Source organism: Pseudomonas sp. B7 (genome assembly GCF_016735645.1).
Taxonomy (GTDB): Bacteria; Pseudomonadota; Gammaproteobacteria; order Pseudomonadales; family Pseudomonadaceae; genus Aquipseudomonas; species Aquipseudomonas glycinae.
Window position 1 is genome coordinate 740,674 of sequence record NZ_JAERRE010000002.1, and the last position, 57,671, is coordinate 798,344.

A 57,671-nucleotide genomic window follows, 5' to 3' on the forward strand; every position below is an offset into this window, starting at 1 on the left:
GTGGTGTTGCGCAGGGCTTTCCACGACAGCGTTGCATCGACCACGGTGTAGCTCGGCAGCTCGTTGCGGTTGGCCATGTCGGCGTAGCGCGCATCGACATAACGCACGCCGGCACCGGCTTTCAGGTCATCGGTCAGCGCCTTGCTCAGCCACAGATTGGCAGTGCGGCGTGGCACGTCCACCGGGCGATTGCCGTTGCGCGACACGGGCACGCCACCGACCACTTCTTCGAAATCGTCGTACTTGGCCTTCACGATTGCAGCGTTGGCTTGCAGTTGCCAGGCGTTCTGCAGTTGCAGGTCGAGGCTGGCCTCCACACCGTTCGACGATTGCTGGCCGACCTGCTGCTTGAGCGTCGGGTTGCCCGGGTCGTCAGTCAGCAGCTTCTTCTTCACGATGCGATACGCCGCCAGGGTGAACTCACCACGCTGATCCCAGAACAACTGCTTCAGGCCGATCTCGGTTTGCCGCGCGGTCGACAGGTCATATTGCTGCTGGCTCGGGCTCAGGGAAATCAAACCGCCGATGCCATCGGTGCTGGTGGCGACCTGGCCGTAGAACGAGGTGTCCTGGGTCAGCGCGAACACCAGACCGGCCTTCCAGTTGTTGCCGGTCAGGGGCTTGTCGCTCTGGCTGCCGTCGACCAGGTTGTTGCGATCCACGTGTACGTAGTCGCGGCGCACACCGGTCACCAGCGACCAGCGTTCGCTCAGTTGCGTGCGGTTTTCGGCGAACACCGACATCTGTTTGGTGGTGCTGTCGAACTGATCGCGATACGGATCGGCGCTCTCGAAATAGCCGGTCTGCGGGTGATAGCGATCCAGCGGCTGGCCGTTCGGCAATACGTCGTTGAACGGCGAGTTGCTGTCGAGCTGGAAGCGGATGCGGTTGTAATCAACGCCGGTCACGGTCTGGCTGTCGAGGCCGAACAGCGAGTGCTTGAAGGTGAAGGTCTGGCGGTCGCCGACCTGTTCCTGCTTATGGCCGATGCCAAAATAGCCGCTGCGGCTGAGCTGCTGACTGTCAACGTCGAAGTTGTAGTTCTCGGCGTTCTGCCAGCGGCGCTGGGCCTTGAGGTAGTACAGCTCGTTGTTGGCGCTGACTGCATCGTTGATCTGCCAGTCGCTGGTCAGGCGCGTCCATTGATCGTTGTAGTGCTGTTTGTCGTCGCGCACGTTGTAGTTCTTGTTGCGCAGGCTGTCCTTCAACTGGCCGTTGATCAGTGGCGTACCGAAGTAGTTCTGCGGGCGCTGATCGCCGTAATCGTGAGCGAGGGTGAAACTCAGATCGTCGGTGGCCTGCCAGCGCAGGGCGGCGCTGATGAAGTCGCTGGATGAATCACCGCGATCGACCCAGCCATTGCTGCGCAGGCGGTTGAGGTTGAGGCGATAGCTCAGGGTGTCGGTCAGCGAGCCGCCGCTGTCGAACGCCTGCTGCTGGCGGTCGAACGAGCCGTAACCGACGCGCACGTGGTTTTCGATTTCGCCTTCGAACGGCTTTTTCGGGATCGCGTTGACCACCGCACCGGTCGCGCCTTCGCCGTACAGCACCGAGGCCGGGCCGCGCAGGACATCGACGCGCTCCACCGACCAAGTGTCGACCGGGAACGTCACGGTGCCCATGCCGGTGTACAGGCGGTTACCGTCATACAACTGCATCACCGAACTCTGCCCAGTAAAACCCCGGGCTTGCAACGAAGTGCCGCCATCGCCCGGCGTGCCGGTGCGGCTGATGCCGGTGCTGCGCGACACCGCGTCCTGCACGCTGCGATCGCCACGGGCGCGGACTTGCTCGCCGCTGAGGCTTTCGACGCTGGCCGGGGTTTCCATCGCGCTGAGGTTCAGGCGCGAGCCGGCGCTGGTTGGCGTGCTCAGGCTGACGGTCTGGTCGTCATTGGCCAGGGCGGTGATGGTGCCGGTGGGCAGCGTCAGCGGGGCGTTGTCGGCGTGGGCGCTGTGGTTCAAGGCGAACAGACAGAGGCTGGACAAGAGGTACTTGTTCATCGGGACGGTGAATCACTTCTTCAAAAGAAAAGCCCGCAGCCTCATGACAGTGCATGGCTGCGGGCAGAGCAGCAAATTTGCGTTATACAGTAACACTAAAAATTGCCGGAGATTAAGCCTCGGCAGTTTAAAGATCTGTCTGGATCGCGCATCTCGCGAGATTCACGATGAAGTTGAAGCAGATTCAGTTTGCCGGGCCAGACGCGACAACAGCAGCCGATCCAGCAACCACACCACCACCAGCGAAGCCCCCACCAGCGGAAACACCACCGCCAGCACCAGCATGATCGCCACCCCGGTTTTCCACTTCGGCAGATCATGACGCAGCGGCGGCACGCCGAATTTTCCTTGCGGGCGGCGCTTCCACCAGATCACCACGCCGCTGACGGCGCTGAGCAGGATCATCAGGCAGATCAGCAGCACGATGATCTGGTTGAAGGTGCCGAACATCTTGCCTTCGTGGAGCATCACGCCGATCTCGGTGGCCCGGGCAACCGCGCCGTACTGCTCGAAGCGCACATCGGCGAGAACCTTGCCGGTGTACTGATCGATGTGCAGGGTCGCGTCGTTGCGTGGGTCGTCGGCGAACACGGCGATGGTGAACACGCCGGCGGCGGTGGTCGGCATTGTGATGCTGTAGCCCGGCTCGACCTTGCGCTCAACGGCGATGTTTTGCACGTCCTGCAGGCGGATGGTCGGTGCAGCGGGGCCGTGTTGCATACCGCCGTGGGCCATGTGTTCGGCGTGGTCGCCGGACATCGGCATCGGGGTGTTTTCCATCGCCCACGGCACGGTCTGGCGCGCGGCGTTATTGAGGCTGCCGGCCTCGACATCGGAAGTCGGCACGTTGTCCCACATCGCCGCCGGGAACACGTTCCACACCTGCGCGTACTGCTTGCCCCAGAAACCGGTCCAGGTCATGCCGCTGAGCAGCATCACCAGCAGCAACGCGGCGCCCCAGAATCCGGTAACGGCATGCAGGTCACGCCACAGCACGCGGCCGCGACTGCTCAGGCGTGGCCACAGAATCCCCGCTGCCTGACCTCGCGGCCACCACAGGAAAACCCCGGACACCACCAGCACCACGCCCCAGCCGGCGGCCATTTCGATCAGTCGGTCACCGACGGTGCCGATCATCAACTCGCCGTGAATCGCCCGGGCGATGGCTTGCAGGTTCTGCCTGGCATCCTGCTCGCCAAGGATGTCGCCGTGGTACGGATCGACGAACACGTTCAGCTCATGGCCGGCATTGGCCACGACAAACTGCGCGCTGCGCTCGGCATTCACCGGCGGCAGGTACTGGGTGACCTGGCCCTGTGGATAAGCGCTTTTGACCTTTTGCAGCAAGTCATCGGCCGGCACCGTGTGATGCCCGGCGGGGACGTTCAGCAGGCTGCTGTACATCAGCGAATCGAGCTGCGGCTTGAACAGGTAAATGATGCCGGTCAGGGCCAGCATCACCATGAATGGGGCGACGAACAATCCGGCATAAAAATGCCAACGCCAGGCCAGGTTGTAGAAATTCGGTTTGGGCTGTTTCATCACGTGTGCTCCGCTTGGCTTGGATCTTCTCGTTGTCTGTTGCCGCCCGCTCCCTGAAGGGAGCGAGCGCCCTTCAGGGTTAGAAACTCATGTCCACCTTGGTCCAGAGCGTGCGCCCCGGTTCATTGATCGCTTGCGGGTCGTTGGCCGGGTAGCCGAACCCGGCGTTGCCCGCCAGGTTCAGGTGTTCGGCGTAAGCCTTGCCGAACAGGTTGTCGACGCCGGTACTGACCTTCCAGTGTTTGTTGATCCGGTAGGCGCCGTTGAGCGAGAACACGCCGAAGCCCGAACTCTTGTCGTAATCCTTGCCGACCACGTTGCCCTTGTTCTGGTCGATACGGTTTTGCGCGGCAACCACCCTCCACAGTGCGCCGGCGCTCCAGTTGTCTTCGCTGTAGGTCAGGCCGAAGCGGGCATCCAGCGGCGGCATCTGCGGCAGTGCCTTTCCGTCGCTGCTGTTTTTGCCCCAGGCGTAGGCCAAGGTCGCATCGGCTTTCCAGTTGTCGGTGAGTTTGTAGGCGGCACCGAGTTCACCGCCCATGATCCGCGCGTCGATGTTCTCGGCGCGGGAAGTGCTCATGCCCATCATCGTCGGGGTGTAATCGAACAGGATGTAGTCGCGCACCACGCCGATGTAGCCCGAGGCCCAGGCTTCGAGATTGGCGTCCTTGTAGTTCACGCCGAAGTCCAGCTGAGTGGTCTTCTCCGGTTTGATCGAATCGAACGCATTGACCGAACCCGCCGGGCCGGACTTGGGCGAAAACAGCTCCCAGTAATCCGGAAACCGTTGGGCGTGACCGAGGCCGGCGTAGAGCGTGGTCGGGCTGTCGGCCAGGTCATGCTCGTAACGGACGAAGCCGCTCGGCAGGGTGTCGGCGCGGGTATCGCCGGCAGTCGGGTTCGGGCGCGACATCATTCCCGAACCGGTGGTCTGCCGGAAATCCCTGGCCGAGGCACGGTCGACCCGGGCGCCGGTGATCAGACGGTCGCGGTCGGCGGCGTACCAGGTCATTTCGCTGAACACCCCGTAGTTATGGAAGTCGGCGTCCTTGGTGTACGGCTGATCCTTGTAGGTATCGATGCCCATGCCGCTGCGCTGCCGGTGTTCGTTGGTCTGCGCGTCGAGGCCGGTGATCAGCTGGATATCGGCCCAGCGCCAGGTGGCCTTGATCCGCGCGCCGAGGGTGCGGCGGTCGACGTTGGATGCCATGGGACCGGCCATCATCCCGGTGCCGGACGGCGTGCGCAGGGTGTAGTTGTCCATCACGTGGTCGGCGTAGTTGTAGTAGACCTGGGCTTCGAGCTTCTCCAGCACATCGGTGATGTTGGATTTCTCGAAACGCAGACCGAGGCTTTCGCGCAGGAATTGCGAGCCGTCCATGCCGCGTCCGGCGTAGCGCGCTTCGCCGTCGCCCTTGCCGGCAGTGAGTTCGATCAGGGTGTCGGCATCCGGGGTCCAGCCCAGCGCCACGTCGCCGTTCCACTTGTCATAGCGCGAGGCAACGATGTCGTTGTTGCCGTCGCGGTAGTCGTCGGAATGCGCGGTGTTGCCGATCACCCGCACATAGCCCAGCGAGCCGCCGGCCGCCGCATCAACGACCTTGTCGAAGCGCCCGTGGGAGCCGGCCAGCACGCTGGCGTTCACCCGGGTGCCGAGTTCGCCGAAGCTTTCTGGCTCGCGGTCGAACAGGATCGTGCCGGCCGACGCGCCCGGTCCGTAGAGCACGGTTTGCGGGCCTTTGATCACGGTGAGTTTGTCGTAGGTTTCGGGCGAGATGTACGAGGTCGGCGCGTCCATCCGGCCGGGGCAGGCGCCGAGCATCATGCTGCCGTTGGTGAGGATGTTCAGGCGCGAACCGAACATCCCGCGCAGCACCGGATCACCGTTGGTGCCGCCGTTGCGCACCAGGGCGAAGCCTGGAATGGTCTTCAGGTAGTCGCCGCCGTCGCTGGCGGGCACCGGTTGGCGCGGGTCTTTCGGGTTGGTGACGATGGTCAGCGGCGAGCTCGGAGCGATGGCGGTAATCACCGTCGGGCTCAGTTCGTCAGCATGGCCGGCGTGTTCGTCGGCGTGGACCAGCGGGGACAGCAGGACGCCGCAAAGGACGGCGGTAGCGTGCCTGAAACGAACGCGGGATTCGTTCAGGGCAAAGGACGCCGGGGCAGAACCCGGGCGTGGGACAGCAGAAAACCTGGACATGACAATTTCCATCGAACAGTCGTAAACGACACGGCCGGCAGCCTGAGGCTGTCTTCTCAACCGTGTGCAATCAGAGGTGGGTGTTTACGCTGCGATGGGCGGGGCGCGGGTGCGGGCGCCGGGGAAGAAAGTCTGCCGGGCATGGCCCAGGCGCGGGGAGGGTGGGGTGAAGGTGTTGACCAGTGGAATGCTGAAAGTGGCGAAGCTGCCACCGCCGGTCAGCGCCGGGCAGTTGAACAGCAGGCTGCAATAGCCGCACTTTTCCCACAGCACGTGGTGTGCGGATTGCGGCGGACAGTGTTCCGCGGAGGGCTGTGCACCGTGCCCGGAATGATCCATGCCCGGCATGTCCATCGACATGTCCATGCTCATCGGCATGGAGGTCGAGGCGTGCTGATCCATCGGCATCGACTGGGAAATCAGCGGGCCGATGAAGATCATCAACATGGCGAACAGGGCGATCCAGCTGCCGCGGGTCAGGTGTTCAGTCTGACGGCGTTGCAGGGAGGGCCTGGCGCTCAGGGGGCGCATGGGCGGGGTCTGCCGGAACGGTTACTGGGCGTGCGCGTGGGCTTGCGTGGCTTCCGGCGGCTTCTTCTGCACGGCGACTTCGACGGTCACGTCACCGGCCTTTTCAAAGTGCATCGTCAGGGGAAAGCGCTTGCCGTCGGTCAGCAGACTGCGGTCGGTCGGATTCATCAGCATCACGTGATAGGCCATCGGCGCGAAGGTCACGTTTCCACCGGCCGGGATGGCCACGTTCGACACCTGTTGCATCTTCATCAGATCACCCTGCATCACGTGCTCGTGCAGTTCGGCCGTCGGGGCGATCGGCGAATCGACGCTGAGCAGGCGGTCAGCCGTCTTGCCGGCGTTGTGAATGATGAAATACGCGGCAACCGTCGGCGCATTCGGCGGCAGTTCCTGCGACCACGGGTGGGCGATTTCCAGCTCGCCGGCCTTGTATTCGTGGGCATGGGCGAAGCACGCAGGCAGCAACAGCGCAGCGATGACGATGAGTTTGTTCAACATGGCAGTTCTCCAGAACGATTTGAAACGCAGGTCAAATGCGGGAACAAATCAAACCAGAGGAGAGGCGCGGGGATTGAGGCTCGGCCATTGCTGGCGCGGTGTCGGGGTTTGCAGCAAGGCGGGCGCCACGCTGCGGTTGCTTTCGTATCGGGCGAAATACAGCTGCGGCGAATGCCCCGGCAACGCCACCACCGGCGCCGATCCGGAACAGCACCAGCAATGCTGCATGGTCGAATGATGGTCACCACTCTGCGGCGCTTTCTGATCGAGGCTGCCGATGTCGATCGCCACCATCTTCGTCCCGCTGCCGGTGCAGAAACTGCTCCACAGCAACTGCTCGGCCGGCGTCTGCGCCGCCTGCGCCATCGCTCCCGTCAACGGCATGGCGAGCATGTTGAACAGCACTGCGAAGCAGGCGATCCAGGCAAATGCGAGCCGGTGTCGGTTCATGGGACAGATCCGTAGGGTGGGCGATCAGGCGCGGCTATTTAGCCTGATCAGGGCCGATAAGTAAAAAAGCGTCGTGCGGTTTGGTGTCGCAGCGCTACATGCAATTGTGCGAGTAGCATGCTTGCCAGTTCCGTCTCGCCGTTATGAAAGAGTGTAGCGGCTTCGATTCGCAATGCCTGTGCGAAATCCGGATCAGATTGAATTCTCAATCGGATGGTCTGCTTATAGTCTCGGAGCGCCACGCGGTTGAATCGTCCATCGCCTGAGTCCAGTTCCGAACATGCCTTGACGTAGTGCACCAGTTCAGCAGGCGTGTGGAGAAAGTCCTTGATGTCGAAGCGGGTGAATTTTCCGGTCATTGGAACGTGCTCACAAATTCGATGAAACGCTAAACGTAAGCCTGGGCCGCTCGTGCAGATAGTCAGCGATTCTTTAAGTTCTTGTGGGCAGTGTCCTAGCACTCAGTAGGACTTGAGCTTTTTGTTTTTCACGGTCGGACTCCGGCCGCGAGGGCAGCGATGGCGTCAGCAACCGTCCAAAACTCCCGATCAACCCCCGCCAACACCGGCCGCTTCAACACCATCACCGGCACCCCAAGCGCCCGCGCCACGTCCAGCTTCGGCTCGGTTGCGGTGCTGCCGCTGTTCTTGCTGATCAGCACGTCGATCTGCCGGCTTTCGAACAGCGCCCGCTCATCTTCCAGTAGAAACGGCCCACGGGCGCCGATGACTTCGCAGCGTTCGTTGCCGGGGTAGACGTCGAGGGCGCGCAGGGTCCAGAACTGGTGCGCGGGGATTTCATCGAGGTGTTGCAGCGGTTCGCGGCCGAGGGTGAACAGGGGGCGGCGGAAGGGTTCGAGGGCGGTGATCAGTTCGGCCCAGTCGGCGACGTCGCGCCAGTCATCGCCCGGTTGCGGTTGCCAGGCCGGGCGGCGCAGGGCCCAGCAGGGGATGCCGGTGAGTTGCGCGGCGGTGGCGGCGTTCTGGCTGATCTGTGCGGCGTAGGGATGGGTCGCGTCGAGTAAAAGCGTGATGCCTTTAGCGCGAATGAACTGCGCCAGACCTTCGGCGCCACCGTAGCCGCCGACGCGCACCTGACAGGTCAGATCGGTCGGCACCCGGCCGACGCCGGCCAGGCTGTAAATGTGTTCCGGCCCCAACGTGCGCGCGATGGCCAGCGCTTCAGTCACACCGCCCAGCAACAAGATTCGCTTCATACAAAGGCTCCCGCATGGCCGACGATGCCGCCCTGACGATCTATCGCAAACACTTCGACCTGGACCTGCGCCGGTACCACGCTGCGTGCGAACTCCAGAGCATGGCGACAGACCTCATCACCGAGGGCAACGCCAGCCGCACTGGCGATCGCCAACGCCTGCTGACTGGTGTTCGCCCCACGAATGGCTTGTTGCAAGGTGTCGTCGGCGCCAATCGCCGCCGCCCATTCGGCCAGTTGCGGCAGGTCGATGCTCGAATGACGCGAATGCAGGTCCATGTGCCCGGCCGCCAGTTTGCTGATTTTGCCGAAGCCGCCGCACAGGCTGAGTTTATCCACAGGTACTTTGCGCAGGTGCTTGAGCACCGCGCCGACGAAGTCGCCCATTTCGATCAGGGCAATTTCCGGCAGGTTGTAGACCCGGCGCATGGTGTCTTCGCTGGCGTTGCCGGTGCAGGCGGCGATGTGCAGGAAGCCGTTGGTTTTCGCCACGTCGATGCCTTGGTGGATCGAAGCGATGTACGCCGCGCAGGAAAACGGCCGGACGATGCCGCTGGTACCGAGGATCGACAGCCCGCCGAGGATGCCCAGGCGTGGGTTCATGGTCTTCAGCGCCAGGGCTTCGCCGCCCTCGACGTTGACCGTCACCTCGAAGCCGCCGCGATAGCCGGTTTCTTCGGCGAGCAGCGTCAGGTGATCGCTGATCATCTTGCGCGGCACCGGGTTGATCGCCGGTTCGCCGACGGGCAGCACCAAACCCGGACGGGTCACGGTGCCGACGCCTTTGCCGGCGATGAAGCGAATTCCCGGCTCGGCCATCAGCTGCACGCGGGAATAGAGCAATGCGCCGTGAGTCACGTCCGGGTCGTCACCGGCATCCTTGATGGTTCCAGCCTCGGCGCCGTCCTTGGTCAGCCGACAGAACTCCAGGCGCATCTGCACCTGCTTGCCCTTGGGCAAGACGATCTGCACGGCGTCCGCCACCACTCCACCGAGCAACAGGCGCGCGGCGGCGAGGCTGGTGGCCGTGGCGCAGCTGCCGGTAGTCAGGCCGCTGCGCAGGGGCGCGGGTTGTTCGGCGGTTTCGTCACGCATCGAGGGGTTTGACCAGATCGAGCAGGGTGATCGGCAACGCCTGGCGCCAGGTGTCGAATTCGCCCAGCGGCTGTGCCTGGGCGATGTGGATGCGGGTCAGTTCGCCGCCGTGGCGTTCGCGCCAGCTCATCAAGGTCATTTCGCTTTGCAGGGTCACAGCGTTGGCGACCAGTCGGCCACCGGGTTTGAGTTGTGCCCAGCAGGTTTCCAGCACGCCTTCGCGGGTCACGCCGCCGCCGATGAAAATCGCGTCCGGTCGCTCCAGCCCGGCGAGAGCTTGCGGGGCGCTGCCACGAATCAGTTGCAGGCCGGGCACACCCAGCGCATCGCGGTTGTGTTCGATCAGCTGCTGGCGACCATCGTCAGCCTCGATGGCCAGTGCGCGACAGCTCGGGTGCGCGCGCATCCACTCGATGCCGATCGAGCCGCTGCCCGCGCCGACGTCCCAGAGCAATTCGCCCGGTGTCGGGGCGAGGCGGGCGAGGGTGATCGCGCGCACGTCGCGCTTGGTCAGTTGGCCGTCGTGCCGGAAGGCCGAGTCCGGCAGGCCGGCGAGGCGCGACAGGCGCGGTGTCTGCGGATCGGCGAGGCACTCGAGGGCGATCACGTTGAGGTCGGCAATGAGCGGATCGTTCCAGTCGTTGGCGCTGCCGTCGATCCGGCGTTCGGCGCTGCCGCCCAGATGTTCCAGCACGCTCAGGCGACTGGCGCCGAATCCGCGTTCACGCAGCAACGTGGCAACCGCCGCCGGGCTCTGGCCGTCATTGCTCAGCAGCAACAGGCGCACGCCGCCAAACAGTTGTGCATTGAGAGCCGCCAGCGGGCGAGCCACCAGCGACAGCACGCTGACGTCCTGCAACGGCCAGCCCAGTCGGGCCGCCGCCAGCGAGCAGGACGACGGGGCCGGCAGGACCAGCATCTCGGCTTCCGGAACCTGACGCGCCAGACTCGCGCCAACGCCGTAGAACATCGGATCACCACTGGCCAGCACACACACGGCTTCACCGCGACGCTCGAGCACCGGGGCCAGGGAAAACGGGCTCGGCCACAACTGGCGCTCGCCACGGATGCACACCGGCAACAGATCCAGCTGACGCTGACCGCCGATGATCCGCGAAGCGTCCATCAAGGCGCGCCGGGCATTCTTGCCCAGGCCTTTGAAGCCGTCTTCACCGATTCCTACTACTGTCAGCCAGGGTGACATCTGTAGCCCCTCAAAAAAGTGTCCGCAAACGCGCCGTTCCGACGGGCAGACTTTTCATGCCGTCGGACAAAGCAGGCATAATACCGCGCCTTCGCCCGCGAAGCGCCTTTCCCACAGAGCTGTCAGCCCTTGAACGAACGTCCGATGTCCAACGCCATACGCCCCTCGGCCTGTCCGGGGTTGCTGCGTATCGTCCAGGCGCTGGATGGTGGCATCTGCCGGATCAAGCTCGATGGAGGTTCGATCACGGCCGATCAGGCCGATGCGGTGGCCAATGCCGCCGAGCGGTTTGCCGGCGGGGCGATCGAGGCGACCAACCGGGGCAATCTGCAGATTCGCGGGATCGGCGACCAGTCCGCCGCGCTGATCGACAGCCTGCTGGCCGCCGGTCTCGGGCCGCGAACCGCCGCCGGCGACGACGTGCGCAACCTGATGCTCAGCCCCGCCGCCGGCATTGACCGACAGATGCGCTTCGATACCCGTCCATTGGCCGGGCAGATCCTCGAGACCCTGCAAAGCCATCCGCGCTTCCACGAGCTGAGCGCCAAGTTCGCCGTGCAACTGGATGGCGGTGAAGCGCTGGCGATGCTCAAACATCCCCATGATCTGTGGTTGTCGGCATTCGAAAGCGGTGAAAACACGCTGTTGGCGTTTGGCCTGGCGGGTTGCCCGACGGAGCGACCGTTGGCCGCCGTGGCGCTTGTGGACGGACATGCGCTGGTGGTCGCGGTGCTGGAGTTGTTCCTTGATCTCGCCCGACCGGAGCAGACGCGGATGCGCCATCTGCTGGATGAATGCCCGGCGCCGCTGTTCCTGGAAAAACTCGGTCAGCGGATCAGCCTGAAAGCCGCTGGTGATTGGCAGCGGGCAGCCGGACCGGAAGGGTTGCACCTCGGCATTCACCCTCAGCCATCGGCCGGTCAGGTCTATGTCGGTGCCGCACCGCCGCTCGGCCGCCTCGGTCCGGACATGCTGCGTGGCGCTGCGCAACTGGCCATAACCTTCGGCGACGGCAGCCTGCGCTTCACCCCTTGGCAGAGTCTGTTGCTGCCCAATGTGCGGGAAACCGATGCGGTTCAAGTGCTCGACGAATTGGGCAAGCTGAACCTGCTGACCCATGTCGAAGAGCCTTTAACGCACCTGATCGCCTGCACCGGCGCCAACGGCTGCGGCAAAGGCCTGGCCGACACCAAACACGATGCCCGCCTGCTGGCTACGCTGTTGCCACATGCCGTGGATGTGCACCTGTCCGGCTGCCCGCGTTCCTGCGCCGCCGCACATCGGGCTGCGGTGACTCTGCTGGCGGTCGGCCCCGGTCACTACGATCTCTATTTTCGCGATGCAGCGCTGCCGGGTTTCGGCGCGCTGCACGCTCACAACCTTACTATCGAAGCGGCCGCGACCTTGCTCGCCGCCCGCTCACGGAGCCCCCTTGATGCTTGATTACATCCGCGACGGTCAGGAGATCTATCGCAACTCCTTCGCGATCATTCGCAGCGAGGCCAACCTGGCTCGTATCCCGGCCGACCTGGAAAAACTCGCGGTGCGGGTGATTCACGCCTGCGGCATGGTCGAGGCCATCGACGGGCTGCAGTTCTCCGAAGGCGCCGGCAAGGCCGGGCGCGATGCGCTGGCCGCTGGCGCGCCGATCCTCTGTGATGCGCGGATGGTTTCCGAAGGTGTGACCCGCGCGCGCCTGCCGGCCAACAACCAAGTGATCTGCACCTTGCGCGACGACAGTGTGCCGGAACTGGCGCGCGAGCTGGGCAACACTCGCTCGGCAGCTGCGCTGGAACTGTGGCGTCCGCATCTGGAAGGCAGCGTGGTGGTGATCGGCAACGCGCCGACGGCGCTGTTCTATCTGCTGGAAATGCTCGACGCCGGCGCCCCGAAACCGGCGCTGATCCTCGGCTTCCCGGTGGGCTTTGTCGGCGCTGCCGAATCCAAGGCCGAGCTGGCCGCCAACAGCCGTGGCGTGCCGTTCGTGATCATGCAGGGCCGCCTCGGCGGCAGCGCCATGGCCGCCGCTGCGGTCAATGCCCTCGCCACGGAGATCGAATGATGCAGGCTCAAGGACGTTTGATTGGCCTGGGCGTCGGCCCCGGTGATCCGGAACTGATTACCGTCAAGGCCCTGCGCCTGCTGCGCGAATCGCCGGTGGTGGCGTACTTTGTGGCCAAGGGCAAGAAGGGTAACGCGTTCGGCATCATCGAAGCGCACCTGCAGGACGCGCAGAATCTGCTGCCGCTGGTGTACCCGGTGACCACCGAAGTACTGCCGGCACCGCTGTCCTACGAACAGGTGATCAGCGACTTCTACGATGACGCCGCCGAGGAAGTGGCCGCGCATCTGGATGCCGGTCGCGATGTGGCCGTGATCTGCGAAGGTGATCCGTTCTTCTACGGCTCCTACATGTACCTGCATGACCGCCTCGCCGGCCGCTATGAAGCCGAAGTGGTGCCGGGCGTCTGCTCGATGCTCGGCGGCGCGTCGGTGCTCGGCGCGCCGCTGGTGTATCGCAATCAGAGCCTGTCGGTGCTGTCCGGCGTGCTGCCTCACGAAGAACTCAAGCGCCGTCTGGCCGATGCCGATGCGGCGGTGATCATGAAACTGGGGCGCAATTTCCCGAAAGTGCGCGACGTGTTGGCAGAGCTGGGTCTGGCCGAACGTGCGCTGTACGTCGAGCGCGCGACCATGGCCAACCAGAAGATCGTGTCGCTGGATGAGGTCGAGCCGATGTCATCGCCGTACTTCTCGCTGATCATTGTTCCCGGCGAACGGTGGCAAGGCTGATGACCCATTCCACACCGGCCATCGTCATTCTCGGCCAGGGCGCGCTGGCCACGGCCCGTCGCCTTCAGCAGGTCTATCCGGCTGCAAAGATTCACGGCCTCAATGGACGCGTCGAAGGCGCCGACCTGACTTACAGCGACTTCGGCGCGACCCTGCGCGAGTTGTATCAACAGGACACGCCGATCATTGCCCTGTGCGCGGCCGGCATTGTCATTCGCACCCTGGCGCCGCTGTTGCTGGAGAAAGGTGTCGAGCCACCGGTGCTCGCCGTGGCTGAAGACGGCAGCGCCGTGGTGCCGCTGCTCGGCGGCTTGGGCGGGGTGAATGTCATGGCCCGCGAGATCGCAGCTGCGCTTGAAGTGGCAGCGGCGATCACCACCAGCGGTGAGTTGCGTTTCGGCACCTGCCTGCTCAACCCGCCCGGCGGTTATGCCCTTGGCGATCTGGAGCAGGGCAAGCGTTTTGTCTCCGATCTGCTCGCCGGCCACAGCGTGCGCATCGACGGCGCTGCGCCGTGGCTTGAGCAGGCGCAACTGCCGGAAGATCCACAGGCACAGCGCTCGATTCATGTGGGTAGCGCCGCTCGCGCGGCGAATACCAGTGAGTTACTGATTTATCCGCGCAGCGTGGCGGTGGCGGTGGGTTCGTCAGTGACTGACGTGCCGGGCACCCTTCGCGATGCATTGCAGCAGGCCGGTGTGGCGATTCAATCGCTGGCCTGTCTGGTGGCGGCCGATGCTCAGATGGCCAGTCCGGCATTGCGTGAAGCAGCGCTTGAACTGGCAGTGCCGCTGCGCTTTGTCGTGCCGGCGAATGACATCGGTGAGTTGGTTCGCGATGCAGTCCCCGGCGCTCGAATCATCACAACATCCCGAGACATTGCCATCGCCGTGGCCGAACAGCCGCTGGATGTTTCGCAGATCGGTCGTCCGCGCGGCCGTCTGGCCGTCATCGGCCTCGGCCCGGGCGCGGCAGAGCTGATGGTGCCTGCGGTGAAAGCCGAACTGGCCCGCGCCACCGACGTTCTCGGTTACGAAACCTACGTGCGCATGGCCGGCCCCTTCCGCGACGATCAGGTGCAGCATTGCACCGACAACCGCGAAGAAATGCAGCGTGCCCGTCACGCCTTCAGACTGGCCGCTCAGGGACGTTCGGTGATTGTGGTTTCGTCGGGCGATCCGGGCGTGTTCGCCATGGCGGCAGCGGTGCTCGAAGCGTTGCACGAGTCGACGGACCCGGCGTGGCACAGCGTCGATCTGGAAATCCTGCCGGGTGTTTCGGCGTCGCTCGCCACCGCCGCTCAGGCCGGTGCACCGCTGGGCCATGACTTCTGCGTGATGTCGCTGTCGGACAACCTCAAGCCGTGGTCGATCATCGAAAAGCGTCTGGATCTGGCCGCCGAGGCGGATCTGGCGCTGGCCTTCTACAACCCGATCTCTCGTTCGCGACCGTGGCAGTTGGGCCGAGCCCTGGAAATCGTTGCGCAACACCGTACATCGCAGACACCGGTGGTGCTCGGGCGTGACATCGGCCGGCCGGGGCAGACGTTGCGGGTGACGACGCTCGGCGCGTTGACCCCGGATCAAGTGGACATGCGCACTATGGTGTTGATCGGTTCGTCCACCACCTGCACGTTCCCCCGCGCCGAAGGCGGGAAGTGGGTCTACACGCCACGTTGGTACGGTAGCAAGCCAGCGGGCTGAGCCTCTCGCTCCGACGTATCAGGAAGCTGGAGCAGTACTAAATAAAACAGGGCGCGAACAGGAGTTCGCGACCCTGTTTTTTTGGGGACAAGGAAAGTTTCTATTTCGACCGTGTTCAATTTTTAAATTGAATGTCTTTGGATGTTTCCATTGACATTGTTTGAATGGTTTCGTGTTTGTCTGGGTTGGTTGTTTTTTTCTATATTGGTTTCGCGCTTTTGGTTGGCGTGTATTTGGGTTTTTAACATGCGTTTTATATCGCTCTGGAGACTTTCTCCTGGCGAGGCATTCATGTGTGCGTTTGTTTTTTTTGAACGAGTTGTTACTTAAAGAGTATTTAAAAATGCAAGGTGCTGAAAATTCAAAAGTTGAGAAAGGCTTTGTAAAGTTCGTCGACTTGTTCAAGCTGGCCGACCTGGAGCGGGCATTATTGCCGCATAAAGGAACTGAGCAGTACGACGCAGTGATTCGTTATTACTTCGCCTGCATCGGTCTGCTCGATTCGCCACGCCTGCTGCAGCCGCTGACATTGTTCAAGCAGGCTCTGGGAGAGCTGGGAAACCATCGAGTGCGCCGTGAAGCGGAAAATGCACCGGCCCCGAGCCCGGACAGCGAGGCGGCCCTCAGCCTTGCGCAAGTAAGCGACCGGGTCGAGGGTTTTGAGGCGCGTCTGCGCTACGGCGTTGAACTGATGAAGGCTCCTGCCACCCAAGTGCCGAAAATCCTGCACTTTGTATGGCTCGGTGGCGGGCTGGGTGATATTCAGCGTGATTACATCAATGTCTGGAAAAAGGTACTTGCCGGGCAGGGTTATAAAATCAATGTCTGGTATGACAATGATGCTTTGCTCGCATATCGAACCAACCAGCTTGTTGTAGAAGCTGCCAAAGCCGATGCCATGCAGCACGGTGGTGTCGACAGTGCGACCGAGCGGGAATTGGGGGAGCTCTATGTCGCGCGTGTCATTGCGCTAAAACAGCAGATGTACCAATACATTAATGATGCGGTCGCCAAGGGCGAGTCGGCCGATGCAGCGCGAATGCAGTTACTGGTTCGAGGATACGGGCAGGACGCACAGGAACTACGGCGTCTGAAAACAACTAACCGTGACAGTATCCAGGCGCTTGTCGACGGTGATGTGCAGGTGCGCGATCTGGCTGGCGCCGAGAAGCCTTTGCAGCTGCAGGCCCTTTACCAGCGTGAAATGCGTTTGCGCGGCAATTTCGCCGCAGCGTCGGATGTTGTAAGAGCCGAGGTGTTGCACCTGGAGGGTGGCAGTTACACCGATGTGGATAATTTGCCGCCACTGTTGAAGTCGGTTGGGGGGGTCGATATCAGTGGCTTCAGTGACGATGCCCGATTGGGTCTGTTGCAATTGTTGCTCAACGAAAACCCGGAATGGATGCCGGGGCGGCAAGCGCTGAAAAGCCGCTATGTGGACAGAACCGACCAGATTCCCGAAGCGCATCGGCAGGCACTGCAAGCGTTTGCCAAAGGCAAACCGCTGCTAGCCCAGGTTTTTCAACCACCTCAGGATTTGCTTGTCCGCCCCTACGCTTTGCGAGCGGTGGCGGTGAGATCGACGATCAGTAACGGGTACATGATGGCGCACCCGGGCTCGGCGGTGCTGGAGTCTGTACTCAAGCGTCTTGAGTTCAACCTCGGACTGGTGGATGCCACCGCTCGACTGGCTGTGCAGAGGGGGGTCAAACCCGAGGATTCCGAGGCAATGCAATCACTGGCGCTCGAAGAGCTCGAGCGCACCTACGGGTCTATCAATGACCTGCCGGACATGGAGTCGGTCTTTGCGACCTACCTGGCCGATGCGGCCGCCAGTTACTACAACGATGGCATTCGCCCGCAGAGTGAAGGGACGATTTATCTGACCGGTCCAGTGGGGATAAAGGATGGCACGAGTGATTTCGAGAAGGCCCGTTTAACGCCTCGGGGGGCGCAGGTGTCACGCGAGGAAATGGCGATCGAACCCTTGCTCGTCGTCAATCGAGCCACCGAGGAAGAGTTGGATCACTCGTGGAAAGATAACGAAACCGACTTCGACAAGTGGGTGGAATCCGAAAAGCAGCGCTGGCGCGACGGTCAATTCAAGACCCGCTACGCCGGCAATATTGACGAACTGCTCAAGCACTCCACCGTTGAATTCGAACTTGGCTGGCCCTTGATCGAGGGGCGCCATGTGATCAATACCGAACTGTTGCAACGCATGGCTGACCATCTTGGCGAGCCCTTCACCCGAGCAATGATGAGCGGCCATGATGGCCCGGTCACGTTTGCCGATAGGATACCGCTTGATTTCAATGATCGTCAGTTGATCCGCAATCAGGACACCAGGCGGCGCCCGCCCGCGTCACGGAGTCATGAGGTGACACGAAGTCTTGCGCTGGATGAAATTCTCACAGGTCTGGGTACAGGCGCATGGCAACTGGCGCACCTCAGCCCGCTGCAGCGTCTGACGCTCGGGGCATTGCTCGGTGCAGAGTCACTGGATGAGCAGAGTTTTGCCGCACTGGGCGGCGCGCTGGACAACCTGATCAACAGCCTCAGCGAACGCGGGACTTCCGGGCGTTACGCTGCGATCGAGCAGCATCTCTACCAGCGGCGCCCAGCCGAGTTCGTTGCCGGGCTGAAAAGTGTCGCCGACGTGTTGCCGACGAGTTCGAGCAATGCGCTGAGCCTGAAGAAAACAGCATTGTCCACCGCGGTGACCCTGCATGACTGGGGACGTCAGGTCGCGCTGATTCAGTATGTCGCCACCCAGGAACACCGTCAGCAAGTTCAGGAACGGGTGGAGCAGGTGCTCAACCAATTCGAGGCCGGTACCGTCAAGATGGTACCGCAGGATCTGTTGCTGCACGGGGCGGGTGACACGGTCGCCGGTCGCTGCTTCCCTCTCGTGCTGGCGATGAGTGCGGCCCTGACGCAAGGTGAAGCGGCCAGCCGACGCTTGCGCGAAAGGTTCTTCCTCGCGGTACTTGAGCCGGATCAGGCTGACTCCCAGGCGTTTTTGCAGGCTGTGGAGGAAATGCACGGGGTCAAGGCCGGCGACGTGGGTACCGTTCTGGGGCGGCTGGATCTGGAGACAGTCGCCGCAACGCTGGAGGCATCAGTCGGTACCCGAACCCTGATGCTCAACTCCGACAATCACTCGATGCTGGTAGCCAGAACCGAGAGCGGCACCAACGTTACGTATCACTTTTACGATCCAAACTTTGGTGTGTTCGAATTCGACAGTTCCGTCTCGTTTAAAGTGGCGCTGGGAAAATTCTTCCGGTTGGGGATGGCCAGACATTACGCTGCCTACGGTGAGGCCGACCATCCGCGGTTCGATTTGATCGACATAAAGGGCCAGCAGGTCTCGGAGCAGATGCTGTCGACAGGCGTCAAAGTGGCACACTTGTTCACGGAGGACACCTTGCCGAACGTACCGTTGCGCAAGGTTCGCCAGCGGCTGAACAGTGCGCACGGTCGAGCCTTGATGGAAAATCCGCGCCTGGGCCGCGCGTTGTTTGATGCCGACCATCACTGGTGGGCCGAGCAGATTGCCAGCGCGACGTCGCGCTTGCAGGAAGGGCATGACTCGGTGTCGCCGCTGGTGCCATTGTTCAGCTCGCTGGAGTTCACACACGAGGGCCCGTACCGGCTTGGCATGCTGGACCCGAATACGGGTGAGCTCGTGGCGACGGTGACCAGCATCGACGGGCGCCTGTTGCGTATCAGGAACTATCTGTCCGAGCTGTTCTCGACCCTCGGACGCAAGCCGGTCAAGGCGGGTGCAACGCAGCAAGCCACAGAAGCGGCGGCTGTTCACACCCTCAATGCCGGATTCGCAGTTCAGGCATTGATGAATGCCCTGCGTGGACGCGAAGGCGACGACCGGACCATGACCACTGCCGTGCGCTGGCATGCGTATGTCAACTATGCACAACTGGCACATGGCACTCTGTTCGACGCGGCGGGACTGATCGCGCTGGTAAAGGAGGCACTGCGCGATGAAAAAATCATTGCCCGGACCAGTGCGCGGGTCGTCGGCGAAGCGCTGGCGCCATTGACAGGTAAAACCATCGGGGCGGTGGCTGGACATGTGGCCAATGAGGGCGTGGGGGCTGTGCTGGGGCTGGCCAACGTCGGGTTCGATATTTATCAGTTGGCGACGGCGCAGAACGATCTCGAAACCGTGACCTACGCCACCCAGCTGACATTCGATGCCACCAGCCTCGCCCTGACCGGTGCCGGAATGGGCGCGGGGCTTGCCGGGGCCGGAACGGCGGCAGCAGTGCTGGGTGGCGCGGGCGTGATTATCGGCGGGCTGGCGGTGGGCGTGACTGCATTGGCACAGGCGTACGCGATCATTGCGGAGGAGGCGAAAGCGGTCGGTCTGTTTTTCAACGAGCTCGAACAGGCTCACCGCGGCCAGGCCTACCACTACAAACCCACGCAGGATGTCTGGCTGCCGCGCGCGTCTCTGATAGTCACTGACATTGACATGGACACTGGAGAGGTGTCGCTGGAGAGCACCAAACTCTACCCGCTGCGCGATCATTTCGGTGTGCCGGAATTCGAGGCGGACTACGCGCGTGCAATCAACCTCAGCAAGGAACTGGGTTATCCCGACCGCATGCGTTTCGTTCCCCCGGCCGACCAGGCGATCGTTTTGCCGTGTACGCCCCAGGCCTGCTATCGCTACGAATACCAGACATTGCCTTTCTCCTCGCAACGCCATGACACGGGCTTCGATATCGCCCGGCGTCTGGAGAAGAGGAAGCCGGATGGCAAATGGCTGTTCCTGCATTCGTTCTACTCGTTCCCCAGCCACTACATCGTCAATCGGCTGTGGCCGGATTACCGTGCGACCCAAATCAGCGTCAAGCTCGATGCGCGGGAGCGCAAACTGGTGGTGCCGAATATCCCGCCGGCGTGGCAGGACAAACTTTCCTATCGACTGCAAGGTGGCGCAAGCCTCTGCACCTTGGTGCTCAGTCCCGGTGCCAATGTCGAACTGGTGTCAGCGGGCACACAGAACAATCGCTGGATTCTGGTAGCACCCTGGGCGAGTGAAAGCGACATTCAATTCGGCAAGACCGGCGCGTTCAGTGTGAAGGACTGTCAGTTCAAAATGTCGGGAACCGGACCGTCCGAGGTGTTTCTGGTCATCGACGGTGGCCGCCTGCTGAAGGTCGAGGGCAGTCAGCAACGCCGGTTGGTGGTGGTACAGGAACAGGCGCCGAAGGGCATCGACGGTCAGGTGTTGCAGGATCATCTGCTGGCGTTGGCCAGGGACCATCGATTGGCGCTGCCCTATACGCGGATCAACAACTATCCGATCCCCTTTGAAAAAGCCGAAGCGCCGCGTTACACCACCGGTTGGTATGACGCCGCAGAGGATCGTGTTCTGCACATCCGTAACGACTACGATCTCTCGGAAGAGGATCTGATGTTGTCCGCCGTAGCCGGCGAGTTTGCGTATTTCCATGAAAAAGACGGTTTCGACATCTTGCAGGTCGATGCGAGCACCGGACTGCTCAGCCATCGCTATCGCCTGCTGGTCAGGAAGCAGGGGACCGGTACGATTCGCAGTGTGGAAGCCGACGGCCATGGGGTTCTCCACGTCGTGCAGGAATATGTCCAGCCGGACGCAACGGTTGAGCGCTTCAATTACCTGATTCACGACGGACAGATGTGGCTGAGTTCGGTGAACCGCGGTCTTGAATTGCAATTCGAGGCGTTGCTCGATGACCGTCATGCCCTGACTGACTGGGTGCCTGTGCTGGGGGACAGGTTTTTGTTCCCGCCGGTTCTCGGCGAGCGGGAATACACGACGGTCGACTGGCAGTTCGCGCCTTACGTTTCCATCTGCTGGAAAATGGATGAGACACTGCGCGACATGGCGTGGATTCGTTCCCGGGACAACCTGATCATCCGTCCGGTGCCACGTCGTCATCATCTGCGCGGCTGGCGTGACTCTGTGCAGAATCTGAATGATCTGATGTTGCTCACCGTTGCTGGTGACAACGATGTATTCGTCATCTACGACCGACTCTTCCAGAAGTTGTGCCGGGTGGAGCGCACCGTGGTGCAGGGCGAGAATCGCTGGTCGCATCGTTGGGTCCAGCCTGATCGGCTCAAGGAGGTAATCGCCGAGCAGAACAGTTATCTGGCGAAGACCGAAGACGGGCTGGTCTTCGAGATGGGGGCCGATGGCAACGCGCAGTTTGCCGGAGTCGGCGAGCGCTGGCTCAAGGGCCGTGCACAATGGTGGCTGGCGCTGGAATCTCTGGCCCTTCAGCACGAGGCTGAGCAGTTCTCCATCGTTGGCATTGCAAATGTCGCCGCCGATGCAGGTGTCCACGGTTGGTTCGTGGGCAACCGCCTGTTGTTGAGTGAGGTGGGTAGCGCCGATGTGCGTCTGCTGGGACTGACTCCCGATAATCAGTCGGCCTGGTTGTTCGATCCGGCGGCGGGAGCGGTCTGGCGGCAGGCGTTCGTTGATCCGCAGCGACTCGGCCCGGCATTCGGAAGTGGCTCGCAGTTGCGTCAGGCTGACGCCGTGCCCAAGCCGGAACGGGAATGGGAGCGGCAGAGTTTCACCGATGTCTGGATTGAGGGCGCCGGTCTCATGGGAACGACCCGCGATGGCGTGGTGTTTGAATTGCATTATCAGGAACAGCCGATGATTGTCGCGGTGGCGCCTGACTGGGTGGCGGCGCAGGGCGAGTCCGTGACCGAGAGTCTGCATGCCCTTCTGGCGACGGAAGCGCATCGTCCGTTCATTTCCGTTGCGTCCCGAGACCCCATCGAGCAGTGGTACATCGTCGACAGCGGGCGATTGGTCCGCGTCGCCGCTGCGGATTTGCCCAAGGACTTCCAGTTGCTGGGAACCCGTCGATACGCCGACGTCTTGCTGCACGAGCCTGAGGCGCGTTTAGTCCAGGGCTTCCCGAGCAAGCATCGGATCGGCCCTCTGGATTACGTCCGGCGCGTCGGCGAGGTGCTCGTGATCCAGGGACGGATGGATGCGAACGACCTCATGCCGTTGATCCCCGACGACGTGCTCATGTTGGTGGTGCGCATGGGCCGTGGCTCGATGAAATGTCATCTGACGCCGGCGCTGGCGCGCAAGCTTGATTCTCTGGTGGTCGATTGCCGTTTCCCTTTGGGCGGCACGCCTTTGGTTCCGGGCCGATTGATCTGGTCGCCGGATTCGCCACAGAAGCTTGAGGCAAGTCTGGTCGGGGATCATTTGATCGTGGTGGATCCGGACAGCGAGCACAATCTGATCTGGCGCAATGCGTGTGCGAGTGATACCAGTCTGCGTGGCGATGCGATGCTCGAGGTTCAGGGCTTGCGACGTTGCAAGGTATCGTCGCTCGTGCGTTGGTTGATGGAGCGCAGAGGTGGGAGCAATAGTGTGAAACTTAAAGAACTGTTGGATGAGGCGAAGGGTAAAGTCACTGCCGACTCTACGCTTTAACGTCGAGGACTTGCGTCTGCCGATTCGTGAACACTGACAAAAAAGACCGCCGATACGAACATCGGCGGTCTTTTTGTTTGTGCGCGCAACAGGCTGTTTGCCAATGCCGAAACTTAATTTGTGGTGCGGAAAGTTTATTGTTTTTTTTTGTTTTCAGGTCGGCAGGCGAGAGTTTTTTGGTAGTTAGTGTGTTGTTCTTCGAGTTGGTGTTTTTTAATGTTTCGATTGTAATGTTTGGAATTTCCATGGTTTTGCCATGTTTGTGTTGTTTGGGTAGTTTTGAACCGGACTTCAATGGATGGTTGGTTAAAGGTGGTTTTTATGGAATATGTCCCAGGGGATGTTGCAGAATTGTCCTGGTTTTCTTCAGTGTCCGAATTTAAGACAATAAAGGCAGCGTTCGCCGAGTATTCGGCGAGTGCCGAATACTCGGCGCTGGAACGTTATTTTCAATCTGTCGTTGCAACTGCGCCGATCGCCGAAAAGCAGTTGCCGGTCAAACTCTTTCTGGAAACCTTCGAATCGTTGGCCGGGCGAATGGAAGGGCCCGCCTCGCCGGTCATCGAACGGGCGCGTGTCGGTATTAAAAGTTACGCATCGCGGCTTTCCGCAACCGTTTCCATGCTTTCGGGTGTCGCTCGTCCCGTGCCGAAAATCATGCACTTCGTCTGGGTAGGCGGCAGTGAAGTCGGCAACATCCAGCGCGACTACATGAATATCTGGCGCGCCTTGCTGGGCCCGGAGGATTACCGATTCAATCTCTGGTACGACAGCGATGCGCTGCTGGCTTTCGAGATGAACCGCGTCATTCTCGACAGCGCCAGGGCGCATGCGATGGAGTCCGGGGGAGATCAAGTCAGCAAACCTTCGCAGCTGTCGCAAATGATTGAAGACCGCGCGCGTATCCTGAAACTCCAGATGTCGGATTACATCAACCAGCCACAATGGGCCGGACGCAGGGATGACGCCCGCATCCAGTTGATGGTCAGCGCTTATGGCAAGGACCGGACGGTGCTGGAGGCGTTCCGCCAGAAGTGTCTGGATTCGCATCTGGCGATGGCAAGTGACGATCTGCATCTGCGTGACGTTGGCCATGAGTTTGCCGGACATTTTCTGCAGGATGTCTATCAGCGGGAAGTCGGCATGCGCGGAAATTTCGCGGCAGCCAGCGATGTCGTCAGGTTGCAGGCCGGGTTTCTGGAGGGCGGCCGCTACAGTGACATGGACTATTTGCCTCCGTTTGCCGACGGGCTGGGCGGGGTGGACATCAGCAAGTTCAGCGCAGATGCGAAGGTCGGCGTTCTACAACTTCTACTCAACGAAGATGCCGCGTTGATGCCCGGTCGAGATCGGTCCCGATACACAGACAGAACCGACAAAATTCCTGCGGAGCATAAAGATAAACTGCTCGCGTTCGCCCGCGAGAAGCCGGGTCTTTCTAGAACATTCGTTGCCCCGAAGGACCGCTCGGTACCGCAGGACGCTGTTCGCCTGGGGGTCGCGCGAGGCATTGCATCCAACAACGAAATGAACGCGCATTTTCTGGCCCACCCGCGCAGCGCAATGACCATGGCCTACATGCAAGCGATCCGTTTGAATTATGACTGTTTGTATGAAGTCGAACGTCGTCTGGACGCAGCGGGCATCGTGGCGACGGATGATAGCCGTGTTATCAGCGTCATTCAGAACGTCGTCAATGAAAAACAGGCTGAAGGAAGATTTCCAGGTTCAAAAAATCACTATTCATCGGCGAGTCTCATTGAAGCCATTGCTACGTATTATCAAGACGGAATTCGTATCGGCGCACGAGGAACTATCACGCTGACCGGGCCGGGTGGGGCGGTGGCGGGAGTGGCAAAGTATATAGAAGATAAATTATTGCCCGATCATGTTGATGATGTCCGTAATCATCTCAAGTTGGTAAGTGGTTATAACGTCTATACCGAAGAGGAAATGATCTCTGGCTGGACCGTCAATGATGATCCAGAACAATGGCTGACGAAAGAACACAACAAGTGGAAGGATGGAAAGCTCCTGTCACGTTATGGCGCCAACCTGACGGAGTTGCTCAATGAGCACCATATGACATTCAAGCAGGGCTGGCCGGTTATTGAAGGTAAACCGGTTTTCTTGACCGATGTATTGCAGAAGCTGATGAATGATCTGGGCGAGCCCTTGATCAATGCCATGCGAGACAAACTCAGTGGTGAAATCGATGTCGGCAGGCGCGTCGACCTGGGTTTCGATGTTCGACAGCAAATCCTTGCGCAGCCTGACAGCGCCCTGCCTGTTTCCAACGGGGAACAGGTCGCCGGCAATCTCAATGATTTCCTGACCCGGCTTGCCCACGGATCGGTTGCACTGGATCAATTGAGTCCTTTGCAGAGGGCTGTCATCGGGGGATTGTTCCGCGCACCGAACGTGGATGCCCAAGGTTTTGCCGAGGCCTGGGAAAAAGTCCAGGAGGTCGCCCTGGGAACCGCCGATGAGAGTTTTTTCAAACGCTACAACGCTATCGAAAAGGTCCTCCACGAGAGCAAGGCTCCCGCGTTTGAAGCAGGCCTTGCCCATGGGGGTACACCTGGCGTGGAGACAGCGGGCGAACTGAAAGTGCGTGCATTGGCCGAGCCGCTGACCCTGTACCAGTGGGGGCAGCGCATTGCACAGATCAACAGCACCGCGCGCCGCGACTATCAGACGAAAATCCTTGAAAGTGCCGCGCGGGTCCGGGAGCGGTTTTACAACGCGGGGGCCATTTCGGCGCGACAGTTTCCCCAGGATCTGTTGAGACTGGGCACCGACGATCCCGGCCGCCGCTGCTTTCCCTTGGCATTGCTGATGGCCGCTGCGCTGGGGCTCGGGGACGAGGCCGAGCGTGCGCTGGTCGGCCGGATTGCCAATGCCAGTCTTGACCCCACTGACGCCGAGTCCCGAGCCATGTTTGCCGCGCTGGATGATTTGTCGGACGTTGCAACGACCGAGATCGGGCGCTCGAACGGGGTACTTGGGCTTGACGTGATTGTCCGCAATCTTGAGATGAAAACCGGATCTGCTGTCTACCTGCTCGACACCGGCAAGCATGCATTGCTGGTAGCCAGGATTCACATTGACGGTAAACCGGCCTATCGCTTTTTCGACCCGAATTATGCGATTTACGGATTCTCTCGGGCGGATCAACTCCAGCGAGCCATACAGGGTCACCTCGCCAGTGACGGTGATTTGGCAGCGCTCTACGGTCTGGCCGGTTCGACGGACTCCGTGTTCACGGTGATCGAACTGGATACGAAGGCGATTGCCGACAAGGTATTGCCTTCGAAACTACTCGTGAACGACCTTCTGAAGAGCGAACGGGTTACCGTCGGCCGAACGGTTTCGGTATGGGATGAACAGGCGTCGGCACGCATGCGCTCGCTTTCTGAAAACGTGCGGATGGGAGAGGGCCTGGCGCAACTTGATGCGCGCTACCAGGCAGGCGAGTTCGAAGAAGCAACCCGGCGTTTGCGCAGTGACAATAAACTTGGGGAGCACTATCTGCCATTGCTTGAGACGGTGAAGGAAACATCGAAAACGCACTACACGCTGACCCTGGTTGACGCTCGCAATCCCCAGGTCTCGGTCGAGGTCAGTACCGTCGACTCACGCTTCATCAAACTCGCAAGGCACATCAAGCGTCTGGCAAAAAACCTTGCGGGTCCGGCGCGAGGTCCGGCGGATTCTGACGGCGGCAGCCGCTTGAGTTTTGCCTTCGCTATCCAGGCCATCATCAATGAGATGCGCAGTCGAGAGTATCAACGTCAAGGGGGGCAGATTCCTGCATTGACCACCGCTTTGCAGGTCCAGGCATACGTGAGCTATGCGCAACTGAGTTTCGGTGTCGCGACAGATGCACTGCAGATGGTCAGTCTGGTGCGACAAGTGGCGGCGAGTGAACGGGCTCTTGCCGCGGGTCACGCTTCACTGTCCTCGCGTCTGCTGGGTCGCGCCGCGTCGGGAGTGGGCCTCGGGTTCTCGGCGGTCAACATCGGTTTCGACATCCATGGCCTGACCGTGGCCACCAATGATGAGCAACGCTCGCGATTCGCCACCCAGCTTGCCTTCAATGTGGCGGCGTTGGGTCTGGATATAGCTGCGCTGGCTGTCGGCGGTACGGTGGGGGCAGCCGCCGCTGTGCTGTCGGTTCCTTTGTTGGGCATCGGTATCGGTGCAGCGGCCATTGCCAGCAACCTGGGACAAATCAGCGACAAGGCCAGAGCGGTCGGACGGCACTTGTTTCTGATCAATGAAGCCTACACCGAGTCGGGGCACAACATAGAGGAGGGTGTCCTGAGGTTCGAACCTGAAGCCGTCATTACAGCGCTGGATCTACGGCGGGGCAGCGTGGAGTTCGATAGCCAGAAGTTCTTTCCGACGATCTTTCAGGCTGTAGGGCTTCCCTCCTTCGATGCAAGAGACCAGGAACAGCACCGGGCGATCAATATTCGCGAAGCGCTGCGCCTCCCATCAACTCTGAGAATCGACAGGCAGAATAAGGTCAATGCAGTTGTATTGCCCTGCACGCCAACCTGTTACTACGGATATGAATACCAATTGGGCTCGTCCGGTTTTGCTCCCGACGAGGATGTGTCAGAACGCCTGACGGCTTATCAGCGTTTCTGGGATTACGGGGACTATCCATTACCGGTTGCGCAAGACAGCAGCGGACTGCGTACGTCCTATCCCAATATCATCGACGGGTGGAAGAAACGCCTGGAGTTCGATGAGCGGGGCGAGCAACGGTTCCAGTTCTTTTCCACGGCCCCGTTCCCTCATGTCCTCTACAAACTGCATCCGTTCAACAAGCCGACCACTGTCCGCATCAGCCTGAATGAACACTGCCGCCAGTTGGTCGTACCTCAATTGCCGGCCGAATGGAACAACCTGATTTCCTATGAGATCACCGCCCATTCTGGACAAGTGCAGCTGACGCTCAGTCCGGGTGTGGTATCGGTTGTCCTCAATTCGCCGCCTCTGGTTGACGGACCTTCCGTCGTGGCGTTTTCGCCTCGTGCCACAGCCGACTGGGTAATTTCCGCGCCTTGGGCCGGTGAGGAACAGGTCCGGTTCGAGGACGCTGTACTTATCGTCGACGGCATCCGGATCGATGGCTTTGAAGGTTTTATACGGCTCAAGGGCGGCGAACTGTTTCAGGTCGATCGCAGCAAAAACAATGCGTTGCTGCTGGTTCGCATGGATCTGGAAAGCGACAGGGTTTGGCAAACAAGTAAATCCGCTGTTGGCATCACAATCGATCCGCCGGACGTGGATCGGATTTCCGATACCGTTCTGGCAAGGCTCAGGAGCCTGCGCCGGGCGAATCGACTGGCGTCGTCACACATTCCAGTATCCGGTTTCCATGTGCCTTTGACCGTCTCGAACAGGCCTGTCTCGACCACCGGGTACTACGACGCCGGGCGGGATCGCATGCTGTATCCGCGCAATCTGCCGGACGCAGTGAACACAGGCATCGTTCTGGGGGCTGTCGTCGCAGAGCATGCGTGGTTCTACCATCCCGACCACCCGACGATATGGCGTGTCGATGCCCTTTCCGGAACGGTCAATCATCGCTATCGCCTGATGAATCCTGCGCAGGGTTCAAGAATCAAGGGTTTCGAAGGCACAGTCGGCGGAGATCTGCGTGTCGTTCAGGAAATCACCGGGTCGGGTGAGACCGACTATTCGCTGGAATATCTGATTCGCGGACAAAAGCTGACATTCACCCACTTCCATGCCAGTAGTCACTCTGAAGATTTACTTCAAAGGACACTGGAGTACTGGAAACAACCTTTGAGTCAGTTCATGCGATCCAGGCCGTATGCCGATGACTCCAGCGAAATGTCCGCGTCGCTGAGCTCCTGGAAATCCGCGCCGTTTATTGGGTTGCGCTGTATTGACCACGGTGAGTTTGCGTACTCTGGATGGCTTCGGCCGCATGACAACCAATTCATCCTCAATGATTTCGATGTCACGCAGCGGACGATGTTGATGTGGGACCGGGTCGATAATCAGGACGCGATTATTTATGACAAGGAAGATGAAACGCTCATTCGAGTTGCGCTGAGCCGGATCGAAGACAGGGAGACCCTGGACGACGTTATCGAAAACGATGTCGTCGAGATGACTTCCACCGCAGGTCGTTACATTGCCACCAAAAAGGACGGGCGTCTGTTCGAAGTCGACAGGGACGGCGAACTGCGGTTCATCGGTGTCGGTCAGCGCTGGTTCGAACTGAATCCGCAATGGATCGATGCATTGGCGAAGCTGGCTCAAGCGTATAAGGCCGCGCCGTTTGCGGTCATTGGTCTGACTCGTACTTCCAGTCCCGGATTCCTGGCGGCTTGGTGCATCGCCGGGCAGTTGTTGCTGGTGGACGGCGGCTCTGGCGGGGAACTGACGTTGCTCGCCATGACGCCGGAAGGAAAGGCAGCCTGGGTGTTCGACAAGGAGGCGGGCAAGCTCTATCGCCAGGCATTTGTCGATTTCGCAGCCGTTCGGGTCGCCTTTGCCGAAGGCTCGAAGCTGTTGAACCGGGAGCATTTGCCGAAGGTGGAGCCCGTCTGGGATCAGTGGCAGGTTGCGGAGGTCGAGGTTCATGGTCAAGGATTGCTGGCGCAGACTCTGGACGGTGTGAACCTGGCGTTGATCGAGGGCCGGCCGGCCAGAATCCTCGGTGTCGAAAATCGCTGGTCCGCCCTTGATCATTCAACCGACGTCCAGCTGCGCGGCCGTTTGCAAAAGCTGGTCTCGGCATTTCCTCATGCCGCCTTCATGCCGGTCGGAGAGAAGGATGGTCGCTATCGGTACTATGTCCCCGAGTCCGATCAGCTGTTTGACGTTCGCAAACCGTCAGACGGGCAATGGCCGGCGTTTCTGGGCATTAAAAGTGGATCTGTGCCGCTGACGTTTGACTCCGCGGATAACGTTGTCTTCACTCAGCGCTTTGATCCGGCCCCTTCAATCTCGGTCTGGATGCAGGATTGCCTGGCGAAACGGGATGAAGAGGTCATGTTCATTGCATCTCGCGGTGACTTTCCGGGTTCGCAGGCAGTAGTGCCGCAGGGCGTTGAAAGGCTGTTGCTGACATTCGGCTCGCCGCAACAGGTCTGTCGCCTGAACGACGAGGACTGGCAGCGTATGGACTGCATCGTGCTCGAATGCCAGCCTTCCCCGGACATTCAGCCTTCAAAACTGCCCGTCCTGATCCTTGAGATGTCTGCGAACGAACATCTGTTGCTGACGGTGCAGGACGGACAACTGGTGTTGATCGATCCGGACAACGCTCACAGTCTGATAGTGCGCGATATGTACGCCTCGGAAGGCGGGCCGGTCATTGCGATGGAGATCCATGTCAGGACCGGAACAAGTGACCACCGGTTCAGTCTTGAACGGTTGCTGCTCACGGTCATGGCTGATCAGGTCGACAAAGGATACGTGGAAATGAAGGCGTTGATCGCAACGAGTGAATCGTTCACCCGCTGATTCGATGGCCACCAAAAAAGGCCGCTGATGTCTGCATCGGCGGCCTTGTGTATTTCTGCTTCACGGCACCAGATAACCTTTCACACCGGTAAAGATGATTTGCGCAGCGAGGGCGCAGACAAACAGTCCCATCAGGCGGCTGACGATCTGCAGACCCTGATCGCCAAGAATCCGTTCGATGCGGTTGGACAGATACAGCACCACGCCCACCGTGAAGCTGGCGAGGGCGATGCTCATGATCGCAAAGAGCTTGTCGTCCCAGTGTGGCTGGCTGACGCCCATCACCAATAGCGCACCGATGGTGCCGGGGCCGACGGTCAGCGGAATGGTCAGCGGGACAATCGTCACGTCCTGCTGCACGTTGTCGGTCTGCACGGCGGACTTGCCCTGCGCCATGCCCAGCGCCGAAATGAACAGTACGCTGCCGGCACCGATGCGGAAGGCATCCACGGTGATGCCGAACACATCGAAGATTACCCGCCCGAACAGGTACAGCAATACGCTCGAGACCAGGGTGGCGACAGCCACTTTCCAGGCCAGGCGGCGTTGTTCCTTGCGCGAGTAACCACGGGTCAGGCTGATGAAGCAGGACAACACGAAGAACGGGCTGTAGAGCACCAGCATCTTCAGGTAAACACTGAATAACACGTGGAGCATGGCGCGGGCTCGCTGGCGGGGAAAGTCGGGGGAGTCTAACAGGCGCTATCGTGTCTGTCGGCTCACGACGGTTGCGTCGTCGCTCGGTTCTGCTGATCACGCTGGGCCACCCAGTGCTCGATCAGCTCGCGCAGTTGCGACAGCTCCACCGGTTTGGCCATGTGCCCGTCCATCCCGGCCTGGCGCGCGCGTTCCTTGTGCTCGGCGAGGATGTGCGCGGTCAGCGCCACGATCGGCGTGCGGATGCGCTGGTTGCCGACTTCCCAGGCCCGCAGTTGCTGGGTGGCGGAGAAGCCGTCGAGGATCGGCATTTCGCAGTCCATCAACACCAGGTCGTAGCGCTGGGCTTTCATCGCCTGCAAGGCTTCTTCGCCATTGCTGGCGGTGTCGGGCTGCAGGTTGAGTTTGCCGAGCATGCCCCGGATCACCTTGGTCGAAATGGTGTTGTCTTCGGCCACCAGAATACGGAAATCACTCGGCACCTTGACCGGCGCGGCGGGGCTCGCAACCTGTGGCTGGAACACCACCTGGCCACGATTGCGCTGGTTCAGTTCATCGGCGAGCGTGGTCTTGAGGGTGTAGCCGGCCACCGGTTTGGCCAGGATGCGCTTGATCCCTGAGTTGCGCGCGATGATCTTGCTCGGCGCATTGCTGATGCCGGTGAGCATGATCAGCAGGATGTCGTGGTTCAGGCTCGGGTCTTCCTTGATCTTGGCCGCCAGTTGCATGCCGGTCATGCCGGGCATGTTCTGGTCCAGCAGGACCACGTCGAAGTAATCACGCAAATGCGCTTTGGTGCGCAGCAGGGCCAGCGCTTCCTTGCCCGACGGCACGGCGCTGACGTTCAGGCCCCAGGCGCTGCATTGCTGCACCAGCACCTTGCGGCAGGTGTCGTTGTCGTCCACCACCAGCACGCGCGCGCCTTGCAGCGGGCTGTCGAGATCCGAGGTCGGATGCTCCAGGCGATCTGGGTCCAGCGGCAGAGTCAGCCACAGCGTGCTGCCCTGGCTGGCGCCGCTCTTGATGCCGAACTCGCCCTGCATCAGGCGGATCAATTGGCGGGCGATCACCAGACCGAGGTTGCCGCCCAGGCGGTTGGCCGACAGGAAGTGCTTGCTGTGCAACTCGGCGTGCATCAGCGCGTCGCGCTCTTCCTGATCCATCGGCTGGCCGCTGTCCTGCACGGCAATGCGCAGGCGTGGGCCGGCGCTGCGTTCGTCGAGGGCGACCACCACCAGCACTTCGCCTTCTTCGGTTTTCTTCAGGGCGTTTTCCAGCAGGCTCAGCAGCGTCTGACGCAGGCGCGTCGGGTCGCCACTGATGACCCGTGGCACTTGCGGCTGGATGAAACTGATGAGCTCGACGTTCTGCTGTTCGGCCTTGGCGCGGTAGATGCTCAGGCAATCGTCGATCAGCGCGTTGAGATCGAACTGTACATCGTCGAGTTCGATCTGCCCGGACTCGAGCCGCGAGATGTCGAGTATCTCGTTGATCAGGGTCAGCAGTTCGTTGCCGGCGCTGTGGATGGTCTGCACGTAGTCGCGTTGTTTGACCGACAGTGGCGTGCCGAGCAGCAGTTCGGTCATGCCCAGTACGCCGTTCATCGGCGTGCGGATTTCGTGGCTGATCTTGGCCAGGAACTCGGCCTTGGCGTTGATTTCGGCGTTGCTCGCTGCGAGGTCGCGGCTGATGCTGAAACGGCTTTCGGTGATGCTGCGTTGACGCTCGCCGAGGGCGATGCTCATCAACAGGCCGCTGATGCAGATGAAACCCATCAGGGTCATGATCAGGCCCTGCGGCGCCACCAGGGTCAGCCCCAGCAAGGCCGGGAGGATGATCAGCGTGCCGATGTTGAACACCACCATTGCGGCAACGAACAGCCGGGCAGGGCGGTAGCCTTTCTGCCAGTGGTAGAAACCCACCAGCAGCATGCTCAGGCCGGCCAGGGCCACCAGCGCGTAGGTGATGATGTTCAGCGGCAGGGTGTTGACGAACAACAGCAACAGGCTGCAGATCACGATGAACAGGATGTCGCCGATCAGCAGCTTGTTCAGCGGATGCGGGCCGAGCGGGGCGAAGAAACGGTAGGCGAACATCAGGCCGGCGGGCGCGGTCAGCAGCAGGGCCAGATAGGCGCCGGGAGTCTGGATCGCGTGCCAGTTCGGCAACCACGGGCCGGCGAGGTTGAGCAACAGCAACAGGCTCAGGCTCAACAGACCTTCACACACCGCGAGCCACAGGCTGCTGCGCGAGCGGGTGTAGGCATAGCGGATCAGGTTGTGCAGGATCAACATCGCCAGACAGCCGAACAGCAGGCCGTAGATCAGCGTCTGGTTGTGATTGGCCGCGGCCATCACCGCCGCTTGCAGGGTGATGTACGGGCGCAGCTGGTGGTCTGAGACCAGTCGCAGGTAGACATCGAGGGGCTTGTCACTCTGGGGCAACGGCAGCATGAAATCGCTGCTGGGCAGCGGTCGCTCCGCCTGGGGCTGAGCGGTGCCGGTGTCGCGTTGTTCGATCAGTCGATCACCGTCGAGTACATACAGATTGAGGTGCGACAGGTCGGGGGCGAAGATCCGCAGCACTTGTTCGTGCTTGCCGGGCGCCAGTCTGAAACGCAGCCACAAGGCGCCATCGGGTTCGGCCGCGGTCAGGCGGTCAAGCTCGATGGGGCTGAATTGATTGGTGTAGCGGGCGGAGCGGATGTCGCTCAGCTGGAGGTTGCCCTGATCGTCAAGCAATACCGACCAGCCACTGCCTTGCGCGGCCTGGGCCGGGAGCATGCAGAGCAAGGTCAACAGCGTAACGGTGAAGCCTATGGCAATCCTGAGCCAGCGCACGGCGAAATCCCTTCGTAGGTTGATGCCAGAATATAACGATGCGCAGCGTCGGAACAGTCCGGCAGGGGCGATGGGCCCCTGCCGGAAACACAGCGTAGCTTATTACTGAGACTCACCGCGTTCACGGGCAATGGCGCGGTAGCCAATGTCGGTGCGGTAGAAGCAGCCTTCCCAGTCGATGGCCTTGGCCAGTTTGTAGGCCTGCTCCTGGGCGGCGCCGACGCTGGCGCCCATGGCGGTGGCGCAAAGCACCCGACCACCGGCCGTCACGACGTTGCCGTCCTTGAGCGCAGTACCGGCGTGGAAGACCTTGCCTTCCAGTGCGGCGGCTGCGTCCAGACCGTTGATCGGCGCGCCCTTGGCATAGTCGCCCGGGTAACCGCCGGCGGCCAGCACGATGCCGACGCTCGGGCGTGGATCCCACTGCGCTTCAACCTTGTCCAGCGCCTGAGCCAGCGCGGCTTCGACCAGCAGTACCAGGCTTGATTGCAGACGCAGCATCACTGGTTGGGTTTCCGGGTCGCCGAAGCGGCAGTTGAACTCGATGACCTTCGGATTGCCGGCCTTGTCGATCATCAGACCGGCGTACAGGAAACCGGTGTAGACATTGCCTTCGTCGGCCATGCCGCGCACGGTCGGCCAGATCACCTGGTCCATCACGCGCTGGTGCACCTCGGCGGTGACCACCGGTGCAGGGGAGTAAGCACCCATGCCGCCGGTGTTCGGGCCGCTGTCGCCGTCGCCGACGCGTTTGTGGTCCTGGCTGGTGGCCATCGGCAGGACGTTCTTGCCGTCGACCATGACGATGAAGCTGGCTTCTTCGCCGTCGAGGAATTCTTCGATGACAACGCGTGAACCGGCGTCGCCAAAGGCATTGCCGGCGAGCATGTCGCGCACGGCGTCTTCGGCTTCGGCCAGGGTCATGGCAACAATCACGCCTTTACCGGCGGCCAGGCCGTCGGCCTTGATCACGATCGGTGCGCCTTTTTCACGCAGATAAGCCAGGGCCGGCTCGATCTCGGTGAAGTTCTGGTAGTCGGCGGTCGGGATCTTGTGGCGTGCCAGGAAATCCTTGGTGAAGGCTTTCGAGCCTTCCAGCTGCGCGGCGCCAGCGGTCGGACCGAAGCAGTCCAGGCCACGGGAGCGGAACAGGTCGACGACGCCGGCCACCAATGGCACTTCCGGACCGACGATGGTCAGGGAAACGTTTTTCTCGGCGAAGTCAGCGAGCTGCTCGAGGGCCAGCACATCGATGGCGACGTTCTCGCACTTGGCTTCAATCGCGGTGCCGGCGTTACCCGGTGCGACGAAAACTTTCTGCACACGCGGATCTTGAGCCACTTTCCAGGCCAGGGCGTGTTCGCGGCCACCGCTGCCAATGATCAAAACATTCATTTCAAAAACCTCGGATGACGCTAATTCTGTTGAGCGCCGTTGGGGCGCTTTTCTGTGGGAGCTGGCTTGCCAGCGAAGGCATAACTGCGGTCTATCTGAAGAACCGAGGTGTCTGCATCGCGGGCAAGCCCGCTCCCACAGGGAATCGGTTTATCAGTGACGGAAGTGGCGCATGCCGGTGAATACCATCGCGATACCGGCTTCGTCGGCAGCAGCAATCACTTCAGCATCACGCATCGAGCCACCCGGCTGGATCACCGCCGTGATACCGACCTTGGCCGCATTGTCCAGGCCGTCGCGGAACGGGAAGAACGCATCGGATGCCATCACCGAACCGGCCACTTGTAGACCGGCGTGCTCAGCCTTGATCGCGGCGATACGCGCCGAGTTCACGCGGCTCATCTGGCCGGCGCCGACACCGATGGTCTGGCGGTTCTTGGCGTAGACGATGGCGTTGGATTTGACGAACTTGGCCACTTTCCAGGCGAAGATCAGGTCGTGGACTTCCTGCTCGGTCGGTGCGCGCTTGGTCACCACTTTCAGGTCGTCGGCACCGATCATGCCGATGTCGCGGCTCTGTACCAGCAGACCGCCGTTGACGCGCTTGTAGTCCCAGGCCGGAACTCGATCCGCCGACCACTCGCCGCAGGCCAGCAGGCGCACGTTGGCCTTGGCGGCGACAATGGCGCGGGCTTCTTCGCTGACACTTGGGGCGATGATCACTTCAACGAACTGACGCTCGACGATCGCCTTGGCGGTCTCGGCATCCAGTTCACGGTTGAAGGCGATGATGCCGCCGAACGCGGATTCGGTGTCGGTGGCGTAGGCCAGTTCGTAGGCCTGACGGATGCCGCCTTCGGCGTCCGGGCTCACGGCCACGCCGCACGGGTTGGCGTGCTTGACGATCACGCAGGCCGGTTTGACGAAGCTCTTCACGCATTCCAGCGCGGCGTCGGTGTCGGCCACGTTGTTGTACGACAGTTCCTTGCCTTGCAACTGGGTGGCGGTGGCGATGCCGACTTCGGCAGGCTTGGCCTCAACGTAGAACGCCGCGCTCTGGTGCGGGTTCTCGCCGTAGCGCATTTCCTGGGCCTTGATGAACTGGCTGTTGAAGGTGCGCGGGAATTCGCTGCGACCTTCGGTGCTGAGGGTTTCGGCGGCCTGGTTCACGGTGCCCATGTAGTTGGCGATCATGCCGTCGTAGGCGGCAGTGTGTTCGAACGCCTTGAGCATCAGGTCGAAACGCTGAGCGTAGGTCAGGCCGCCGGCCTTGAGGTTTTCCAGAACATTGGCGTAGTCGCTGGCATTCACCACGATGGCCACGTCTTTGTGGTTTTTCGCCGCCGAACGGACCATGGTCGGGCCGCCGATGTCGATGTTCTCGATGGCGGTCGGCAGGTCGCAGCCTGGCTTGCTGATGGTGGCTTCGAACGGGTACAGGTTGACGGCTACCAGATCGATCGGCTTGATGCCGTGCTCGTTCATGATGGCGTCGTCGATACCGCGACGACCGAGGATCCCGCCGTGGATTTTCGGGTGCAGGGTTTTCACCCGACCGTCCATCATCTCTGCGAAACCGGTGTAATCCGCGACTTCCACTGCGGCCACGCCGTTGTCCTGCAGCAGTTTGAAGGTCCCGCCGGTGGAAAGGATTTCCACGCCCAGGGCTTCCAGCTCCCTGGCGAATTCGAGGATCCCGGTCTTGTCGGAAACACTGATCAAGGCGCGGCGGATCGGCAGGCGGGTAGTCTGGTCGGTCATCTCAATTTCCATCAAAAGCAAGGGAAGTCAGCAAAAAAGGCGACCGGTTTTACGCGGGCGCCTTTCTGGTTTGATTGAATGCTTACAGCAGATCGTACTGCTTGAGTTTCTTGCGCAGCGTGCCGCGGTTCAGTCCGAGCAGCTCGCTGGCCTTGGTCTGGTTGCCCTTGACGTAGTTCATCACGCTTTCGAGCAGGGGAGCCTCGACTTCGGAGAGCACCAGGTTGTACACGTCCGTGACGGACGCGCCCTCAAGGTGGGCGAAATAATTGTGCAGCGCCTTCTCGACACTCCCGCGAAGGGTCTGGCCTTCTTCGCTCGGGGTATTGAGGTGCTGTTTCAAATTCACGTTGTCGCTCACGGGTGTTGTTCCACTCACTAAAGTCTCGGTCATCATCGTCATGCGGCCACCCCTTCTCCGTCCCCTGTCAGGCTCTTGTAACGTTCGGCGAAGAACTCCCGAACGTTGGCGCATTGTGTTTCCGTACCATCCAAACGATTGAAGTGGGCGCGAAATTCCCTGGCGCCCGGCAAGGTTGCGAGATACCAGCCCACATGCTTGCGGGCAATTCGCACACCCATCACGTCCCCATAGAAGGCGTGAAGGGCGGCCAGATGCTCAAGCAGAATGCGTTCCACCTCGATCAGCTCCGGCGCCGGCAGTTTTTCGCCGGTACGCAGGAAGTGTTCGATCTCGCGAAAAATCCATGGCCGCCCCTGGGCAGCCCGGCCGATCAACAGGCCATCGGCACCGGTCGCGTCGAGCACGTAGCGGGCCTTTTCCGGCGATACGATGTCGCCGTTGGCAAAGACCGGAATCGACACCGCCTGCTTGATCGCGGCGATGGTGTCGTACTCGGCTTCACCGGTGTACAGGTCGGCGCGGGTGCGGCCATGCACCGCCAGCGCCGTGATCCCGGCCTGCTCGGCGATCTTCGCCACGGTCAGGCCGTTCTTGTTGTCGCGATCCCATCCGGTGCGGATCTTCAGGGTCACCGGCACATCAACCGCCGCCACAACGGCGTTCAGGATCTCGGTAACCAGTGCCTCATCCTTCAACAACGCGGAGCCGGCGGCCTTGTTGCAGACCTTCTTCGCCGGGCAACCCATGTTGATATCAATAATCTGTGCGCCCAGTTCGACGTTCGCCCGGGCCGCATCCGCCAGCATCTGCGCATCGCCACCGGCGATCTGCACCGAGCGCGGCTCGGGATCGCCTTCGTGGATCATGCGCATGCGCGACTTGCGGGTGTTCCACAGGCTCATGTCACTGGTGACCATTTCCGAGACTACAAGCCCTGCGCCCAGACGCTTGCACAACTGACGAAAGGGCTGGTCGGTGACACCCGCCATCGGGGCGAGGATCAAGCCGTTCTGCAATGTATATGGGCCGATGCGTACCGCCGACATAGGACTTCCCTGAAGTGGGGCCGGATCATGAGAGTTCGAAAAAGGGTTGGCATGATACCCGCTCTCGATGACTGGATAAAGGCTGAATTGAACAAAATCTGAACAGTTATTCTGTTATTACCGCCGGTTTGGTCGTGCGCTGCGCAGTCAGAAAACTGCCGTCAATCCGGGAGCGATGAAGCGTTTCACTCGGGCGAGTGGAAACTCAGGCTGTAGTTCACGGCTTTCGGGCCTGGATCGAGGATGTCCAGGGCGATGTGGATCGGCGTCTGCGGCGGCATTTCCGCCATGCCTTCGAGGTCGCCGTTGAGGTATTCGCCGGGTTTGAAGCGACGACTGGCGATCAGGTGGCCGTTGAGGTCGGCGAAGCGCAACTCCAGCAGCGGAAACGGCTGCGAGAACGGCGCGCGGTTATAAATGATCGCGTCCACCACCAGCGCACCGCTGAATTCCGGGTGGCTGCGCACCACCAGATTGCTGCTCTTGATCTTGGCGATATCCACCTTGGACGGCACCGTGCAGCCGACTTGCGGGCACAGTTGCTGGAACCATGGCCGGTATTGATCCTGGCGGGCCAGTTCATCGAAGTGATAGGCGATGTATTGTCCACCCAGACCGGCAGCGGCGAGTACGATCAGCAACAGCCAGAGCAGGCGACGGCCCCAGGGCGAGCGGCGTTTCTGCCAGTCCAGTTGCAGCGGATCGTCGGTCAGATCCTGCAAGGCTTCGGCGCGAACGCTGGATTCGACGCGTTCGCGTTTTTTGCGTGCAGGTTCGATCAGTGGCAGTTCGTCGTCGACGTCGTCGCTGGCCGACAGGCGTTCGCGACGGGCATTCGGGTCGATCGGATCGTGCAGGCGCAGTTGCGGGATCGGCGGTTCGTCGTCGAGATCCACCGGTTCCAGCGACAGCGAGGGTTCGGTGCGCTCTGATCGAATCGGCTCGGGCTCGATGGCTTCGGGTTCTTCTTCGACTTCGGGTGCGCGCTCATCCGCCGGCTCGCTGAACAGGCTGTCCGGCCATTTCGTGTCTTCCGGTTCGTGGCTGTCACGGCGAGCGCTCAGGGCGTCTTCGCGCGGGCGGCCGAACTCGGTGGTCGGCTGGATTTCCCGTTGTTCGAGGCGGGCCAGTTCTTCGTCCAGATCCAGACTGTCCAGATCCAGCTCGGCGGCGCTCCATTGCTTCTGGCTGACGGCGCGCGGTTCGGGCGTTTCGACGATGGCCGGTGGCTCGGCAGGCGCAGGCTCGCTGATCGGCGGTGGCTCGCTGATTAACGGCGCCACCGGCGTGACAGCTTCCTTGCCAGCGTGTTGCTCCAGCAATTGCTTGGCGGCATTGAACACTTGCAGACAGGAGCCGCAACGAACCACCCCGCGGGCCACGCTCAACTGAGCGTGGCTGACACGGAAACTGGTTTGGCAATGCGGGCACTGGGTGACGAAGCTGTCGGTCATGCGGCGATCCGGATTGAGCAGGCGGTCATTCTAGCGCCGACGGCCGGTGATGCGCACCCAGCCATCACGATTGGCGATCGGGTCGAGATCGAAGTCCTGCGCGTAGGCAGCGGCGACTTCGTCACCTTGTTCGGCGAGGATCCCGGACAGTGCCAGACGCCCGCCGGACTTGACCAGGCCGGACAGTTGCGGCGCCAGGGAAACCAGCGGGCCGGCCAGAATGTTGGCGACCAGTACGTCGGCTTTGACCTGCGGCAGTTCTTCCGGCAGGTACAGCGGGAACAGTTCGTCAGCGATATTGTTGCGCCCGGCGTTGTCGCGGGACGCTTCCAGCGCCTGCACATCGATGTCGGTGCCCACGGCTTCTTTCGCGCCGAGCAGCAGGGCGGCAATCGCCAGAATCCCCGAGCCGCAGCCAAAGTCCAGCACGTTGCAGTCTTTCAGGTCCTGGCCGTCCAGCCATTCCAGGCACAGGGCGGTGGTCGGGTGGGTGCCGGTGCCGAACGCCAGGCCCGGGTCCAGCAGCAGGTTGACCGCGTCCGGCTCCGGGGCGGCGTGCCAGCTCGGCACGATCCACAGACGCTGGCCGAAACGCATCGGCTGGAAACCATCCATCCAGCTGCGTTCCCAGTCCTGGTCTTCGATTACTTCGCTGTGGTGCTCGGGCAGTGGGCTGCCGGTCAGCAGTTCCAGATGGGCCAGTACCGGGGCGGCTTCGGTGCCGCCCTCGAACAGGGCCAGCAGGTGGGTGTGCGCCCACAGCGGGGTGGTATTGAGTTCCGGTTCGAAGATCGGCTGATCTTCGGCGTCCATGAAGGTCACCGAAACGGCGCCCACTTCAAGAAAAGCGTCTTCGTAGGTTTCGGCTTGTTCTGGGCTGATGGCGAGACGGACTTGCAGCCAAGGCATGGCGGGCACCTGTGAAAAAGATTGATTGCAGCCTAGCGGCCTGCGAGAAGCGCGCAAGTTTACGCGAGCGCGACGGTTTTGTGGGAGCGGGGAATGTGTGAGCAGATGAAACCTTCGGAAACAACAAAGCCGCCCGAAGGCGGCCTTGTCAGGTGCGGGCTGAAGCTTAGTGCTTCTCGCCAGCCAGCTTGTGCTCGAGGTAGTGAATGTTCACGCCCCCTTTGCAAAAGCCTTCGTCGCGGGTCAGATCACGGTGCAGCGGGATGTTGGTCTTGATCCCGTCGACCACGATTTCGTCCAGGGCATTGCGCATGCGGGCCATGGCTTCGTCGCGGGTCGCGCCGTAAGTGATCAGCTTGCCGATCAGCGAGTCGTAGTTCGGCGGAACGGCATAACCGCTGTACAGGTGCGAATCGACGCGAACGCCGTTGCCGCCTGGTGCGTGGAAATGCTTGACCGTGCCCGGGCTCGGCATGAAGGTTTTCGGGTCTTCGGCGTTGATCCGGCATTCCAGCGAGTGACCGCGGATCACCACATCATCCTGGGTATACGACAGCTTGTTGCCAGCGGCGATGCTGAGCATCTCCTTGACGATGTCGATACCGGTGACCATTTCCGAAACCGGGTGCTCCACCTGAACACGGGTGTTCATTTCGATGAAGTAGAAACGGCCGTTCTCGTACAGGAACTCGAAGGTGCCGGCGCCACGGTAGCCGATGTCGATGCACGCCTTGACGCAGCGAGCCAGGACTTCCTTGCGCGCGTTCTCGTCGATGCCCGGTGCCGGCGCTTCTTCGAGAACCTTCTGGTGACGGCGTTGCAGCGAGCAATCGCGGTCGCCCAGATGGATGGCGTTGCCCTGGCCGTCGGACAGAACCTGCACTTCGACGTGACGCGGGTTGGTCAGGAATTTTTCCAGATAGACCATCGGGTTGCCGAACGCCGCGCCAGCTTCGGAGCGGGTCAGTTTCGCCGAGGCGATCAGGTCTTCTTCCTTGTGCACCACGCGCATGCCGCGACCACCACCGCCGCCGGCGGCCTTGATGATCACCGGATAGCCGACTTCACGACCGATGCGCAGTGCCGTTTCCTCGTCTTCCGGCAGCGGGCCGTCGGAACCTGGAACGGTTGGCACGCCCGCTTCGATCATCGCGTGCTTGGCCGATACCTTGTCGCCCATCAGGCGAATGGTTTCGGCTTTCGGGCCGATGAAAGCGAAGCCGGAGTTCTCGACCTGCTCGGCGAAATCAGCGTTTTCCGCGAGGAAGCCGTAGCCTGGGTGAATGGCGGTAGCGCCAGTCACTTCGGCGGCAGCGATGATAGCCGGGATGTGCAGGTAGGACTGAGCGGCGGACGCCGGGCCGATGCAGACGGATTCGTCTGCCAGACCCAGGTGCATCAGCTCTTTGTCGGCCTTGGAGTAAACGGCGACGGTCTTGATGCCCATCTCTTTGCAGGCACGCAGAATCCGCAGGGCGATCTCACCGCGGTTAGCGATCAGAACTTTTTCCAACTTCGCAGTCATCAAAGGCTCTCCGCAGTTCAAACGATGGTGAACAGCGGTTGGTCGTACTCAACCGGCTGGCCGTCTTCGACGAGGATGGACTCGATCACACCGCTGGTTTCAGCTTCGATGTGGTTCATCATCTTCATGGCTTCGACGATGCACAGGGTGTCGCCTTTCTTCACGGTCTGGCCGACTTCAACGAAGGACGGCGAGGTGGGCGAAGATTTGCGATAGAAGGTGCCGACCATCGGCGAACGGGCAACGGTGCCGTTCAGCGCTGGAGCAGCAGCGGCAGCCGGAGCAGCTGCAGCAGCAACCGGAGCGGCAGCGGCGGCAGGTGCAGCGGCCGGAGCCTGCATCGGAGCCGGAGCGTAGTACTGCTGCGCCGGGGTCTTGCTGTGACGGCTGATGCGTACGGACTCTTCGCCTTCCTTGATCTCGAGCTCGTCGATGCCGGACTCTTCCAGCAATTCGATCAGTTTCTTAACTTTACGGATATCCATGAATCATCAACTCCCAAGGGTCGGTCAGGGGCGTTTAGCTTGGTGTTCAAGCTGCTCTAGTGCAGCCTCCAGGGCCAGTCGGTAACCGCTGGCGCCAAGGCCGCAGATCACTCCTACCGCTACATCGGAGAAGTAAGAGTGATGGCGGAAAGGTTCGCGTTTGTGCACGTTGGACAAATGCACTTCGATGAATGGGATGCTCACTCCCAGCAGCGCGTCACGTAATGCGACACTTGTGTGTGTAAATGCTGCCGGGTTGATCAGAATGAAGTCCACGCCCTCGCCGCGTGCGGCGTGGATGCGATCGATCAATTCGTACTCGGCATTGCTTTGCAGATACAGCAGATGATGGCCGGCTTCACGGGCGCGGCGTTCCAGATCCTGATTGATCTGCGCCAGGGTGGTCGACCCGTAGGTCCCGGGTTCCCGGGTGCCGAGCAGGTTCAGGTTGGGGCCGTGCAGCACCAGTAGCGTTGCCATCTGCGTGTTCCTTGTTATGGGTGAGCCTTCGTCAGAACCCGGCGACTATGCCGCAAAGACTTTGTGACTGTCCAGTTCTCTGCAATAGCCAGCACGATGTCCGATGTTTGCGCAAAATATGTGACTGACTGATTAAATCCGGTCATTCGCTTTGGCAACGCGTTCGGCGAAGTCGCCGGCGTTGATCTCGCCGATCACCCGAACATCGCGACGTTCCACCCCGTCCTTGCCGAAGAACATCAGCGCCGGTGGGCCGAACAGGCTGTAGCGGTCGAGCAGGGTGCGCTGTTCGGCATTGCTGGCGGTGATGTCGAAGCGGATCAGCCGGTAACCCTTGAGCCGATCGACGACCGTGGCGTCATTGAGCACTTCGTGTTCGATGACTTTGCAGCTGATGCACCAGTCGGCATACCAGTCGAGCAGCAGTGGGGTGCCGGCGGTTTTCGCCTCGAGCAGCACCCGATCCAGTTCCGCCGGGGTGCTGACGGTCTGCCACGAACCGCTGTTCTGCGCGGTCGAGCCACTGTCGGCAAGGCGTGTCGGGGCTATCGGGTTCAACGGGTCGGTCTGCCCGCTGAACGCGCCGTACCAGCAGGCCAGCGCGTAAAACAGCAGGAACATGCCGAGCAACTGGCCGAGGCGTTTGCGCGGCGGTTTGTAGACGAATTCCAGAGCGCCGAGGAACAGGCCGACACCGCCGGCCAACAAGCCGATCAGCAGCAACGTGATCTGCCCCGGCAGTACCCGGCTGAGCAGGCCGATCGCCAGACCGAGCAGCAATACGCCGATGCCGTTCTTCACGTACATCATCCACGGCCCGCTTTTCGGCAGCCACGCCGCGCCGCCGGTGGCCACCAGCAACAGCGGCGCGCCCATGCCCAGGCCGAGCATGAACAGCTTCAGGCCACCGCCCAGCGCATCGCCGCTGGCGCTTATATAAAGCAGTGCGCCGGCCAGCGGTGCGGAAACGCACGGCGAGACCAGCAGACTCGACACCACGCCCAACACTGCCGCGCCCCACAGCGAGCCGCCTTCGGTGCGCCCGGCAATCCGGTCGAGTCGGCTGCTGATGAAGTGCGGCAGTTTCAGCTCGAACACGCCGAACATCGCCAGTGCGAACACCGCAAAGAACATCGCGAACGGCACCAGTACCCAAGCCGATTGCAGCCGTGCCTGCAGATTCAGTTGCGCGCCGAACAGCCCCATCAATGCGCCGAGCAGCGCGAAACACGCGGCCATCGGCAGCACATAAGCCAGCGACAGATTGAAGCCGCGCAAACCGCCGACCTGTCCGCGCAACACCACGCCGGACAGGATCGGCAGCATCGGCAATACACAAGGCGTGAAGGTCAGGCCCAGGCCCGCCAGGAAAAACAGCGCCAGATCACGCCAGTCCCAACCCGCCACCGGAGCGGACGCGTCATTTGCCGCCGCGTTGCCCTCGATGCTCAGGCGTTCGGTTTCCGGTGGATAGCACAAACCCTTGTCGGCACAACCCTGATAGGTGACGGCCAGCGTGAACGACCGGGAATCATTGCGCGGCAGTTCTACATCGAGAATGCCGTGGTAGACCTCGACGTCGCCGAAATACTCGTCGTGCTTCTGTTCGCCTTGGGGCAGTTGTGCGGCGCCAAGTTTTACCTCGGCCGGCTCGGCGCGAAACTGGAAACGGTGGCGGTAGAGGTAATAGCCTTCGGTGGCGACGAAGCGCAGTTTGACCGATTGCGGCGTGCTCTCGACCAGGCTCAGTTGAAAGGCTTCGCGCACCGGCAGGAAATCGGCACTGTTGTTGACCGAGCCCAGTGTGGCGCTGGGTTTGCTGTCGAACAGACCGGCGGCGCCGGCCGGCAGGGCGAAGATGAAAAACAGCAGGCAGAGCAGACGGCGCATGACAATCTCGCGAATCAAAGGTGCGGGAATGATAGCGGACTTGGCCCTGCGCTGTGTGTCACACGCGGAACGCCTGCACGGCGGTGTGCAGCTGGCCGCCCAGCAACAGCAGGTTCTCGCCTTGCTCGCGGCCCTGACCGATGCGCAGCAGATTGTCCCCGCCCAATTGGTGAATCCGTTCGCTGTGATCGCGGATCTCGCTGACCGCACCGCTCTGTTGCGCGGTGATGTCGGCGATGCGGATCGCGGTGTCGGAGATGGTCTGGATCGCGCCGACAATCTTGTCCAGTGCCCCGTCCGCCGATTGCGCCTGATTGGCCGTGGCCTCGGCATGTTCGACCTGCGCGCGCATGCCCTCGACCGATTGCCGGGCGGCGGTTTGCAGGCCGGCGATCAGGGTCTGGATTTCGGCGGTGGCGCCGGCGGTGCGTTGTGCCAGCGAGCGCACTTCCTCGGCCACCACGGCAAACCCGCGGCCCATTTCCCCGGCGCGGGCGGCTTCGATCGCCGCGTTGAGCGCCAGCAGGTTGGTCTGGTCGGCAATCGAGCGGATCACCGTCAGCACGCCGCCGATGGTTGCCGACTCTTCGGCCAGGTGTTCGATCATCTGAGCATTGCCTTGCACTTCGCCGACCAACGCGTGCAGACCGGTGAGGCTCTGGCCGATCACTTGTTGCCCGTGTTCGACGGCCAGCCCGGCATGGCGGCTGGCGTCGGCGGCCTGCCGTGCATCGCCGGCCACCTGCTGGATGGTCGCTTCCAGTTCGCCGAGGGAATCACGGATCAGCGCGGTATCGCCGGCCTGATGTTCGGCACCGCTGTGCAAGTCATTGCTCAGCTCGGCGAGGGTGCGACTGCTGCCGGCCACTTGCTCGGCATTGCCGCGAATGGTCCCGACCAGGTCCACCAGATAGGCGCGCAGGCGATTGAGCGAGGCTTCGATGTCGTGCAGTTCGCGGTTGGTCTTGCCCAGATGAATGTCGCGGCTGAAGTCGCCTTCGGCCCAGGTCGACAGCGCCGGCGCGAGGTTGGTCAGGGTGCGGGCCAGGCGCCGCTGCAGGGTGTCGATCAGCAGCGCGATCAGCAGAATCAGACCGATCATCACGCCTTGCATCAGGCGGACTTCACCCTGGATTTGCCCGTGCTGGGCGCGCACCACCGGTTCGAGGCCGGCGATGGCCTGCTGCACGGCGGCTATTTTCTGGTGGGTCGCGGTGCTCAGGTCGGTGCGTTTCTGGATCTGCTCGCGGGTTCGCGCCAGTTCCGCCGGGTATCGACCGAGCAAACTGTTGAGTTCGCGTTTGAGGCCGACCCCGGCATCTTCGGCGGCGGCTTTTGCTGTGCTTTCGATGCCCATCATCGCGGCGAAATCGTCGCTGCCGGATTCACTGCTGGCGACCACGCCGAGCAAGGGCAGGACGTCGATTGTCTGGGCCTGGGCGCGGATGTTGCTGACTTCGCGCTCGACATCGGCGGCCAGTTCACTGCGTCCGCTGCTGACCAGTTTGTCCCGGGCCAGCGACAGTTTGCCCAGATGTTGGGAGGCAATCAGCAGGGGCGTCAGGTAAGTCGCATTGCCGCCGGCGTAGGTGCTGAGTTGATCGAGACTGGCGCTCAATTCGCGCTCGGCCTGCAGCAGCAGGGCCTGCGGATCGCCGGCCAGTTTGCCGGCGGCCAGCAGGTCGGTCTTGCTGAATCCATCGAGGTCGGCGAGGCTCGGGCGCAAGGTGTCGGCCAGCGCGGGCGGCAGCTCACCGAGTTCTTTCTGCAAATCATCGATGGCCTGACTGGCGTTGCTCAGGCGCAGGGCGTCGCCGCTGGCGAGGTAATCCTCGACGTTGCGTGCCACGTCATTCTGAAATCGCTGTGACAGTCCCAGGTAACGCTCCATCAACAGATACGGGCGCTCCAGGGCTTTTTGCGACCACCACAGCGTGGCGCCGAGGGCTACGCAGACGGCGACCAGCAACAGAGTATTGAGATTGGTGAGCAACTTCAGGCGCATGACGGCTACCAACGGCAGAATGGTAAGCGCCTGAATTTATTGCGGTTCTGTTACACGGTTATGACCGTTTGGGTCGAATCCGATGAAAAAGTGGCACTTTGCTTTGAGTCGCGAGCGGTCTGCACCCGATTGCGTCCCTCGCCCTTGGCGCGATACAGCGCCTCGTCGGCCTGGCTGGCCATCATCAGGCTGTCGGAGTCGTCGTGCATCTCCACCACGCCGGCGCTGAAGGTGCACCACAGATCCTGCGGCTGGGCCGGGTAGTGAATCTCGGCAAAGCGCTGACGGATTTCGTCGAGCACTTTGTGCGCCGCTTCTATATCGGTGTCCGGCATGACGATGGCGAATTCTTCGCCGCCGTAACGGCCGATGAAGTCGGTCTTGCGCAGACGCTGCTTGAGGAACAGCGCCAGGCTCTTGATGACCCGATCGCCCATGGGGTGACCGTGGCTGTCATTGACCCGCTTGAAGTGGTCGATGTCGAGCATCGCAAAGCTCAGCGGCTTGTTTTCGCGGCGGGCGCGGAACGAGCAGTCTTCGAGCAATTGCAGAATGTGCGTGTGGTTGTACAGGCCAGTGAGGCTGTCGCGGACCATCCGTGCTTTCAGGTTGCGCGCGCGGGCGGCGCGGTTGCGCACGGTGGTGATCAGGTGGCGCGGCTTGATCGGCTTGGTCAGGAAGTCGTCGCCACCTTCGCTCATGGCGTCGAGCTGCTTGTCCAGGTCGTCTTCGGCCGACAGGTAAATGATCGGCACGCTGACGTAGCGGTCGTTGTGGCGGATGACCTTGGCCAGCTCGGTGCCGGTGCAGGCTGGCATGTACATGTCGAGGATGATCAGGTCTGGCTGGAAGTCCGCCAGCTCGGCCATCGCTTGAATCGGTTCGATCAGGGTGCGGGTGACGATCCCGGCGCTGTTGAGCAGGCGTTCGGTGTGCAGGGCCTGGGCGCGGGAGTCGTCGATGATCAGCACTTTATAGGGTTCGTACTGGGCGACGCAGGTCAGGACTTCGATCTTCTCCAGCAGGCTCGACGCTTCGAGGGTGCCGGTGAGGAATTCCTGGCCACCGGCGCGCACTGCCGCTAGGCGGGTCGGGGTGTCGGTTTCGTGCAGGCTGAAGAACAGCAGCGGCAGTGGTTCTTCCAGACCTTGCTGGGCTTCGGCAGCGAGTTTCAGGCCGACGCCGGCGCCGCTGAAATCCACGTCCATGACGATCGCGGCCGGCAGGCGCTCGACCATCGACGAGCGAAACGCCGACACGCTGTCCAGCGCCTGGGCGCTCAGACCGAAAAACTCCAGCTGCTTGGCCAGCCGCTCGGCGCGGTCGTGATCCTGCAGCATCACGTAGATCGGTTTGCGCAGGGGCGGCAGGAAGGTCTGATCAAGCTGATCGCCATGGCGCAGGCCGGTACGCGACAAGCGCTGCATCAGGCGGTTGAGATCGGTGATCAGGCCGCTGCTCAGGCGTCCGCGATTGGCGTCCACCGCTTCCAGCGACTGGCTGATGTGGCGGGCCAGCTGCGTATGTTCGGGCTGTTCGAAACGCTCGGCAAAACGCAGCAGGCGCAAATTGGCCTCGCTCAGTTCGGCGAGATCGGCAGTGGACCACTCACTGCGTTGCAGGCGCTGCCATATCTCAAGAATCTGACGTGCCTGATGAATTACCCGCTGGGCAAAGTGGTGCTTGAGGCGCTCACGGCTGGGGTCTTCTGGCTCGGTCATATCCTGACTACTAGTTAGGGTGCATGCTGAGATCGACTGGTGGCTCTATGCTAGCACCTCTTTTCCCTTACATGAGTGTCGTACGTCAATAATCTGCGGTACGACATCATTCAGTTTCTGACTGGTGGGTTTCAATTTGAACCTGATCGTCGGGGAAGTCCCCATCTACCGGGCATTTGCCGATCTGCACACCGGTGAATTTGTCGCAGGCCGAGAAAGGTGGGGCGGGGTATTTGTGTTGTCCCGTTGCGGGTATCGGGGGCGGATTGGCGATGGTTCCGGTATCGGGGAATCCCTTAGATTGGTCTGTCCGGACCTTGTGGCGGGTGGCGAGACAGCGCCTGTCAATATTGACGGGTGCCGGGTCGAGGCACGTTGTTGTATGGTTGTGGTCGAACCGTTGAACCCAAGATTGAAAGGATATCGCCATGCTGGACTGGAAGAACCGCGCGGGCAGCGCGCCTGAACGTGCCGCCGAGCCCAAGTCGGCCGCCCGCAGCTATGTCGGCGGGCTGTTGTTCAGCCGGGCGCTGGCCACGCTGGTTGCCATTTATCTGTTGGTGACTATTGCCCTTGGCTGGTATTGGAGTCAGGAACCGGCGCTGTTTCCCGTCGCGCAGAACGCTCAGGTTGCCGCCGAGAAGGAAGGCAAGCAGATGGTGGTCGGTTACACCACCGTCGAAACCCTGAAAACCGTTGCCGGCACTTTGCTCGACAAGCCGGGCGGCTACATTTCCAACGACCGTTTCCCGCCGGGCCTGTGGATGGACAACATGCCGAGCTGGGAATACGGCGTGCTGGTGCAGGTACGCGACCTGACCCGCGCCCTGCGCAAGGACTTCGCCCGTTCGCAGTCGCAATCGGCTGAAGACGCCGACCTGGCCAAGGCCGAGCCGCGCTTCAACTTCGACAACAAGAGCTGGGTCCTGCCGTCCAGCGAGTCGGAATATCAGGAAGGCATCAATTCCCTGAGCCGTTATCAGGCGCGTCTGTCCGATCCGACCCAGAAAAACGCGCTGTTCTACGCCCGCGCCGACAACCTGAACAACTGGCTGGGCGATGTCGGCACTCGTCTCGGTTCGCTGTCGCAACGCCTGTCGGCCAGCGTTGGCCGGGTCAAGCTCAACACCGCGCTGAAAACCGAAGTGCCGGCGGTGGGTGAAGTGCCGCAGGTCGACGAGGAGGTTGTCGAGACTCCGTGGATGCAGATCGACAACGTGTTCTACGAAGCCCGTGGCCAGGCCTGGGCGCTGTCGCACCTGCTGCGCGCGATCGAAGTCGATTTCGCCGACGTGCTGGCGAAGAAGAACGCGACCGTCAGCGTGCGTCAGATCATTCGTGAGCTGGAGGCGTCGCAGGAGCCGATCTGGAGCCCGATGATCCTCAATGGCAGTGGCTTCGGTGTGCTGGCCAACCACTCGCTGGTCATGGCCAACTACATTTCCCGGGCCAACGCCGCCGTGATCGATTTGCGTCAACTGCTCAATCAGGGCTGAGTCATGGACGAGAGCGCCAGAGAGGCGGCCCACCGCGCTGCCTCGGATGCTGAACAGATCGCCTGGGTCGACGAGCAGGACAACCTGCTCGGTTCCCTGGTGCGCGCCGATCTGCGCGAGCGCGGGCTGATCGGCCGTGGCACCTACATCATGCTGTTCAACTCCGCCGGTGAACTCTGCGTGCATCGGCGCACGTTGAGCAAAGCCATTTATCCCGGTTACTGGGACGTGGCGGCGGGCGGCATGGTGCAGGCGAACGAGACCTACGCCGAGTCGGCGGCCCGTGAACTGGAGGAAGAGTTGGGAGTGAGCGGCGTCAAGCTGACGGCTCACGACCATTTCTACTTCGAGGACACCGGCAATCGCCTCTGGTGTTCGGCGTTTTCGGCAGTGTGGGACGGGCCGTTGATCCTGCAGCCGGAGGAAGTGCTCGAAGCGCGCTTCATTCCGGTCGAACAGGTCATGCTGGAAATCCAGCAAAAGCCTTATTGCCCGGACTCTCTGGCCGCGTTGAGACGCTATCTGAAGGCTCAGCAAAGCGACGTCGCAAAGAACACATAAATTGGCGCCGATTGGCACTTAGCAATCGGCGTTTTTGCCGTTACACTGCGCGACCTTTTCAAGCTGTGCCGGCCCGCTTTCAGGAGCTCATGGCACAGTAGCGCTGCCCCTGCCTGAGTGGGGCTTCGCGGTCGATAGCCTTGCCCAAGGCTACGATCAGTCTTTGTCCTCCCGAGAGGATTGCCGGTGGCCAAAAAAGCCGCATCCTTCGCCGCCCTGGGCGGCCTGGTATTTTCCACCGACGCAGGTCGTCATTGCCCGGAATGCAGCAAGCCGGTGGACGCCTGTATCTGCAAGCAAACCGTGATCCCGGCCGGCGACGGCATTGCCCGCGTGCGCCGCGAGAGCAAGGGCCGTGGCGGCAAGACGGTGACCACCATCACCGGCGTGCCCCTGGCCGAGGACGCACTCAAGGAACTGGCGACAACGTTGAAGAAACGTTGCGGCACCGGCGGTGCGTTGAAAGACGGGATCATCGAGATCCAGGGCGATCATGTCGAGCTGCTCCTGGCCGAGTTGGTCAAGCACGGTTTCAAGGCGAAGAAGTCCGGCGGCTAGCAGCCTCTGTGAAACCCACCGGCGGCTTGATTCAGCTCCAGGGTTCTTGGGTCTGACGTCGTTTCCATGGTTTTCACAGAGCCTGTTCATGACCGGTTTCTAAACTCAACGCTGTCAGCGCGGTCTACCGCCGCGCTGACGAACCGTCATTTTCATTCTTTAGACTGCGCCGGCCTGAGATCAGGCGACGCACTATGACTTCTTTATAGGGGACTTCGATGTCCGTACGACGCACACGCAAAGACGATGGCAGCCAATGGACAGTTGCGGACAGCCGCAGTGTTTACGGGATTCGCCATTGGGGGGCCGGGTATTTCGCGATCAATGACGCCGGTCGCGTCGAAGTTCGTCCGAACGGCCCGAGCAGCTCGCCTATCGATCTGTTCGAACAAGTCGACCAGTTGCGCAAGAGTGGCTTGTCCCTGCCGCTGCTGGTGCGTTTCCCCGACATCCTGCAAGACCGCGTCCGTCAGCTGACCGGCGCTTTCGATGCGAACATCGAGCGTCTGGAATACCAGAGCAAATACACCGCGCTGTACCCGATCAAGGTCAACCAGCAGGAAGCGGTGATCGAGAACATCATCGCCACCCAGAACGTTTCCATCGGTCTGGAAGCCGGCTCCAAGCCTGAGCTGCTGGCGGTGCTGGCACTGGCGCCGAAGGGCGGCACCATCGTCTGCAACGGTTACAAGGACCGCGAGTTCATCCGTCTGGCGCTGATGGGCCAGAAGCTCGGTCACAATGTGTTCATCGTGATCGAGAAAGAATCCGAAGTCGGTCTGGTGATCGAAGAAGCCGCCTCGCTGAAGGTCAAGCCACAGGTCGGCCTGCGCGTGCGTCTTTCGTCCCTGGCGTCGTCGAAGTGGGCGGACACCGGTGGCGAGAAATCCAAGTTCGGTCTGTCGGCGGCGCAACTGTTGTCGGTGGTCGAGCGCTTCCGCGCGGCGGGTCTGGATCAGGGCATTCGTCTGCTGCACTTCCACATGGGTTCGCAGATCGCCAACCTCGCTGACTACCAGCATGGCTTCAAGGAAGCGATCCGTTACTACGGCGAGCTGCGCAACCTCGGTCTGCCGGTCGATCACATCGACGTCGGTGGCGGACTGGGTGTGGACTACGACGGTACCCACTCGCGCAACGCCAGTTCGATCAACTACGACATGGACGACTACGCCGGTGTCGTGGTCGGCATGCTCAAGGAGTTCTGCGACGCGCAGGCCCTGCCGCATCCGCACATCTTCTCCGAAAGCGGCCGCTCGTTGACCGCGCACCACGCGATGCTGGTGGTGCAGGTGACCGACGTCGAGAAACACAACGACGACGTGCCGCAGATCGAGAACAAGGAAGCGCTGCCGGAAACCGTGCAGTGGCTGGTTGACCTGCTCGGCCCGACCGACATCGAAATGGTCACCGAGACCTACTGGCGCGCCACTCACTACATGAGCGACGTGGCCGCCCAGTACGCCGACGGCAAACTGACCCTGGCCGAGAAAGCCCTGGCCGAGCAGTGTTACTTCGCGGTGTGCCGTCGCCTGCACAACTCGCTGAAAGCGCGTCAGCGTTCGCACCGTCAGGTGCTGGACGAACTCAACGACAAGCTGGCCGACAAGTACATCTGCAACTTCTCGGTGTTCCAGAGCCTGCCGGACACCTGGGCGATCGATCAGGTCCTGCCGATCATCCCGCTGCACCGTCTCGACGAAGAGCCGCTGCGTCGTGCCGTTCTGCAAGACCTGACCTGCGACTCCGACGGCAAGATCAACCAGTACGTCGACGAGCAGAGCATCGAGACCAGCCTGCCGGTGCATGCGCTGAACGAAGGTGAAGACTACCTGCTGGGCGTGTTCCTGGTCGGCGCCTATCAGGAAATCCTCGGCGACATGCACAACCTGTTCGGTGACACCGACTCGGTGAACATCTATCAGAACGCCGATGGCAGCGTGTACCACGCCGGCATTGAAACCCACGACACCATCGAAGACATGCTGCGTTACGTGCACTTGTCGCCGGAAGAGCTGATGACCCACTACCGCGACAAGTGTGCCAGTGCCCGCATCAGCGCCAGCGAGCGCACCCAGTTCCTCGATGCATTGCGCCTGGGTCTGACCCGCTCCTCCTACCTGTCTTCCTGAGGCCAGGCTCCGCTTTCATCTGGTTGTCTGAAATTGTTCCGCTAACCGCGGACGTTTCAGATAACCGGGTGAGACGCTTCTTTTTCTCTTCGCGAAACGGCTTGTTCCAAGGCGAGCAAAGTGACGTCGTCTGCTTTTCGCGTAGGTCATTTCCGAATTTGTAGTTCGGCCCTCTACTCGGCCATGGGTCTCGGCGAGAATCCCCGCCCGCCCCCCTGTAGAGAATCCCCCCATGTTCGATCCAGCTGACGAGCCGTCGTTTCGTCTCGATGTAGCGGGCCTGTCCGACTCGCTTGAAGTCCTGGCATTCACGGGTTGCGAAGCCATCAGCGAGCCTTTTTCATTCGAGATCGACGTGCTGGCAGATGATCCGCATCTGGATCTTGCCGGCCTCATGTATCGTTCGGCGCGCCTGTGTTTCGGTTCTTGCGGCAATAGTGTTCACGGGCAGTTGCACAGTCTTGTCCAGCATGAACAGGGGCGCGGTGCGCGGTTGTTTCGGGCGCGGCTCGAGCCGCGGTTGAGCTGCCTGGGCCTGCGCTACAGCCAGCGCATCTTCAGTGATCTTTCGATACCGCAGATTCTTGATCAGGTGCTCAGGGAGCACGGTATCAGTGGCAACTGGCGCCGATTCGACCTGCAAGGCGCGTATCCGCCCCGGACATTCTGCACCCAATACGGCGAGTCGGATCTACAACTGGTGCAGCGGTTGTGCAGACAGGCACGCATTCACTATCACTTCGAACATGGGATTCGGAGACATTGCCTGGTGTTCGGGGACGATCCGACCCGGCTGCCACGCGCCGGGAACCTGCGGTCCGATGTCGAGGATGGGGAACCGTCGCCGACAGTGCGCCGCTGGCAATCGGGCGAACATTCGCGCCTGCACGCAGAAGGCTCGCGGCGGACACGTACGGCGCAGGGGGAGTCCGATTCGCCAACCCTGCGCAGTGGTCACTGGTTGACGATTTCCGGCCAGCTCCTGGCAGACGCCAATCCGCACTGGCTGGTGAGCCGAATCGAGCATCGGGCCGATCAGTCGCTCGAGCCGCCCTACAGCAACCGGATTTATGCCGTTGACCAGTTGGCGCTACCCCAATCATCCGTCGGATACCGGGGGGCGCGCATGTGCAGTCCGCAACGTGCGTGGGTGGTGGCGGTCGAGGAGGCACAACCTGATGCCGTGCGGCCGGTGGCTGTCCAGTTCGACTGGCTTTATCAGGGTGAAGGGGCCCGCCCCAGCCACTGCTGGCTGCCGCTGGCTCCGGCGTTGGCCGATACGCCGATGGCCTCATTGAAGGACGGGGTGGAGGTGGTGGTGAGCTTTCTGGAAGGTGACCCTGAGCAGCCCGTGATCAGCGGCGTCTTGCAGGTCCCGGCACTCACCGAAGCGATCGCGGATGACGCACCGTCACCACTGCCCGAGCGTCTGGCGAGTGCGGGCTTGCCTCAGTGGTTGAAGGCGGCCGAGCCTTTGTTGTTGCTGTGCCTGATACCGGGGGGCGGCAGTTATCGCCATTGCTCGGCGTCACTGTGCAGCTGTCGATTGGTCGCCGGGCTCAAAACGAGCGACGGAAGATGAGCGTCGCGGCCCCCGGACAGCGCGCTCAATGGTTGTTGCTGGACATCGCACAAGCGCCGCAGGCAGTGCAGACGTTACGTCAGGGATTCGCCGGTGTGCACAGCCTGAAGCTGTTTGACGGTACGGAGTTTCAGCCGGTCAGTGAACAAGGCCCTTGGCTGATCGACCTGCGTGACAGCCCGGCGCTGTCGGCGCTTTGCCACACCGATCCCATGACCTGGCAAGGGCTGCTGCTGGGCAGCGAAGCCTCGGCGCAGGTATTGCGCGAACACTTGCAGCGGATGCTGACCGTGTCCGTCGGCCTGAATCACCGGGCACTGCTCAATTTCTACAATCGCCAGACCGCCAGCTACTTTTTCGACGCCTGCGATGCCCGGCAATTGAGCTGCTGGCTCGGGCCGATCGGATGGCTGCGCTGGTTCGGCGGGAACTGGGCCGATCTGGCTGGCGGCAGTCAGGGCTGGCAGCAACTTCGCAATCCGGGGCTGGCCGTGGAGCCGCTGCGGATCGAACAAAGCCTGACCCGCCGACAGCGCGAACGTCTGCACCGTTGCCTGCTGGATCAGCATGTCTGGCGCTGGAGTCAGGCGACAGGAAGCGACTATCGGCTGATGTCAGCCTTTCAGGAGCAAGGCCTGGCGCTGGGGTTCAGCGAGCAGACGCTGCTGGACGACTGGTTGTGGCTGCGTTTGCAGCATCCGCGTGCCGAGCTGACACCGCTGCCGCAAGGTTTGACCCCACGGCAGCGGCTCGAACTGTTGCGTCGGCGCTGGCTGAACGACCCGTCGTGAGGCGCCGCTTCAGTGAGCGGCACCGCTGAACCAGCCATCGGTGCGCCGCAGCCACCACGCCAGTCCCCCGAGCGTCAGGCTGCGCAGCACCATGAACAGCAGGAATGAAATCCACAGGCCGTGATTGCCCAGACCTTGCAGCGCCCAGGCGACCGGCAGCAGCAGGATCACGGTCGCCAGCATGCCGTTGCGCATTTCCCGGGCGCGGGTGGCACCGATGAACAAGCCGTCGAGCAAGTAGCTCCAGACTGCGATCAACGGCAGCACGGCCAGATAGGGCAGGTAGATGAACGCGGTCTCGCGCACGCTCTGGATGTCGGTCTGCATTTCGATGAACAAGTGGCCGGCCAACAGAAACAGCGCGGCAAAGCCCAGGCTCGCCAGCAACGACCAGCCACCGGCAACCACCAGCGAGCGGCGCAGGGCCAGACGATCCCGGGCGCCGATGGCGTGGCCGCACAAGGCTTCGACGGCATGGGCCAGTCCGTCCAGCGCGTGGGCGGTCAACAGCAGGCCGTTGAGCAACAGCGCGTTGGCCGCGACCGTAGCATCGCCCAGTCGCGCGCCCTGCACGGTGATCAGGAAAAACACCGATTGCAGGGCCAGGCTGCGGATGAAAATGTCGCGGTTGACCGCCAGCAGCGGGCACCAGCTCTGCCAGAGTTTCAGGGCGGCCCAGGCGATGTGGCCGGGATAGGCGCGCAAAGCCTTGCGAGTCATCCACAGACCGAGCAGGGCGCCGCTCCATTCGGCGATCACCGAGGCGCGGGCCGAACCGACCACGCCCCAGTCCAGGCCAATCACGAACCACAGGTTGAGCACGATGTTGATCAGGTTGGTGCTCAGCAGAATAGCCAGCGGCGCCCGGGCATTCTGGGTGCCGAGGAACCAGCCGACCAGCGCATAACTGGCCAGCGCTGCCGGCAATCCGAACAGGCGGGTGTGGAAGAAGTCGCGGGTCAGCTGATCCAGCTCCGCCGACGGTTGCATGAAGTGCAGCGCGACCCCGCTCAGCGGTACGCCCAGCGTTCCAAGCAGCAGCGCCAGCCCCATCGCCAGCAGCAGGCCCTGAAGCAGAATCTGCCGCAAGGCTGCACCATCGCTGCGACCCGCAGCCTGGGCGGCGAAGCCGGTGGTGCCCATGCGCAGGAATCCCATGGCCCAGGCCAGAAAGGTGTACAGGCTGGCACCCACGGCCACCGCGCCCAGTTGATGGGCGTGGGGCAGATGACCGATGACGGTGCTGTCGACCAGCGCCACCAGCGGCACGGAAATGTTGGAGAGGATCATGGGGGCGGCGAGCGCCCAGACCCGGCGGTGGGTCGGGCGGTCGCGCCAGTCGGTGATCAGGTTGGACATGCGGGCTCCTTGAGGAGCTGCATTGTAGCGGGCGGCGTCAGTGAATGATCCAGCTCAGCAGCCACAATCCCAGCAGCAACCAGATGATCCCGGCAATGATCGAGGCATTCATGAACGCGCGGATCGCCGACCACAGCAGCATCAGGCCGACGATCAGCGCGATGATGCTGATGATCGAGGTGTCCATGCCCAGCGCTCTCGACAGCCCGTCGACAAAGTTGCCTCCGGCGTTGCCCAGCAGATTGAACAGGCCGCTGAGACCGTCGACGATGAAGCGGATGATCGAGCCGAGCGCCTGGCCCAGCCATTCGAAAAAGCTTTCTACCTGCATGTCTGTTTCCTGATGAAAGAGCTGAGCCTTGGGCCGCAGCGGGTGCGGTCGAGTTCCCTGCAAGCATAGAGGGTTTTAACGGGCGGCTGGC

38 protein-coding genes (1 of these 38 running past the window's edge) are annotated in these 57,671 nt (G+C 61.6%); 12 read left to right on the plus strand and 26 right to left on the minus strand.

Annotation, left to right across the window (positions count from 1 at the left end; genetic code table 11):
• The 10 genes from JKA62_RS08215 to JKA62_RS08260 form a co-directional block, all read right to left on the minus strand.
• A protein-coding gene (locus tag JKA62_RS08215; protein WP_201817283.1) for a TonB-dependent receptor crosses the window boundary here: on the minus strand, window positions 1–2,003 show its 5' portion. It extends 124 nt beyond the left edge of the window; only the first 2,003 of its 2,127 coding nucleotides appear in the window; it begins with the start codon at window positions 2,001–2,003; its stop codon lies off the left edge, out of view.
• A gap of 162 nt (window positions 2,004–2,165) precedes the next feature.
• Window positions 2,166–3,545, minus strand: coding sequence for a PepSY-associated TM helix domain-containing protein (locus tag JKA62_RS08220; protein ID WP_201817285.1), 1,380 nt, complete (start codon window positions 3,543–3,545; stop codon window positions 2,166–2,168).
• 79 nt (window positions 3,546–3,624) lie between these two features.
• Entirely contained in the window at window positions 3,625–5,745 is a 2,121-nt protein-coding gene (locus JKA62_RS08225; protein ID WP_201817291.1) for a TonB-dependent copper receptor, read from the minus strand.
• 84 nt (window positions 5,746–5,829) lie between these two features.
• On the minus strand, window positions 5,830–6,276 hold the full coding sequence (locus JKA62_RS08230; protein ID WP_201817294.1) for a DUF2946 domain-containing protein: 447 nt from the start codon (window positions 6,274–6,276) through the stop codon (window positions 5,830–5,832).
• A 21-nt stretch (window positions 6,277–6,297) separates the two neighbouring features.
• The gene (locus JKA62_RS08235; protein ID WP_103386781.1) at window positions 6,298–6,777 is read right to left on the minus strand and encodes a copper chaperone PCu(A)C; all 480 of its coding nucleotides are present in this window, start codon (window positions 6,775–6,777) and stop codon (window positions 6,298–6,300) included.
• Between the two features lie 48 nt (window positions 6,778–6,825).
• Window positions 6,826–7,227, minus strand: coding sequence for a DUF2946 domain-containing protein (locus JKA62_RS08240; RefSeq protein ID WP_007951042.1), 402 nt, complete (start codon window positions 7,225–7,227; stop codon window positions 6,826–6,828).
• A 47-nt stretch (window positions 7,228–7,274) separates the two neighbouring features.
• A complete protein-coding gene (locus JKA62_RS08245) occupies window positions 7,275–7,586 on the minus strand; it encodes a hypothetical protein (RefSeq protein WP_039772019.1) in 312 nt (103 codons plus the stop codon).
• 128 nt (window positions 7,587–7,714) lie between these two features.
• Complete coding sequence (locus JKA62_RS08250; RefSeq protein ID WP_201817296.1) at window positions 7,715–8,443, minus strand: cobalt-precorrin-6A reductase; 729 nt, start codon at window positions 8,441–8,443, stop codon at window positions 7,715–7,717.
• On the minus strand, window positions 8,440–9,537 hold the full coding sequence (locus JKA62_RS08255) for a cobalt-precorrin-5B (C(1))-methyltransferase (RefSeq protein WP_011332250.1): 1,098 nt from the start codon (window positions 9,535–9,537) through the stop codon (window positions 8,440–8,442). The genes JKA62_RS08250 and JKA62_RS08255 overlap by 4 nt, the downstream gene beginning before the upstream one ends.
• Complete coding sequence (locus tag JKA62_RS08260; RefSeq protein ID WP_011332251.1) at window positions 9,530–10,741, minus strand: bifunctional cobalt-precorrin-7 (C(5))-methyltransferase/cobalt-precorrin-6B (C(15))-methyltransferase; 1,212 nt, start codon at window positions 10,739–10,741, stop codon at window positions 9,530–9,532. Before JKA62_RS08260 ends, JKA62_RS08255 begins: the two co-directional genes overlap by 8 nt.
• A 144-nt stretch (window positions 10,742–10,885) precedes the next feature.
• On the opposite strand from JKA62_RS08260, the gene cobG reads away from it, so the two are divergent.
• From cobG to JKA62_RS08290, 6 genes are all read left to right on the plus strand, one after another.
• Window positions 10,886–12,184 carry a precorrin-3B synthase gene (gene cobG / locus JKA62_RS08265; protein WP_011332252.1) on the plus strand — a complete coding sequence of 433 codons (1,299 nt, stop codon included), beginning with the start codon at window positions 10,886–10,888 and terminating at the stop codon, window positions 12,182–12,184.
• Window positions 12,177–12,803, plus strand: a complete 627-nt coding sequence (locus JKA62_RS08270; protein WP_011332253.1) for a precorrin-8X methylmutase — start codon at window positions 12,177–12,179, stop codon at window positions 12,801–12,803. Before cobG ends, JKA62_RS08270 begins: the two co-directional genes overlap by 8 nt.
• Entirely contained in the window at window positions 12,800–13,534 is a 735-nt protein-coding gene (locus JKA62_RS08275; protein ID WP_011332254.1) for a precorrin-2 C(20)-methyltransferase, read from the plus strand. The genes JKA62_RS08270 and JKA62_RS08275 overlap by 4 nt, the downstream gene beginning before the upstream one ends.
• Window positions 13,534–15,237 carry a precorrin-3B C(17)-methyltransferase gene (gene cobJ, locus JKA62_RS08280; protein WP_201817297.1) on the plus strand — a complete coding sequence of 568 codons (1,704 nt, stop codon included), beginning with the start codon at window positions 13,534–13,536 and terminating at the stop codon, window positions 15,235–15,237. The genes JKA62_RS08275 and cobJ overlap by 1 nt, the downstream gene beginning before the upstream one ends.
• A 343-nt stretch (window positions 15,238–15,580) precedes the next feature.
• A complete protein-coding gene (locus JKA62_RS08285) occupies window positions 15,581–22,723 on the plus strand; it encodes a TcdA/TcdB pore-forming domain-containing protein (protein WP_201817298.1) in 7,143 nt (2,380 codons plus the stop codon).
• A gap of 321 nt (window positions 22,724–23,044) precedes the next feature.
• Entirely contained in the window at window positions 23,045–30,238 is a 7,194-nt protein-coding gene (locus JKA62_RS08290; RefSeq protein WP_201817299.1) for a TcdA/TcdB pore-forming domain-containing protein, read from the plus strand.
• A 60-nt stretch (window positions 30,239–30,298) separates the two neighbouring features.
• On the opposite strand, the gene JKA62_RS08295 is transcribed toward JKA62_RS08290, so the two are convergent.
• The 14 genes from JKA62_RS08295 to gcbA form a co-directional block, all read right to left on the minus strand.
• A complete protein-coding gene (locus tag JKA62_RS08295; protein WP_007951032.1) occupies window positions 30,299–30,895 on the minus strand; it encodes a MarC family protein in 597 nt (198 codons plus the stop codon).
• Window positions 30,896–30,957: 62 nt separating this feature from the next.
• Window positions 30,958–33,735, minus strand: a complete 2,778-nt coding sequence (locus JKA62_RS08300) for a hybrid sensor histidine kinase/response regulator (RefSeq protein WP_011332258.1) — start codon at window positions 33,733–33,735, stop codon at window positions 30,958–30,960.
• Window positions 33,736–33,837: 102 nt separating this feature from the next.
• Window positions 33,838–35,130, minus strand: a complete 1,293-nt coding sequence (gene purD / locus JKA62_RS08305; protein ID WP_201817300.1) for a phosphoribosylamine--glycine ligase — start codon at window positions 35,128–35,130, stop codon at window positions 33,838–33,840.
• Between the two features lie 153 nt (window positions 35,131–35,283).
• Window positions 35,284–36,891, minus strand: coding sequence for a bifunctional phosphoribosylaminoimidazolecarboxamide formyltransferase/IMP cyclohydrolase (gene purH, locus JKA62_RS08310; RefSeq protein WP_039772035.1), 1,608 nt, complete (start codon window positions 36,889–36,891; stop codon window positions 35,284–35,286).
• Between the two features lie 82 nt (window positions 36,892–36,973).
• Window positions 36,974–37,294, minus strand: coding sequence for a DNA-binding transcriptional regulator Fis (fis, locus tag JKA62_RS08315; protein ID WP_002555375.1), 321 nt, complete (start codon window positions 37,292–37,294; stop codon window positions 36,974–36,976).
• A complete protein-coding gene (dusB, locus tag JKA62_RS08320) occupies window positions 37,291–38,301 on the minus strand; it encodes a tRNA dihydrouridine synthase DusB (RefSeq protein ID WP_011332261.1) in 1,011 nt (336 codons plus the stop codon). The genes fis and dusB overlap by 4 nt, the downstream gene beginning before the upstream one ends.
• 185 nt (window positions 38,302–38,486) lie before the next feature.
• On the minus strand, window positions 38,487–39,755 hold the full coding sequence (locus JKA62_RS08325) for a DUF3426 domain-containing protein (protein WP_201817302.1): 1,269 nt from the start codon (window positions 39,753–39,755) through the stop codon (window positions 38,487–38,489).
• A gap of 30 nt (window positions 39,756–39,785) precedes the next feature.
• Complete coding sequence (prmA, locus tag JKA62_RS08330; RefSeq protein WP_201817304.1) at window positions 39,786–40,664, minus strand: 50S ribosomal protein L11 methyltransferase; 879 nt, start codon at window positions 40,662–40,664, stop codon at window positions 39,786–39,788.
• Between the two features lie 166 nt (window positions 40,665–40,830).
• Window positions 40,831–42,189: an acetyl-CoA carboxylase biotin carboxylase subunit gene (accC, locus tag JKA62_RS08335; RefSeq protein WP_064593229.1), complete on the minus strand. Its 1,359-nt coding sequence runs from the start codon at window positions 42,187–42,189 to the stop codon at window positions 40,831–40,833.
• A 17-nt stretch (window positions 42,190–42,206) separates the two neighbouring features.
• Window positions 42,207–42,674 (minus strand): acetyl-CoA carboxylase biotin carboxyl carrier protein, encoded by a 468-nt coding sequence (accB, locus tag JKA62_RS08340; RefSeq protein ID WP_007951023.1) that lies wholly within the window; start codon window positions 42,672–42,674, stop codon window positions 42,207–42,209.
• Window positions 42,675–42,698: 24 nt separating this feature from the next.
• Window positions 42,699–43,154, minus strand: coding sequence for a type II 3-dehydroquinate dehydratase (gene aroQ / locus JKA62_RS08345; RefSeq protein WP_011332265.1), 456 nt, complete (start codon window positions 43,152–43,154; stop codon window positions 42,699–42,701).
• 132 nt (window positions 43,155–43,286) lie between these two features.
• A complete protein-coding gene (locus JKA62_RS08350) occupies window positions 43,287–45,044 on the minus strand; it encodes a protein-disulfide reductase DsbD (RefSeq protein ID WP_201817306.1) in 1,758 nt (585 codons plus the stop codon).
• 58 nt (window positions 45,045–45,102) lie between these two features.
• Window positions 45,103–47,049 carry a methyl-accepting chemotaxis protein gene (locus JKA62_RS08355; RefSeq protein ID WP_201817309.1) on the minus strand — a complete coding sequence of 649 codons (1,947 nt, stop codon included), beginning with the start codon at window positions 47,047–47,049 and terminating at the stop codon, window positions 45,103–45,105.
• A 50-nt stretch (window positions 47,050–47,099) separates the two neighbouring features.
• Complete coding sequence (gene gcbA / locus JKA62_RS08360; protein ID WP_064379216.1) at window positions 47,100–48,770, minus strand: diguanylate cyclase GcbA; 1,671 nt, start codon at window positions 48,768–48,770, stop codon at window positions 47,100–47,102.
• Window positions 48,771–49,198: 428 nt separating this feature from the next.
• Here gcbA and JKA62_RS08365 point away from each other — a divergent pair, with 428 nt between their 5' ends.
• The 6 genes from JKA62_RS08365 (at window position 49,199) to JKA62_RS08390 (ending at window position 55,890) form a co-directional block, all read left to right on the plus strand.
• A complete protein-coding gene (locus JKA62_RS08365; protein ID WP_011332269.1) occupies window positions 49,199–50,266 on the plus strand; it encodes a DUF2333 family protein in 1,068 nt (355 codons plus the stop codon).
• Between the two features lie 3 nt (window positions 50,267–50,269).
• Window positions 50,270–50,827: an NUDIX hydrolase gene (locus JKA62_RS08370; protein ID WP_011332270.1), complete on the plus strand. Its 558-nt coding sequence runs from the start codon at window positions 50,270–50,272 to the stop codon at window positions 50,825–50,827.
• Between the two features lie 186 nt (window positions 50,828–51,013).
• On the plus strand, window positions 51,014–51,385 hold the full coding sequence (locus JKA62_RS08375; protein WP_007951016.1) for a translation initiation factor Sui1: 372 nt from the start codon (window positions 51,014–51,016) through the stop codon (window positions 51,383–51,385).
• 218 nt (window positions 51,386–51,603) lie between these two features.
• A complete protein-coding gene (gene speA / locus JKA62_RS08380) occupies window positions 51,604–53,517 on the plus strand; it encodes an arginine decarboxylase (protein ID WP_011332271.1) in 1,914 nt (637 codons plus the stop codon).
• Between the two features lie 232 nt (window positions 53,518–53,749).
• On the plus strand, window positions 53,750–55,099 hold the full coding sequence (locus JKA62_RS08385; RefSeq protein WP_201817312.1) for a type VI secretion system Vgr family protein: 1,350 nt from the start codon (window positions 53,750–53,752) through the stop codon (window positions 55,097–55,099).
• Window positions 55,096–55,890 (plus strand): DUF4123 domain-containing protein, encoded by a 795-nt coding sequence (locus JKA62_RS08390; protein WP_011332273.1) that lies wholly within the window; start codon window positions 55,096–55,098, stop codon window positions 55,888–55,890. Before JKA62_RS08385 ends, JKA62_RS08390 begins: the two co-directional genes overlap by 4 nt.
• A gap of 9 nt (window positions 55,891–55,899) precedes the next feature.
• Here the strand turns inward: JKA62_RS08390 and JKA62_RS08395 are convergent, their stop codons facing one another.
• Together JKA62_RS08395 and JKA62_RS08400 are read right to left on the minus strand one after the other, a co-directional pair.
• Window positions 55,900–57,249 (minus strand): MATE family efflux transporter, encoded by a 1,350-nt coding sequence (locus JKA62_RS08395; protein ID WP_201817314.1) that lies wholly within the window; start codon window positions 57,247–57,249, stop codon window positions 55,900–55,902.
• Window positions 57,250–57,286: 37 nt separating this feature from the next.
• The gene (locus JKA62_RS08400; RefSeq protein WP_064379237.1) at window positions 57,287–57,580 is read right to left on the minus strand and encodes a hypothetical protein; all 294 of its coding nucleotides are present in this window, start codon (window positions 57,578–57,580) and stop codon (window positions 57,287–57,289) included.
• Window positions 57,581–57,671 lie beyond the last annotated feature (91 nt).

What these genes read in the sequence shown, in the direction of transcription:
- cobG (WP_011332252.1), top strand. Translation starts at nt 10,886, where the DNA reads ATGTCCAACGCCATACGCCCCTCGGCCTGTCCGGGGTTGCTGCGTATC.
- JKA62_RS08365 (WP_011332269.1), top strand. Translation starts at nt 49,199, where the DNA reads ATGCTGGACTGGAAGAACCGCGCGGGCAGCGCGCCTGAACGTGCCGCC.
- purD (WP_201817300.1), bottom strand. Translation starts at nt 35,130, where the DNA reads ATGAATGTTTTGATCATTGGCAGCGGTGGCCGCGAACACGCCCTGGCC.
- JKA62_RS08245 (WP_039772019.1), bottom strand. Translation starts at nt 7,586, where the DNA reads ATGACCGGAAAATTCACCCGCTTCGACATCAAGGACTTTCTCCACACG.
- JKA62_RS08270 (WP_011332253.1), top strand. Translation starts at nt 12,177, where the DNA reads ATGCTTGATTACATCCGCGACGGTCAGGAGATCTATCGCAACTCCTTC.
- accB (WP_007951023.1), bottom strand. Translation starts at nt 42,674, where the DNA reads ATGGATATCCGTAAAGTTAAGAAACTGATCGAATTGCTGGAAGAGTCC.
- JKA62_RS08325 (WP_201817302.1), bottom strand. Translation starts at nt 39,755, where the DNA reads ATGACCGACAGCTTCGTCACCCAGTGCCCGCATTGCCAAACCAGTTTC.
- JKA62_RS08225 (WP_201817291.1), bottom strand. Translation starts at nt 5,745, where the DNA reads ATGTCCAGGTTTTCTGCTGTCCCACGCCCGGGTTCTGCCCCGGCGTCC.
- dusB (WP_011332261.1), bottom strand. Translation starts at nt 38,301, where the DNA reads ATGTCGGCGGTACGCATCGGCCCATATACATTGCAGAACGGCTTGATC.
- accC (WP_064593229.1), bottom strand. Translation starts at nt 42,189, where the DNA reads ATGACTGCGAAGTTGGAAAAAGTTCTGATCGCTAACCGCGGTGAGATC.
- JKA62_RS08230 (WP_201817294.1), bottom strand. Translation starts at nt 6,276, where the DNA reads ATGCGCCCCCTGAGCGCCAGGCCCTCCCTGCAACGCCGTCAGACTGAA.
- JKA62_RS08255 (WP_011332250.1), bottom strand. Translation starts at nt 9,537, where the DNA reads ATGCGTGACGAAACCGCCGAACAACCCGCGCCCCTGCGCAGCGGCCTG.
- fis (WP_002555375.1), bottom strand. Translation starts at nt 37,294, where the DNA reads ATGACGATGATGACCGAGACTTTAGTGAGTGGAACAACACCCGTGAGC.
- JKA62_RS08285 (WP_201817298.1), top strand. Translation starts at nt 15,581, where the DNA reads ATGCAAGGTGCTGAAAATTCAAAAGTTGAGAAAGGCTTTGTAAAGTTC.
- JKA62_RS08250 (WP_201817296.1), bottom strand. Translation starts at nt 8,443, where the DNA reads ATGAAGCGAATCTTGTTGCTGGGCGGTGTGACTGAAGCGCTGGCCATC.
- cobJ (WP_201817297.1), top strand. Translation starts at nt 13,534, where the DNA reads ATGACCCATTCCACACCGGCCATCGTCATTCTCGGCCAGGGCGCGCTG.
- JKA62_RS08240 (WP_007951042.1), bottom strand. Translation starts at nt 7,227, where the DNA reads ATGAACCGACACCGGCTCGCATTTGCCTGGATCGCCTGCTTCGCAGTG.
- JKA62_RS08390 (WP_011332273.1), top strand. Translation starts at nt 55,096, where the DNA reads ATGAGCGTCGCGGCCCCCGGACAGCGCGCTCAATGGTTGTTGCTGGAC.
- JKA62_RS08400 (WP_064379237.1), bottom strand. Translation starts at nt 57,580, where the DNA reads ATGCAGGTAGAAAGCTTTTTCGAATGGCTGGGCCAGGCGCTCGGCTCG.
- JKA62_RS08235 (WP_103386781.1), bottom strand. Translation starts at nt 6,777, where the DNA reads ATGTTGAACAAACTCATCGTCATCGCTGCGCTGTTGCTGCCTGCGTGC.
- JKA62_RS08290 (WP_201817299.1), top strand. Translation starts at nt 23,045, where the DNA reads ATGGAATATGTCCCAGGGGATGTTGCAGAATTGTCCTGGTTTTCTTCA.
- purH (WP_039772035.1), bottom strand. Translation starts at nt 36,891, where the DNA reads ATGACCGACCAGACTACCCGCCTGCCGATCCGCCGCGCCTTGATCAGT.
- JKA62_RS08260 (WP_011332251.1), bottom strand. Translation starts at nt 10,741, where the DNA reads ATGTCACCCTGGCTGACAGTAGTAGGAATCGGTGAAGACGGCTTCAAA.
- JKA62_RS08355 (WP_201817309.1), bottom strand. Translation starts at nt 47,049, where the DNA reads ATGCGCCTGAAGTTGCTCACCAATCTCAATACTCTGTTGCTGGTCGCC.
- gcbA (WP_064379216.1), bottom strand. Translation starts at nt 48,770, where the DNA reads ATGACCGAGCCAGAAGACCCCAGCCGTGAGCGCCTCAAGCACCACTTT.
- JKA62_RS08370 (WP_011332270.1), top strand. Translation starts at nt 50,270, where the DNA reads ATGGACGAGAGCGCCAGAGAGGCGGCCCACCGCGCTGCCTCGGATGCT.
- JKA62_RS08295 (WP_007951032.1), bottom strand. Translation starts at nt 30,895, where the DNA reads ATGCTCCACGTGTTATTCAGTGTTTACCTGAAGATGCTGGTGCTCTAC.
- aroQ (WP_011332265.1), bottom strand. Translation starts at nt 43,154, where the DNA reads ATGGCAACGCTACTGGTGCTGCACGGCCCCAACCTGAACCTGCTCGGC.
- JKA62_RS08385 (WP_201817312.1), top strand. Translation starts at nt 53,750, where the DNA reads ATGTTCGATCCAGCTGACGAGCCGTCGTTTCGTCTCGATGTAGCGGGC.
- speA (WP_011332271.1), top strand. Translation starts at nt 51,604, where the DNA reads ATGTCCGTACGACGCACACGCAAAGACGATGGCAGCCAATGGACAGTT.
- JKA62_RS08275 (WP_011332254.1), top strand. Translation starts at nt 12,800, where the DNA reads ATGATGCAGGCTCAAGGACGTTTGATTGGCCTGGGCGTCGGCCCCGGT.
- JKA62_RS08395 (WP_201817314.1), bottom strand. Translation starts at nt 57,249, where the DNA reads ATGTCCAACCTGATCACCGACTGGCGCGACCGCCCGACCCACCGCCGG.
- JKA62_RS08220 (WP_201817285.1), bottom strand. Translation starts at nt 3,545, where the DNA reads ATGAAACAGCCCAAACCGAATTTCTACAACCTGGCCTGGCGTTGGCAT.
- JKA62_RS08350 (WP_201817306.1), bottom strand. Translation starts at nt 45,044, where the DNA reads ATGCGCCGTCTGCTCTGCCTGCTGTTTTTCATCTTCGCCCTGCCGGCC.
- prmA (WP_201817304.1), bottom strand. Translation starts at nt 40,664, where the DNA reads ATGCCTTGGCTGCAAGTCCGTCTCGCCATCAGCCCAGAACAAGCCGAA.